Source organism: Novosphingobium sp. BL-S-33 (assembly GCF_056857025.1).
Genome location: NZ_CM166475.1, coordinates 57,672 through 115,342, shown reverse-complemented (window position 1 = coordinate 115,342; position 57,671 = coordinate 57,672). Strand labels below are relative to the sequence as shown.

At 63.9% G+C, this 57,671-nt stretch carries 42 protein-coding genes (2 of these 42 cut by a window edge); 16 read left to right on the top strand and 26 right to left on the bottom strand.

The features are described from left to right. The 4 genes in view from AC1VVM_RS17435 to AC1VVM_RS17420 are tightly spaced (at most 50 nt apart) and all read left to right on the top strand, a layout consistent with a single transcriptional unit that may run on beyond the window. Window positions 1-413 carry the 3' end of a TauD/TfdA dioxygenase family protein gene (locus tag AC1VVM_RS17435; RefSeq protein WP_482906608.1) on the top strand. The gene continues 463 nt to the left of window position 1, outside the view, so only the last 413 of its 876 coding nucleotides appear in the window; its start codon lies beyond the left edge, outside the window; it ends in the stop codon at window positions 411-413. A 50-nt stretch (window positions 414-463) separates the two neighbouring features. After that, window positions 464-1,453, top strand: coding sequence for an ABC transporter substrate-binding protein (locus tag AC1VVM_RS17430; protein WP_482906607.1), 990 nt, complete (start codon window positions 464-466; stop codon window positions 1,451-1,453). Beyond that, window positions 1,450-2,280: an ABC transporter permease gene (locus AC1VVM_RS17425; RefSeq protein ID WP_482906606.1), complete on the top strand. Its 831-nt coding sequence runs from the start codon at window positions 1,450-1,452 to the stop codon at window positions 2,278-2,280. Before AC1VVM_RS17430 ends, AC1VVM_RS17425 begins: the two co-directional genes overlap by 4 nt. 10 nt (window positions 2,281-2,290) lie before the next feature. Further along, window positions 2,291-3,103 carry an ABC transporter ATP-binding protein gene (locus AC1VVM_RS17420; protein WP_482906605.1) on the top strand — a complete coding sequence of 271 codons (813 nt, stop codon included), beginning with the start codon at window positions 2,291-2,293 and terminating at the stop codon, window positions 3,101-3,103. Window positions 3,104-3,307: 204 nt separating this feature from the next. On the opposite strand, the gene AC1VVM_RS17415 is transcribed toward AC1VVM_RS17420, so the two are convergent. The 4 genes from AC1VVM_RS17415 to AC1VVM_RS17400 all read right to left on the bottom strand — a co-directional run bounded on the left by AC1VVM_RS17415 (window position 3,308) and on the right by AC1VVM_RS17400 (window position 6,805). Continuing rightward, entirely contained in the window at window positions 3,308-3,964 is a 657-nt protein-coding gene (locus tag AC1VVM_RS17415) for a GntR family transcriptional regulator (RefSeq protein ID WP_482906604.1), read from the bottom strand. A 7-nt stretch (window positions 3,965-3,971) separates the two neighbouring features. Then, complete coding sequence (locus AC1VVM_RS17410) at window positions 3,972-5,198, bottom strand: CaiB/BaiF CoA transferase family protein (protein WP_482906603.1); 1,227 nt, start codon at window positions 5,196-5,198, stop codon at window positions 3,972-3,974. Between the two features lie 70 nt (window positions 5,199-5,268). Beyond that, window positions 5,269-6,240: a cytochrome-c peroxidase gene (locus AC1VVM_RS17405; RefSeq protein ID WP_482906602.1), complete on the bottom strand. Its 972-nt coding sequence runs from the start codon at window positions 6,238-6,240 to the stop codon at window positions 5,269-5,271. A 7-nt stretch (window positions 6,241-6,247) separates the two neighbouring features. Then, window positions 6,248-6,805, bottom strand: a complete 558-nt coding sequence (locus AC1VVM_RS17400; RefSeq protein ID WP_482906601.1) for a homogentisate 1,2-dioxygenase — start codon at window positions 6,803-6,805, stop codon at window positions 6,248-6,250. 104 nt (window positions 6,806-6,909) lie between these two features. On the opposite strand from AC1VVM_RS17400, the gene AC1VVM_RS17395 reads away from it, so the two are divergent. Next, the gene (locus AC1VVM_RS17395; RefSeq protein WP_482956969.1) at window positions 6,910-8,961 is read left to right on the top strand and encodes a TonB-dependent receptor plug domain-containing protein; all 2,052 of its coding nucleotides are present in this window, start codon (window positions 6,910-6,912) and stop codon (window positions 8,959-8,961) included. Between the two features lie 13 nt (window positions 8,962-8,974). On the opposite strand, the gene AC1VVM_RS17390 is transcribed toward AC1VVM_RS17395, so the two are convergent. Next, on the bottom strand, window positions 8,975-9,826 hold the full coding sequence (locus AC1VVM_RS17390) for an acid phosphatase (protein WP_482956968.1): 852 nt from the start codon (window positions 9,824-9,826) through the stop codon (window positions 8,975-8,977). After that, the gene (locus tag AC1VVM_RS17385) at window positions 9,826-11,370 is read right to left on the bottom strand and encodes an arylsulfatase (protein ID WP_482906598.1); all 1,545 of its coding nucleotides are present in this window, start codon (window positions 11,368-11,370) and stop codon (window positions 9,826-9,828) included. Before AC1VVM_RS17385 ends, AC1VVM_RS17390 begins: the two co-directional genes overlap by 1 nt. A gap of 268 nt (window positions 11,371-11,638) precedes the next feature. Between AC1VVM_RS17385 and AC1VVM_RS17380 the strand changes: the two genes are divergently transcribed. Then, the gene (locus AC1VVM_RS17380; RefSeq protein ID WP_482906597.1) at window positions 11,639-12,496 is read left to right on the top strand and encodes a Na+-dependent transporter; all 858 of its coding nucleotides are present in this window, start codon (window positions 11,639-11,641) and stop codon (window positions 12,494-12,496) included. A gap of 99 nt (window positions 12,497-12,595) precedes the next feature. On the opposite strand, the gene AC1VVM_RS17375 is transcribed toward AC1VVM_RS17380, so the two are convergent. The 5 genes from AC1VVM_RS17375 to AC1VVM_RS17355 all read right to left on the bottom strand — a co-directional run bounded on the left by AC1VVM_RS17375 (window position 12,596) and on the right by AC1VVM_RS17355 (window position 15,766). Next, window positions 12,596-13,648 (bottom strand): Gfo/Idh/MocA family protein, encoded by a 1,053-nt coding sequence (locus AC1VVM_RS17375; RefSeq protein WP_482906596.1) that lies wholly within the window; start codon window positions 13,646-13,648, stop codon window positions 12,596-12,598. 112 nt (window positions 13,649-13,760) lie between these two features. Further along, window positions 13,761-14,135 carry a reverse transcriptase-like protein gene (locus AC1VVM_RS17370; RefSeq protein WP_482906595.1) on the bottom strand — a complete coding sequence of 125 codons (375 nt, stop codon included), beginning with the start codon at window positions 14,133-14,135 and terminating at the stop codon, window positions 13,761-13,763. Next, on the bottom strand, window positions 14,132-14,785 hold the full coding sequence (locus AC1VVM_RS17365) for a spermidine synthase (protein WP_482906594.1): 654 nt from the start codon (window positions 14,783-14,785) through the stop codon (window positions 14,132-14,134). Before AC1VVM_RS17365 ends, AC1VVM_RS17370 begins: the two co-directional genes overlap by 4 nt. Before the next feature lie 74 nt (window positions 14,786-14,859). Further along, the gene (locus tag AC1VVM_RS17360) at window positions 14,860-15,165 is read right to left on the bottom strand and encodes a DUF6481 family protein (RefSeq protein ID WP_132385907.1); all 306 of its coding nucleotides are present in this window, start codon (window positions 15,163-15,165) and stop codon (window positions 14,860-14,862) included. A gap of 151 nt (window positions 15,166-15,316) precedes the next feature. Continuing rightward, the gene (locus tag AC1VVM_RS17355; RefSeq protein ID WP_482906593.1) at window positions 15,317-15,766 is read right to left on the bottom strand and encodes a PaaI family thioesterase; all 450 of its coding nucleotides are present in this window, start codon (window positions 15,764-15,766) and stop codon (window positions 15,317-15,319) included. Window positions 15,767-16,038: 272 nt separating this feature from the next. Here AC1VVM_RS17355 and AC1VVM_RS17350 point away from each other — a divergent pair, with 272 nt between their 5' ends. Next, window positions 16,039-17,907: an aspartyl protease family protein gene (locus AC1VVM_RS17350; protein ID WP_482906592.1), complete on the top strand. Its 1,869-nt coding sequence runs from the start codon at window positions 16,039-16,041 to the stop codon at window positions 17,905-17,907. 25 nt (window positions 17,908-17,932) lie between these two features. Here AC1VVM_RS17350 and AC1VVM_RS17345 read toward each other — a convergent pair whose 3' ends face one another. After that, entirely contained in the window at window positions 17,933-18,823 is an 891-nt protein-coding gene (locus AC1VVM_RS17345; protein WP_482906591.1) for an IclR family transcriptional regulator, read from the bottom strand. On the opposite strand from AC1VVM_RS17345, the gene AC1VVM_RS17340 reads away from it, so the two are divergent. The 3 genes from AC1VVM_RS17340 to AC1VVM_RS17330 all read left to right on the top strand — a co-directional run bounded on the left by AC1VVM_RS17340 (window position 18,722) and on the right by AC1VVM_RS17330 (window position 22,598). After that, the gene (locus tag AC1VVM_RS17340) at window positions 18,722-19,789 is read left to right on the top strand and encodes an SDR family NAD(P)-dependent oxidoreductase (RefSeq protein ID WP_482906590.1); all 1,068 of its coding nucleotides are present in this window, start codon (window positions 18,722-18,724) and stop codon (window positions 19,787-19,789) included. The genes AC1VVM_RS17345 and AC1VVM_RS17340 overlap by 102 nt on opposite strands. Before the next feature lie 629 nt (window positions 19,790-20,418). After that, window positions 20,419-20,706: a hypothetical protein gene (locus AC1VVM_RS17335; RefSeq protein WP_482906589.1), complete on the top strand. Its 288-nt coding sequence runs from the start codon at window positions 20,419-20,421 to the stop codon at window positions 20,704-20,706. Next, window positions 20,703-22,598, top strand: a complete 1,896-nt coding sequence (locus AC1VVM_RS17330; protein WP_482906588.1) for a YcaO-like family protein — start codon at window positions 20,703-20,705, stop codon at window positions 22,596-22,598. The genes AC1VVM_RS17335 and AC1VVM_RS17330 overlap by 4 nt, the downstream gene beginning before the upstream one ends. On the opposite strand, the gene AC1VVM_RS17325 is transcribed toward AC1VVM_RS17330, so the two are convergent. From AC1VVM_RS17325 to AC1VVM_RS17315, 3 genes are all read right to left on the bottom strand, one after another. Further along, window positions 22,558-24,492 (bottom strand): AfsR/SARP family transcriptional regulator, encoded by a 1,935-nt coding sequence (locus AC1VVM_RS17325; RefSeq protein WP_482906587.1) that lies wholly within the window; start codon window positions 24,490-24,492, stop codon window positions 22,558-22,560. The two genes, AC1VVM_RS17330 and AC1VVM_RS17325, sit on opposite strands and share 41 nt — an antisense overlap. Before the next feature lie 273 nt (window positions 24,493-24,765). Continuing rightward, on the bottom strand, window positions 24,766-25,116 hold the full coding sequence (locus AC1VVM_RS17320; protein ID WP_482906586.1) for a UrcA family protein: 351 nt from the start codon (window positions 25,114-25,116) through the stop codon (window positions 24,766-24,768). 143 nt (window positions 25,117-25,259) lie between these two features. Then, a complete protein-coding gene (locus AC1VVM_RS17315) occupies window positions 25,260-26,138 on the bottom strand; it encodes an exonuclease domain-containing protein (RefSeq protein WP_482906585.1) in 879 nt (292 codons plus the stop codon). Window positions 26,139-26,291: 153 nt separating this feature from the next. On the opposite strand from AC1VVM_RS17315, the gene AC1VVM_RS17310 reads away from it, so the two are divergent. Both AC1VVM_RS17310 and tenA read left to right on the top strand, forming a co-directional pair. Next, entirely contained in the window at window positions 26,292-26,804 is a 513-nt protein-coding gene (locus tag AC1VVM_RS17310; protein WP_482906584.1) for a DUF6491 family protein, read from the top strand. A gap of 116 nt (window positions 26,805-26,920) precedes the next feature. Further along, window positions 26,921-27,583, top strand: coding sequence for a thiaminase II (gene tenA, locus AC1VVM_RS17305; RefSeq protein ID WP_482906583.1), 663 nt, complete (start codon window positions 26,921-26,923; stop codon window positions 27,581-27,583). 18 nt (window positions 27,584-27,601) lie between these two features. On the opposite strand, the gene AC1VVM_RS17300 is transcribed toward tenA, so the two are convergent. The 5 genes from AC1VVM_RS17300 to pyrC all read right to left on the bottom strand — a co-directional run bounded on the left by AC1VVM_RS17300 (window position 27,602) and on the right by pyrC (window position 33,003). Next, window positions 27,602-28,402: a S1/P1 nuclease gene (locus AC1VVM_RS17300; RefSeq protein WP_482906582.1), complete on the bottom strand. Its 801-nt coding sequence runs from the start codon at window positions 28,400-28,402 to the stop codon at window positions 27,602-27,604. A 150-nt stretch (window positions 28,403-28,552) separates the two neighbouring features. Then, window positions 28,553-29,173 carry a beta/gamma crystallin-related protein gene (locus tag AC1VVM_RS17295; RefSeq protein ID WP_482906581.1) on the bottom strand — a complete coding sequence of 207 codons (621 nt, stop codon included), beginning with the start codon at window positions 29,171-29,173 and terminating at the stop codon, window positions 28,553-28,555. A gap of 62 nt (window positions 29,174-29,235) precedes the next feature. Further along, window positions 29,236-30,648, bottom strand: a complete 1,413-nt coding sequence (locus AC1VVM_RS17290; RefSeq protein WP_482906580.1) for a metal-dependent hydrolase family protein — start codon at window positions 30,646-30,648, stop codon at window positions 29,236-29,238. A 100-nt stretch (window positions 30,649-30,748) separates the two neighbouring features. Then, window positions 30,749-31,687, bottom strand: coding sequence for an endonuclease/exonuclease/phosphatase family protein (locus AC1VVM_RS17285; RefSeq protein WP_482906579.1), 939 nt, complete (start codon window positions 31,685-31,687; stop codon window positions 30,749-30,751). 278 nt (window positions 31,688-31,965) lie between these two features. After that, window positions 31,966-33,003, bottom strand: coding sequence for a dihydroorotase (gene pyrC, locus AC1VVM_RS17280; RefSeq protein ID WP_482956967.1), 1,038 nt, complete (start codon window positions 33,001-33,003; stop codon window positions 31,966-31,968). Between the two features lie 310 nt (window positions 33,004-33,313). Between pyrC and AC1VVM_RS17275 the strand changes: the two genes are divergently transcribed. Both AC1VVM_RS17275 and AC1VVM_RS17270 read left to right on the top strand, forming a co-directional pair. Further along, a complete protein-coding gene (locus AC1VVM_RS17275) occupies window positions 33,314-33,904 on the top strand; it encodes a lipid-binding SYLF domain-containing protein (RefSeq protein WP_482956966.1) in 591 nt (196 codons plus the stop codon). Between the two features lie 129 nt (window positions 33,905-34,033). After that, window positions 34,034-35,563 carry an ArnT family glycosyltransferase gene (locus AC1VVM_RS17270; RefSeq protein WP_482906576.1) on the top strand — a complete coding sequence of 510 codons (1,530 nt, stop codon included), beginning with the start codon at window positions 34,034-34,036 and terminating at the stop codon, window positions 35,561-35,563. An 8-nt stretch (window positions 35,564-35,571) separates the two neighbouring features. Here AC1VVM_RS17270 and AC1VVM_RS17265 read toward each other — a convergent pair whose 3' ends face one another. The 4 genes from AC1VVM_RS17265 to AC1VVM_RS17250 all read right to left on the bottom strand — a co-directional run bounded on the left by AC1VVM_RS17265 (window position 35,572) and on the right by AC1VVM_RS17250 (window position 53,842). Then, on the bottom strand, window positions 35,572-36,234 hold the full coding sequence (locus AC1VVM_RS17265; RefSeq protein ID WP_482906575.1) for a LamG domain-containing protein: 663 nt from the start codon (window positions 36,232-36,234) through the stop codon (window positions 35,572-35,574). Continuing rightward, a complete protein-coding gene (locus AC1VVM_RS17260; RefSeq protein WP_482906574.1) occupies window positions 36,234-40,091 on the bottom strand; it encodes a LamG-like jellyroll fold domain-containing protein in 3,858 nt (1,285 codons plus the stop codon). The genes AC1VVM_RS17265 and AC1VVM_RS17260 overlap by 1 nt, the downstream gene beginning before the upstream one ends. Before the next feature lie 132 nt (window positions 40,092-40,223). Next, window positions 40,224-41,975 carry a ShlB/FhaC/HecB family hemolysin secretion/activation protein gene (locus AC1VVM_RS17255; protein WP_482906573.1) on the bottom strand — a complete coding sequence of 584 codons (1,752 nt, stop codon included), beginning with the start codon at window positions 41,973-41,975 and terminating at the stop codon, window positions 40,224-40,226. Next, complete coding sequence (locus AC1VVM_RS17250) at window positions 41,972-53,842, bottom strand: YDG domain-containing protein (RefSeq protein WP_482956965.1); 11,871 nt, start codon at window positions 53,840-53,842, stop codon at window positions 41,972-41,974. The genes AC1VVM_RS17255 and AC1VVM_RS17250 overlap by 4 nt, the downstream gene beginning before the upstream one ends. Window positions 53,843-54,199: 357 nt before the next feature. Here AC1VVM_RS17250 and AC1VVM_RS17245 point away from each other — a divergent pair, with 357 nt between their 5' ends. Together AC1VVM_RS17245 and AC1VVM_RS17240 are read left to right on the top strand one after the other, a co-directional pair. Next, on the top strand, window positions 54,200-54,802 hold the full coding sequence (locus AC1VVM_RS17245) for a helix-turn-helix domain-containing protein (protein WP_482906571.1): 603 nt from the start codon (window positions 54,200-54,202) through the stop codon (window positions 54,800-54,802). A 13-nt stretch (window positions 54,803-54,815) separates the two neighbouring features. Continuing rightward, window positions 54,816-55,340, top strand: a complete 525-nt coding sequence (locus tag AC1VVM_RS17240) for a GNAT family N-acetyltransferase (protein WP_482906570.1) — start codon at window positions 54,816-54,818, stop codon at window positions 55,338-55,340. A gap of 2 nt (window positions 55,341-55,342) precedes the next feature. Here AC1VVM_RS17240 and AC1VVM_RS17235 read toward each other — a convergent pair whose 3' ends face one another. Together AC1VVM_RS17235 and AC1VVM_RS17230 are read right to left on the bottom strand one after the other, a co-directional pair. After that, complete coding sequence (locus AC1VVM_RS17235; protein ID WP_482906569.1) at window positions 55,343-57,274, bottom strand: alpha-L-fucosidase; 1,932 nt, start codon at window positions 57,272-57,274, stop codon at window positions 55,343-55,345. Between the two features lie 41 nt (window positions 57,275-57,315). After that, window positions 57,316-57,671, bottom strand: the final stretch of a protein-coding gene (locus AC1VVM_RS17230) for a glycoside hydrolase family 125 protein (protein WP_482906749.1). It continues 1,090 nt past the right edge of the window; only the last 356 of its 1,446 coding nucleotides appear in the window; the start codon falls outside the window, past its right edge; it ends in the stop codon at window positions 57,316-57,318.

The window sequence follows — 57,671 nt, the reverse complement described above, 5'->3', positions numbered from 1 at the left end:
CCGAAGAGGTGAAGCAGAAGATCGATAGCCTCGATGCCATCCACCGCCCGAACGGCAAGGCCTACCGGCTTATCGACGATGAGAAGGAACTGGCCGATTACCTCGCCGAATATAGCGGCGTGGCCCATCCCGTGGTCATCACCCACCCCTTCAACGGCCGCAAGGTGCTCTACGTCAACGAGGGCTTCACCAAGGAAGTGGTCGGCCTGCCGGAAGACGAGAGCAAGGAACTGCTCCGCACCCTGACGCACCAGTTCTACCGGCCGGAAAACATCGTGCGGTTCAAGTGGCAGCCGGGCTCGCTGGCGATCTGGGACAACCGCTCCGTCCAGCACTACGGCGTGGCCGATTACGGGCAGGCGCAGCGTCAGCTCGTCCGCATCGTCGCCCAGGGCGACCGGCCGCGCCGCTGAACCCGCCGATCTCCGCCCCTTCCAAAAAAACTGAGCAAGGGTTCGCATCCGTGACCAATCCCCGTCGCCTCTCCGGTTTCCTTGCCTTGAGTTCCGTTGCCCTGCTGGCAGCCTGCCACTCCTCTTCCAAGCAGGACGAGCAGCCCACCCTGCGCGTCGCCGACCAGCTCCACACGCTGCAATCGGCGATCGGCGCGGCGGGCGAGGGCCAGCCCAAGTCCTACCAGATCCAATGGTCGAATTTCCTCGGCGGCCCAGCCGTGGTCGCCGCCGAGACCGGTGGATCGGTGGACCTTGGCTGGATGGCGGAAACGCCGATGGTCTTCGCGCAGGCAGCGGGGAGCCCGGTTAGGGTCGTCGCGGTCAGCAGAGGGCTGAAACCGGGCACTTCCAACATCGCACTGGTGGTGGCAGCCCATTCGCCGATCCATTCGGTGGCCGACCTCAAGGGCAAGAAGATCGGTTATGCGCCCGGAACGATCTCGCAATATCTGGTCGCGCGCCTGCTCGATCAGGCGCACCTGAACTTTGACGACATCACCTCGGTCAAGCTCTCCGGCATCAGCACTTCGATCCTGGACAGCGGCACCGTCGATGCCTTCACGGCCGCCGAACCGATGCTCACGCAAGGGATCGAGGCCGGCAAGCTGCGCGTGCTGGCCTATGGCGGCCAGCCGGTCACACCGGGATATGGCTATCTCGTGGCTTCCGAGGCCGCGCTGGCCGATCCCAAGCGCGCCGCGCTCATCGCCGATTTCGTCGAGCGTGCCGCCCGTTCGGTGAAATGGCAGCGCGAGAATGTCGACAAGGCTGCGACAGCCTCCGCCAAGGCCTACAACGTCACCCCCGCACTGGCCGGGCAGATCCTGCGCCGGATGCCACTGGGCTATACCCCGATCGATGCCTCGATCGTGGCCGGCCACCAGCAGGAGGCCGACCTGTTCCACAAGTTCGGCCTGATCCGCCAGCGGGTCGATGCCTCGAAACTGTTCGACCACCGCTTCGATGCGTTGGTCCGTACCGTGGAGAACGGACGATGAATGCTCCCTTCTTCGATCCCGGCCCCCTCGTTCGCCCGGCGATCCGCGCGAAAGAGGACAAGCCGGACCGCCTTTCGCTGGCCCGCCGGGCGATCGGGCCGCTGCTCGTGCTCGCGCTCTGGGCAGGAACGACCAGCGCCGGTCTGGTGAGTGCCACGACCCTGCCCTCCCCCAGCGCACTCGCGACAACATTTGCGCATTTGTGGACCGAACAGGCGCTGCCCCACCAGATCACCGTCTCGCTCACCCGCGCTCTGGCGGGCGCCGCGCTCGGCATATCGCTGGGGCTGCTGCTCGGCATCATCGCCGGGCTGACGCGGCTTGGCGAGGAACTGTTCGACGCAACCTTGCAGATGATGCGCACCGCTCCGCCGCTGGCTTTGGTGCCGCTGTTCATCGTCTGGTTCGGCGTTGACGAAACGCCCAAGCTGCTGCTGATCGGCCTTGCGACGCTGTTCCCCATGTACCTCAACACCTACTCGGGCGTGCGCAATGTCGACCGCAAGGTGGTTGAGGCCTCCCGCACTTTCGGCCTCAGGGGCCCGCGCCTGATCCGCGAGGTGATATTGCCGCTGGCCCTGCCATCGATCCTCACGGGTCTGCGCTTTTCGCTCGGCGTATCGCTGCTGATGCTGATCGCGGCCGAGACGATCAATGCACAGGCCGGGCTCGGCTACCTGCTCAACACGGCACAGGTCTACCAGCAGGTCGACGTGATCCTCGTCTGCATCTTCATCTACGCCGTGCTCGGCCTTGGCGCCGACCTTTTCGTTCGCCTGCTCGAAAGATTTCTCATGCCGTGGCGCGCCAATCTGGCAGCGCGATAGGAGACCGACGATGCTGCATTCCGCACCTTCCAAGCCTTCCGCTTCCGTCCACCCGCTTTTCGTACAGGAAGTGCTCCGCAATCGCGAGATCGACCCCTTCGAGGGGCGTCCGCAAGCCGTAGCCGTACAAGGCGTCTCGCGCCTGTTCCACGGCCGCCCCGTGCTTGACGGGGTGGACCTGTCGATCCGGCCAGGCGAGTTCGTCGCGTTGCTCGGCGCCTCGGGCAGCGGCAAGACCACCCTCCTGCGCATCCTCGCCGGACTCGACGCCCCCGACAGCGGCGAGGCCTGGGTGCCCGAGGCACGGACCGTGGTGTTCCAGGAACCCCGGCTGATCCAGACCAAAAAAGTCTGGAAGAACGTCGTGACCGGCCTTTCCGGCCGCGCTGCGGCACGCCACGTGGCGGCCGAGGCACTGGCCGAAGTGGGCCTTGACCACCGCGCCGACGCATGGCCCGCCACGCTTTCAGGCGGCGAGGCGCAGCGCGCGGCGCTGGCCCGCGCACTGGTGCGCAAGCCGCGCCTGCTGCTGATGGACGAACCCTTCGCCGCGCTCGACGCGCTTACCCGCCTGCGCATGCAGCGGCTGATCGGCGCGCTGTGCCAAGCGCATTCACCGGCAACGCTGCTCGTCACCCACGATGTCGAGGAAGCGCTGCTGCTGGCCGACCGCGTGCTGGTGCTGCGCAACGGCCGTATCGCCTATGACAAGCGCATCACGCTGGAGCGTCCGCGTGTCGCCAGCGGTCAGGAATTCGACGCCTTGCGCAGCGAACTGCTGTCAGAACTGGGCGTGCATGAGGAAAATCCAGTGCCCGCCTGAAGCGGCAAAGGAATGTAAACCGGTCAATCCCAACCCTCAGCCGTCATCCCCGCGAAGGCGGGGATCCCGCTTCTTGCGTGCGAAACGAGAAGTTGAAAGGCAGCGGGGCCCCCGCCATCGCGGGGGCGACGAAGCAGTGGAACGGCAAGTTTAGCGCCATATCGAATCCGAGCGGACATCCAACGCCGAATTCATCCGCGCACCTTAGCCCTGCTCCACGGACTCGCGAAGCTCGCGAAAACCCGTTTCGATATGCTGCCGCGTAGCCAGCATGGCCGTGGCGGTATCGCCTGCGATCAGTGCGGCCAGCATATCGTCATGCTCGTCGGCGGCGCGACTGACGCGCCCTTCGAGCCGGTTGATGAGGTCGAAAGGATAGCGGGCCCAGAGAATCTGCACGAAATGCAGCGTCTGCGGCATCGCGGCAATCTCGAACATGCGGTGGTGGAACCGGTAGTTCGCCGCGCGCGCCGCTTCGTTGTCGCCCGCCGTGAAGGCCGCGGCGAACTCACCGGCCAACACGGTCAGTTCGGCGATGTCGGCCCCGGTGACGTTCTCCACCGCGCCGCGCACAAGCTGGGTCTCCAGCAGGATACGCAAGTTCAGGACCTCGCTCGAAGCCTCAATGTCGAAAGGCGCGACAGTGGCGCCGCGATGGCTATCACCGATCACGTAGCCCTCGGCCGAAAGCAGTTTCAGCGCCTCGCGGACCGGGGTAATGCTGGTCTTGAGCAGCGTGGCGATTTCCTGCTGCTTGAGGCGGGAGCCACGGGGAATCCGGCCCGAGATGATGCCTTCGCGCAGGAAGTCCGCAACCTGCTCTTCCTTCGTGCGAAACGGCATCATCGCATTGGTCGTCACTTGCGCATCACCCCTTTTGTCGCACCGGTGCCCAGGCGAAATCGCCGGGTTGATAGGCCTTGGCTGCCCCCGCTGACAACAGCGCCGCTGCTTCCTCCCCCGAATAACCGAGTTCGGCGAGCAGCGCTTCGGTATGTTCGCCGATCTCCGGCGGCGGCAGGCCGGGTTCGACAGGGCCGACGCCCGCGAATTCGGGAACTTCGAACTGGAGCCCGCGATATTCCACATCGCGCAGCTTCCCCGGCTGACGGGCCTGCGGCGCTTCGAGCACGCGTTCGAGCGGCATGACTTCGTGGAAGCCGAGGCCCGCGGCTTCGAGCCGGGCCACGGCTTCGTCGAACGTGAACCGCGCAACCGCTATGCGCACGGCCTCTTCCACGGTTTCGCGGGCCTTCTTGCGGTCGCGCAGCCTGGCGAATTCGGGGGTATCATGCTCGGGCATGGCGAGCGCTCCGGTCAATCGCGCCCAGTGCGCATCGGTGAGGACAAGCAGGTAGATCCAGCGCTGGTCCGATGTGAGATAGGCGCCGTAGCCGGGCATCGAGAACTCGCCCCCGCCCTCTTTTTCAAGGCGGCCGAGCAACTGCGTCTTGAGCTGCATGCCCGCCAGATCGCGCGCGGCCAGATGGAGGCCGGTCTCGTAGAGGCCCACCTCGATCCGGCGGGCAGCCTCGTCGGCATCGGGATCGAGCAGTGCGGAAAGCACGCGGATCACCGCGTAAGTGCCGGCGAACTGATCGTGGTAGGACGGGCCGAAGCGCGTCGGCCGGTCGTCCACGCGGTGGTCGTCCATGGCCCCGGTCGCCGCCTCGGCAATCGGGTTGGTCATCAGCCCTTCGGCCTGCGGGCCATGGGTGTAACCCTTGATATGGACGTGGACGAGACGCGGGTTCACGGCCATGCAATCGTCCGCCGTAACCCCCAGCTTGCGCGCCGCCGAGGGCGCGAGATTATGGATCACCACGCGCGACGTGGCGACAAGACGGCGGAACACCTCCTTGCCCTCTTCCGTAGTCAGGTCGAGGCAGATCGCCTTCTTCGAATGGCTATAGGCGATGATCGTCCCGGAGGGTCCCCCGCGCACCAGAGAACGCGTGGTATCACCTGCGGGCGGCTCGATCTTGATGACCTCCGCCCCCAACTGCGAAAGAATATGCGTCGCGAACGGCGCCGCGATCATGGTGCCGAGTTCCAGCACGCGCATGCCCGAAAGGGGCCTGTTTCCCTTGCTCATGCCTGCCTGGCTAGCAATAATGCATTATCCATCATAGCTGCGTCGCATCCGCCCGGCGATATCCGGCGCGTCAGAGCGGCTTGCCGCAAGCCTCCATCGGCAGCGAGAAGCGAGTGTCGGTCAGGAAGGCGTGGTCGGTCAGGCTGTCGAGGAATGCGAGAAGCGCGTCCATATCAGGCTCCGACACGGAAATGCCGTCGTGCACGCGGATGGCGTCGGCAAGCGTGGGTGCGGAGCCGTCGTGCAAATAGGGTGCGGTGACTGCCGCGTTGCGCAGGCTCGGCGTGCGGAACTTGCCGAAATCGTCGCGGGATGCGGTGACTTCCGCCAGTCCCGCATCGCTGCCAGTGGCGCCGATGCGGTGAAACTTCCCGTCCGTGAAGTCCTTGCCGGCGTGGCAGGACGCGCAGGACTGCTGGAATACCGCCAATCCCCGCCGGGCTTCCGCAGAAAAGCCATCCGCCTGCCCGGCCGCGAACCGGTCCCACGGACTGCTGCGCGAGACCAGCGTCCGCTCGAATGCGGCGATCGCGCTGACCGTATTGTCATAGTCGATCCGGCCACCTCCGCGCGGAAAGGCCTTGCGGTACATGGTGCGATAGCAGGGATCGCGCCCAAGTCTTTTCGGTATCTCCGCCTCATGCCCGGTCATCGCCATCTCCACCGGATGCTCACCGAGTATCGGCACGGCGGCCTGCTTTTCAAGCTTGGTCTGGCGCGGATCGGCCCATGTCAGCGGCGATAGCGAAGCAAGGTTCTGGAGGCCGGGGACGTTTCGCCGCCCGGGATCGCCAAGCGCGCCTGGATGCATGCGATTGCCATCCGCGAAAGCGTGGTGCTGTTCATGACATGTCCCGCAGGACATCGTCCCGTTGATCGAGAGGTCCGCGTCGTAGAACAGCCGCCGCCCCAATTCGACTTTGGCCGCGCTGTCTGCGCGCACCACAGCGCCCGTCTCCCGCCCCTCACCCGATCCCGAAACGGCGAGCAGGCCGAAAAACGCAGTGGCGATCAGCAACAGGCCCGGCAGGGCATAACGCATGGCAGCGTCAGGGTAGCCGGGCGATCAACAGCGGCAGCCGGGATTCGGAATTGGCCGAAATCTGAAGCTGATAGTCGCCGGGTTCAAGCGTGAAGTCGACCATCTTGCGAATGCCCGAACAGTCCGGCCCATGGCCATGCGCGATGGAAGAGACGGCGGCGCCCCCCTTCACCACATCGATCCACGCGGCCGATCCAAGCGCCACGCGGTACTTGCCGGGTTCTGTAATCGTGAAGGCGAAAATCCCGCCAAAACTGACCGATCCGCCCGGCTTTTCAGGCCTTAGCGCAAAGTGGACTTCGGGCGTGGGACGCAAACCGCCATCGACCGCCTTGCCCACTTCAAGCCGCGCCGCGGAGAGACCGTGCGCGTCCCCCGCTGCCACCAGGGTCGTCCGCGAGTTCCATGCCGAGAGTTCGGCTGGCAGCGCGACAGGGGTGGAAGGACAGGCGATCGGGTCGGGAACAACGTTCGCCATCTCCTGAGCCCCGGCCGCGCCGGAGGCCAGCAATGCAGCGAGCGCCCAACCGCCGGATAAAACCCCGATACCGCGTCCCGTCACCATGAGTCCCTCATTTCGTTGCACTTTCGCGTCCGCAAAAAACTATATACGGCCGGATATAGAGAATCGCCAGAGCGGCGACAGTACAAATCATGGGGGTTTCAGTCATGCGTCTTGCATCCGCGTTTGCGGTTACTCTTTCCTGCGCGCTCGCCGCGCCTGCGCTGGCGCAGTCCGCTGCGCCGTCCGACCAGACCGAACGCAGCGATGCCTTCACGCTGGGCCAGATCATCGTCACGGCGCCCTCGCCGACTGCGCCCTCGATCACATCGTCCACGCTCGATGCCGAAGCCATGCAGTTGTTCAATCGCACCAGTCTGGACGACGCGGTGAACCTCATGCCCGGCGTGTCTTCGTCGAACAGCGGCGGATCCCGCAACGAACGCCTGATCAACGTGCGCGGGTTCGACCGTTTTCAGGTCCCGCTCTCGATCGACGGCATCCGCGTCTACCTGCCCGCCGACGGACGGCTGGACTATGGGCGCTTCCTCACCGCCGACATCTCGCAAGTGCAGGTCGCCAAAGGCTACGCCTCGGTGCTGGACGGCCCGGGCGCGATGGGCGGGGCGATCAACCTCGTCACCCGCACCCCCACGCAGCCGATCGAGGCCGAGGCGCGCGGCACGCTGAACCTTGGCCGTGAGGCGGAGTATAGCGGCTACAACCTCTTCGCCCTGCTCGGCACCCGGCAGGACAAGTGGTACGCGCAGGCCAGCTACACGCGCAATTTCACCGATCACTGGGACCTTCCCGGCAGCTATGAGCCGACGCCCGGCTCCGCCGAGGACGGCGGCCACCGCGACCTCTCGCGCACCGAGGACTGGCGCGTGAACGCCAAGGTGGGCTTCACACCCAATGTCACCGACGAATATTCGCTGAACTACACCCGGCAGGAAGGATCGAAGAACGCGCCCCTGCACATAACCGATCCGGTCTCCAGCCAGCGCAACTGGTCGTGGCCGTACTGGAACATCGACAGCATCTACTTCCTCTCGACCACCGCGCTGGGTGACTATGGGACGCTGAAGACGCGCGTCTACCGCAATAGCTTCGACAACCTGCTGAGCGCCTTCGACGACGCGACCGAGACCACTCAGACGAAGCCGCGTGCCTTCAACAGCTACTATGCCGACACCGCGTGGGGCGGCTCTGCGCAGCTCGATGTCGATGTCAGCCCCGCCAACCGCCTGAGCGTGGCCGCGCATTACCGGCGCGACAAGCATGTCGAATGGCAGCAGGTCTTCCCCTCGGGCGCGACCGAGCCGAAGCAGACCAGCATCGAGGAAACCTACAGCATCGCCGCCGAAAACCGGCTCGCCTTCAGCCCGACACTCGCGCTGACGGCCGGCGTCAGCTTCGACTGGCGCGATCTTTCCAAGGCCGAAGACTACGCCAATAACGCACTGATCGAGTACCCGCTGCACAACGGCAAGGCGCTGAATGGACAGGCGCAGCTCAACTGGACGCCGGACTCGCAAACCAGCTTCCACGCCAGCATATCGTCGCGGGCGCGCTTCCCGACGATCTTCGAACGCTTCAGTTCACGCTTCGGCGGCGCGGTATCCAGCCCGGATCTCAAGGCCGAGCGCGCAACCAATTACGAGATCGGCGGCACGCGCGATTTCGGCCCGCTCCATGCCGAAGCGGCCCTGTTCTATTCGCACCTCAACGATGTGATCGTCGCTTTTCCGTTCCTTTATCAAGGGCAGCCAGTCACCCAGAGCCGTAACCTTGGCAGCGGCAATTACTACGGCGGCGAGATCGCCTTGACCGCAAAGGTTGCCAACACGCTGAGCCTGGGCGGCAATTACACCTACACCCACCGCGACCTTGACGATCCGACCAACAGCGCCTTCCAGCCAACCGGCGTGCCGACACACAAGGCTTTCGTCTGGGCAGACTGGTCGCCGCTCGATGGCCTGCACGTCCTGCCCAATGCGGATATTGCCTCGAACCGCTGGACGGTGAACACCGCCGGCACGCGGTACTACCGCACGGGCAGCTATGCGCTGGCCAATCTCACAGTCAATTACGCGCTCTATCGGGGTGTGGAAGTGGGCGCGGGCGTGCGCAACCTGTTCGATGACTACTACGTGCTCACCGATGGCTTCCCCGAGCCGGGCCGAAGCTTTTTCCTGAGCTTCCAATACAAGTACTGAGGCGCCGTCCTCACTACTGCATGGTCAATCCCGCCGCTTCCGCCGCGCATGTCGCGGCGGGCGGCGCGGATGGCCGGGACGCGAGTTCAACCCGCGCGGCAGCGAGATCCGCGCGGAAGGCCTTGTCCGCATTGAGGCGCGCGACGGCCGCCGCCGCCATCAGCCGTCCCGCCTTCACGTCGCTGGCCCAGTGGGCGTTGCAGACCAGCCGGCTCTCGCCGAAAGCATAGCCTCGCTGGAGGATGGCGTCCGTGCGGTCCGGCACCAGTTGGGTGAAGATCAGGGCCCAACCCCATCCGAGCGCGCTGTGGCCCGAGGGATAGGAGCCATCGGTCCGCAAGGTGGCTTCATCGGCGGGAAGGCAAGTGCCGTTGCCATGCGCGACAAAGGGGCGGACGCGCTGGTAGTGATCCTTCGCCTTGTAGGTCGACAGGCCGATATCGATCATCGACTTGCCCAGCAGCCGGTAGAGCACCGGCGTCCGCTTCGGATCGGGCGTGACCCCGGCGGCACAGGCGAACGTCTGGAAGGCATGGGCCGGCTTGAGATCGGCATCGCTGGCCGCCTGCACGAAACGCGGCGAGCCCGGCGCGCGTGTCATCGCCTTGCTGACTTCCTCATCGCGTGCAAAGGCTGCCGATTCCGCCGCAGGCGGTGGCGGCAGCAGCGCCAGACTGTCAGGTAGTTGGTCCATCGGCAGATAGCCCTTGGGCATGCCGGGAGGCAGCTTTGCGGTGATGCTCGGCACCGATCCGGCTGGCGTTCGGGCCGAAGTCTGGCCGTCCGGCGCCTGAGCCGCCGCCGAGACGAAAGTCGCGGCGGCGGCCAGGGAGGACAGGAGTGCGGCGCTACGCACTCCTCCCATCAACTCGATCCGGCGGAAGCGTCAGCCATCTTGGCGATTGCATCGTCGATGGTGAAGCTGTTGGGACGCTGAATCGGCGGGAAGTCCTTGAAAGTATCCGCAAACATCGCGGCGCCCGTCTGTGCGGCGTAGATGAAGTACGCGTTATACAGGAACCAGTCGTAGTACGTGTTCGACGTGATATCGGCGAATTCGTACGGATCGGTTCGCAGATTGAACAACTTGGGCAGTCGCAGCCGTGTGAAGGGCTCGGCCCAGACTTGCATCGTTCCCTTGCAGCGCTGTTCGAGGAACACCAGTTTCCAGTTGTCGTAGCGCATGGCGAGAATGTCGCCGTCATCGCTGATGTAGAAGAAGAAGTTGCGCGGGCTCTTTTCTTCCTTGCCGGTGATGTGGCCCAGCAGGCTCACCCCGTCGATGTGGTTCTTGTAGGTCCGGCCGATCGCAGAGTAGCCGTTCTTCACTTTCTCGACGATGTCGGGCGCGCCGGCCATTTCGAGGAACGTGGGCAACCAGTCGTGATGCTGAACGATACCGTTGGAGACCGACCCCGGCGTCACCTTGCCCGGCCAGCGGATCACCAGCGGAATGCGGAAAGCGCCTTCCCAGTTGGTGTTCTTTTCGCTGCGGAACGGCGTCATGCCGCCATCTGGCCAGGAATTGCGATGCGGGCCGTTATCGGTCGAGTACATGACGAAAGTGTCGTCGGCGATGCCCATCTCGTCGAGCGCGTCGAGCACTTCGCCCACGTTTTTGTCATGATCGATCATGGTGTCGTGGTAATTGGACTGCCAGCGGCCGGCCTGGCCGAGGCTTTCCTTCTTGGTGTGCGTGAACATGTGCATGTGGGTGGTGTTGAGCCACACGAACCACGGCTTGCCCTCCGCTTCCTGCTTCTTCATGAAAGCGAGCGCCGCAGCCACGAACTCGTCGTCGCAGGTCTCCATCCGCTTCTTGGTGAGCGGGCCGGTATCCTCGATCTTCTGCTTGCCCACCTTGCCCCAGCGCGGCATTTCGGTGGGATCGTCCACGTCGGTCGCCCAGCTATGAATCACGCCGCGCGGACCGAAACGCTCCTTGAAGTGCGGCATATCCGGTTCGTGCGCGGGATAGTGCTCCATCTCCGGCTCTTCCTCGGCATTGAGGTGATAGAGGTTGCCGAAGAACTCGTCGAAACCGTGGTTGGTGGGCAGCATGTGGTTGAGATCGCCCAGGTGGTTCTTGCCGAACTGCCCGGTCGCATAGCCCTGCTCCTTCAGCAGCGCAGCGATAGTGACGATCTTCTCGTTCATGCCGATGGGAGCGGCCGGAATACCCACTTTCGACAGTCCGGTGCGCAGCACGCTCTGCCCGGTGATGAAGGAAGAGCGGCCGGCCGTGCAGCTTTGTTCGCCGTAGCTGTCGGTGAACTTCATGCCTTCCTTGGCAATCCGGTCGATGTTCGGCGTTCGATAGCCCATCAGACCATCGGTATAGCAACTCAGGTTGCTGATTCCGATGTCATCTCCCCAGATTACCAGAATGTTCGGCTGTCCGTTCGGCATCAGACTTTCCCTTCGAGTATTTCAGCCAATAGTCGAAGGTTCGGCGGCCCGTATCTATCGGTAGTTTCCCTGAACATCGGATATTGTGCCACCGAAGCTCGACACGCCTGATTTTATTCTCCCAAGACCTCGCATTTCAGCGGAATACCCCCGGAGACCCTTCCGCAAATCCTAGGGTAATCCCCCATTCATGCGCGGTCTTCGGTGCTTCAGATTTGCCGGGGACATTTGCCGATCATCCATGACGCACCCACTGGAGAAGCCTGCGATGGAATTCGTCAAACATCTCCTGCCGCTGATGCTGACGGGCAGCCTTGCCTTGATGATCATCGCAGCGGGCGTCGCATCCGCGCGCGGGGATTTCGCCTATGTCCTCGCCCGCCCGGCGCTGCTCGGCCGAGCGGTGGTGGCCATCGTTGTTGTCCCTGTCCTCATCGCCGTCCTCGTCATCGCGCTGTGCCCGATTTCCCATTCGGCGAAGGCCGGGATCTTCCTGATGGCGATTTCTCCCGTCGCGCCGCTCATGCCGGGCAAGGCCCTGAAGTTCGGAGGCCACGGCACATACGTATACGGCCTGCAGGCGGCCGGTGCAGTGCTGGCGCTGCTGTTCGTGCCGACACTGGGCATGCTGGGCTCGAAGTTCTACGAAGTGGACGCCCATTTCCCGATCGGCGTAGTCGCCCGGAACATCTTCGTCGGGCTGGTGATCCCGCTGGGAATCGGACTGGTGCTGGGCCGTCTGGTCTTGCGGAAGGTTTCACCGGCGCTTCCCCGCACGCTCATGATCATCGCCAACCTGCTGCTGATACTCGCGTTTCTGCCGATCCTGGCCAGCCTCCTGCCGGACATCGGGGCACTGGTCGGCGACGGGACCATTCTGGCCATGGCGATCGTGGTCGGCGCGGCCCTGATCGGAGGGCACTTGCTCGGCGGTCCCGACCCGGCGAACCGCGCGACGCTCGCGTTCTCGGCATCAATGCGTCACCCCGGCATCGCGCTTGCCCTTGCCGGAGCCAACCATGCCAACAAGGCGATAACCGCTGCCGTGCTGTTGTTCCTCCTTGTCGGCCTGGTGGTACTTATTCCCTACCAGATCGCCCTCAAGCGCAAGGCCGCACCGGCCTGAAGAAGGCCTATCTCCGCCTCACGATCTCTGCCCGAATACGTGCGCGAGCGGATCGCGCGTGAGCGGCAGCGTCGAAGTCGGCGGTTCAGTTCTGTCTTCTCAAATCACCTGCAAGGCACCGCCGGCAGCAGCGGAGGCGCGCATGGCGTCCATCACCTGCATCGTCGCCAACCCATCTGCAAATGTCGGAGGCGCAATCGACGAACCCGCCTCAGTCCCCGCGATCCGGGCCATCAGTGCCTCGCACAGGCGCGTGAAGGGCCCCATCTCGAAGTGCGAAAGCCGGTCAGCAGGCGGTGGAGGAGGAAGCTGCAAATCCGCAGGCACCGGCAATTCGCGAGTGCCGCTCCTGTCGGCCACGAACACTTTGCCGCCTTCGATCCAGACGGTGCCTTTCGAGCCCGCGCAGCGGCACAGGCTCGCAGGTGCCCCCCAGGCCCCGGCCGATTGCTGCATCGAACCCTCGACGCCGTTCTTCAACAGAAAGCGCATCGAATAGCTGTCTTCGGCAACGCTCTCGCGGTGCGACACGACCATCAGGTTGGCGCTCAGCGAGTGGAAATCGCCAAGCCACGCCCGGATCTGGTCGATCAGGTGCGACCCGCCCGCACCGAGCCATCCGCCGCCGGCTTCCACATCGAACCACCACTTCGGCAATCGCGCCTCGGGATCGGCGCAGAACGGGATGAACTGGTCCAGCACCAGGAATCGCGGCTCCCCGATCAGGCCTTCGGAGATCGCGCGGCCGAACAGCGCACGCTCAGGCAGCCAGCGGAATTCGTGCGAGACCATATGGACAATCCCGGCGCCTTCGGCGGCCTCCAGCAAGGCCTTGCCCTGCGCCGCATCGAACGCGAAAGGCTTCTCGCAAAGCACATGACAGCCCCGCGCGATCGCCGTTCGCGCAAGCGCCGCATGGGTGCTCGGCGTGGTCGCGATAGTCACGATCCTTGCGCCGGTTGCGCTGATCGCCTCGTCAAGATCGGTGAAGAATGCGGGAATGCCGAGCGATGCAGCCTTGCGCTCCAGACGCTCGGCGTTTCTGCCCACCAGCCCGACGATATGAAAACCGGCTGCTCGCAGGGCCGGAACGTGGATTCGGCAGCCAAAGCCGGTGCCGACGACCAGGACGCCGAAATCTGCCGTGCCCATAGCTACGCTTTCCCTTCCCCATCCACGCTTCGGCGTGTTCGTTCGGGCAAGCTATGATAGTCAATACTATCTTACAAGCCGCCACCGCGATAGGGCGAGGATATAGCGCGGCTCAGAGCCGGCCGTGGGCCCGCTCAAGCGCTATTCCGGCAAGGTTCTGTCCGCGCCGGACATACCGGATCCGCACGCGATCGAAATCGCGGACCAATGTCTGAAATGTGGCAAGGTATGCGGCAAATCTGGGCGCAACGCGGCGGGTAGCGCCATTGATCTGGTCCACGACCATGGTCGAATCGCCAAGCAGGGTCACATCCCTGACGCCAAGCGCGCGCGCCATTTGCAGCGCCTCGATAGCGGCGAGCCATTCCGCATCGTTGCTGTCGCCGTCCCCCAGATCGGTCCGGAGGAAGGTTTTTCCTCCCGCGACTACCGCCGTTTCGATCGGCCCGGGATTGGGACGACAGCCGCCGTCGAAATAGATCTTCACGAATGCGCTGCGCCGGGATTGCGGGCAAACCAGATAACATGATCCGCGCCCCCTTCGCGGGCGCATTCATCCACGACGACTTCGGCCACGTGGAACCCCACTTCCTTGAGGCGCAGGACGAAGTTGGCGCAAGTCGAGGCCGACCAGACGGCAAGGATGCCGCCCGGCTTCAGCGCCAGACGCGCCGCCTTCAGCCCGCGAACGGTGTAAAGGTGATCGTTCTCCAGCCGCGTGATCCCCTCGGGCCCGTTGTCGACATCGAGCAGAATCGCATCGTACCCTGCCCGCGCGGAATCGATCAGCATCGCGACATCGTCGTTGACAAGCAGAACTCGCGGATCATCGAGGCAACCTGCGGTCAGGCGCTGCATCGGCCCGCGTGCCCATGCAATGATTTCCGGCACGAGTTCGGCCATCGTCACATGGGCATCGGGGCCCAGCACCGCCAGGGCCGCGCGCAAGGTATAGCCCAGACCATAGCCGCCGATCAGCAGTTCGGCCGCAGGCCGATTGCCAAGCCGATCGCACGTCATCGTCGCCAGCGCCTCTTCCGAGGCGCTGGCCCGAGTACTCATGAGTTCGGTGCGATCGAGCAGGATCGTGAACTCATCCCCCCGCTGCACCAGACGCAAATGCACGCCATCGGGCACTTCGGCAGTGTCTATCTGTTCGTGCCCGGCAATCGTGATGCGTTTGGGGGACGGAGGCGGCTCCGTAGCCGATTTTACCGTGATGACTTGCGTGCCTTGCGTGCAGCATAACGCGCATCACGCGCCGCCTTGAGTTCGGCCTCCGTTGGCGGGACCACGATAGCGGCGGCCTTTGCGGCTTCGGCGATTCTCTTGGCTTCGGCCCGCTCGGCGGCGCGCTTTGCCCGCAATTCCTCGCGCTCACGCGCCTTCTCGGCGCGTTCGGCCAGCACCGCGGGGTCGACTGCGGGCTTCGCCTTCAACTGGGCAAGCGCTTTCGCTCGTGCCGCCGAAGCAGCCGCAACGCGATCCTGAAAGCCCGGTTCCTTGTATCCTGCCATTGATTGTACCTGATGTTCCTCTGAGATCACGAGCGCGCGTAAGCGATGCGCCGACAACCATCCGCTGCGTGATCGTGCCTGAAGCGCCTAGCACGAAGAGTCTCCGGAAGCGACCTGCCAATATCGGAAGCGGTTTGGGGCTCGCGAAAACTTAAGGCAAAACGAATCCCACAGTCGCCTGCGCGACCGGTCGATGCTCGGCCTCCTGCCACAGTCTCACGTCGAGAGTGGCCAGCCTCCTGCCCAATTTCAGCACGCGCGCATCGGCAACGATCGGCGCCAGATGGCAGGCCCGCAAGAACGTGATGTTGAGCGTATTCGTAACTGCCATCGCCACCGGGCCAACGTGAGCCAGCACAACGGCATAGGCGGCAACGTCCACCAGACCCATGAGCGTGGGCCCGGAAACAATGCCGCCGGGCCGGACCATGTCACTGCCGGGGTTAAGCTGCATTCGCACATGCCCGGGTTCCACAGACACCAGATCGCCGAATGCCGGCCGGGCAGCCGCCGGAAATGCCGCGTCCAGAAAGAGCGCAAGTCCCGCAAGATCGAAGCGGAGCCGATCGTCGGAGATCGGGTTCTGAGATATTGTCGCCATTGGCGCACCGTACGGCATGGAAAGCGCCGGGCCCAGCGTTCTCCCAGTATTTCCGCGACGCCGGCGAGCGCCATAGAAACGCGAACCGAGCGATGACAAAAATATAATTGGCTGACGGGAATTCGCCCATTTAGCCGCAACAAACCATGAACAGAGCGAAGACATATCTGCATGACCCGCTTGAGCCCGACCACGCTCATGCAGAAACGGCTCTGTGCAGCCGGCATCTACATCCGTATATCACTTTGAAATTGCAGGTCATTTACAAAACGATGAAGGCTCTCTTCCGCTCCTACGCCCTGCTTTCGATGGCAGCTATTGCCCTTCTGTCGGAGCCTGCACTGGCCGATGCCGACAAGTGCAAGTTCGATATGATGGCGAAATTGCCCGTGGTCATGGAGGGTGAGCGAGCCAGCGTCGCGGTGAAATTCAATGGCAAGGACAGCCGTGTCTGGCTCGACAGCGGCGCCTTCTTCAATTTCATGCCCAAGGCCAAGGCAATGGAACTGGGTCTTTCGACCGGGCCCTTGCCTGCCGGCTTTTTCGTGAGCGGGATCGGCGGCAGCTTTACCCCCGAACTGGCACGCGTGCGCGACTTCGGCATCCTTGGTGCCACACTCCACAACATGGAATTCGTCGTCGGCGGCAGCGACAGCGGCAACGGATTTCTTGGCGCCAACCTGCTCGGCATTTGGGATACCGAATTCGACCTCGCCAAAGGGGCCGTCAATCTGTTCAAGGAGGCTGGCTGCAGCAAAGTAAGCATGGCTTACTGGGGTGCGGGCATGTCGGTGGGCGAGGCACGGCTGCTAGGCGGCGGGTTCCCCAACGATCACCACATCTATGTGGAAGTGTTCGTGAACGGCCATCCGCTGCGCGCCATGCTCGACTCCGGAGCGCCGACTTCCGTCATCGGCCGCCACGCCGTGGGCCAGGCCGGGATCGACCTCACGGCACCGCAGGTCGTGGCATCGGTCAATATGAGCGGCGTCGGGTCGCATGAGCGCAAGAGCTGGATCGTCCGCACCAAATCCATCTCGATCGGCGGCGAGAATATCGCCAACAGCCCGATCCGTGTGGTTGATGACGCTGCCGACGACAAAGATTACGACATGTTGCTCGGCGTCGATTTCCTGATGGCCCACCACGTGCTGGTATCGCAGCCGCAGCACAAGATGTTCCTGACGTACAATGGCGGCCCGATCTTCTCCGCCAGTACCGACCGGGAAATCGGACGCCACAGCACAACGCTCGGGAAAGACCTCGGCGCAAGCGAAACGGTGGCCGAGCCAAAGACCGCCGACGAATTTGCCGGGCGCGGCTCCGCACGGCTCATCAAAGGCGATGCCGTTGGCGCTATCGCCGACTTCACGGACGCCATCAAGCTGGCGCCGGAAAACGCCAACTTCCTTGCCCATCGCGCCCAGGCCTACATGCGGAATGGACAACGCGATATGGCGACGAAGGATGTCGGCGCCGCACTGGCGATTACCCCCAACGACCACCGCCTACTCACCACCCGCGCACAGATCGCGCTGGCCAAGGGAAACAGGGCGCAGGCACTGGCCGATACAGAGGCGGCCGCCGCAAACACCCCCAAGGGCTCGCTAGACGCAATGAGCCTGGTGCTGCTGTACGAGCGATTGGGAATGCCCGATCGGGGACTGGCGCTTATCGATCCGGTCATCGAACTTCACCGGGGCGACTCCAAATACCCGGCCTTGCTCAACGCGCGCAGCTGGAACCGAGGCCTTGCCAATGCCGACCTCGATAGCGCGCTGAAAGACATCAACACCGCGCTCAAGAAGGCCGGGCCGAATGCCGGCATGCTGGACACCCGCGCGCTGATCCAGTTCCGGCGCAAGGACTATGTCTCCGCCATCGCCGATGAAAGCGCGGCTCTCGACAAGCAGCCCGATCTGGCCGCCGCCCTGTTCACTCGCGGCCTCGCACGCGCGGCCAACGGCGACGTCGTCGGCGGAAATGCGGATATCGACTCCGCTCGCAAATCCCGACCAGGGATCGAGCGGCGCTACGCCGCTTACGGGCTGCTGGCACCCGGAGCGAAGCCCGCGATGTTATCAGGGGCGTCACTCGAGCCTGACGATGCTGACGATCAGGATGAGGGCGATTTCCTCTGATCTTCGGCTGTCGGGAGCGCTATCGCTATGGCCTGCGGCCGTGAGTCTCGTCCGTGATGAAAGCGGCAATGGCGCCTAACCTGTCAGCGTAGTGCTCGATCTCTCCGACACTGAGATTCCGGGGAATGCCGCTGATGACCAGTTGCAGCGAAACGGTGCCCATGGGCGAAAACACGGGCGCGGTGATATAGCCAATCCCCTCCTCGCCCAGATCACTGAGATCGAGAAGCTGCACTTCACGAGGCGTCAGGTGGCTCACCAGATCGAACACGGATGACCAGTAAGCCTCATCGCGCTTCTGACCGGCCGGCAGCGCGGTAGCCTCGCGGGCGTGGCTGGTAATGGGCCCGTTGGCGGCAACCGCGTAGCCGCGCCGCCGGATTACGGGAAATGCCGCCAATAGCCGTGCACGAACCGCTTCGCTGATATGCGGGGTCGCCTTGTCGAGATACGCGTCGATCACCGCATCTCCACCCCAGGCGACATGGCAAAGCCCAAGCGGCGGCACGAGCGGACGGCGCTCTCCCACGCGCGTGAGGCCGCGATGCGATTGCGGCGTCCCTTCCTTGGCCAGCACCAGAATCTCGTCATCGACCACGGTGTTGGCGCTGCACTGAACGTTCAGTTCCAGTGCAAGGCGTGCAATCTCGCGTCGTGCGATGTCGATCCCGCGATGTTTTTCCACCGCCGCTTGCCCGATCGCCACCATCGCCATGCCCAGCGAATAGGTTCGCTGCTTTTCATTGCGCGAGAGGAACCCGGCCCCGGCCAAAGTGGTCAGGATTCGATGCGCCGATCCGTTGCTGAGCCCAAGATGTCGCGCGATTTCCGCCAACGAGAAGCTTTCCGTGGGCCGCGCGGTGAGGAAGTTCAGCACGTCGATCACGCGAGCGGTCGGATTGGACGTGTCTGGCAAGGGCGAACTTCCTGTCCCGAGAGTTACAAAGGCATTGACTCCAACCTGCGTAAATCACATCGTTCCACAAATAACAATATATATTCCAATATTGGAACGGATGGGATGATGGAAAGGCAGAACGAACTCGATCTCCACGGCAAGGTCGTGATTGTTACCGGAGCCAGCCGGGGTGTGGGCAAGGAAGCCGCGCTCCAGTTTGCCGCACGCGGCGCGCGGGTGGTATTGGCGGCCCGCACGGTGGAGGTCGACGAAGCCTTGCCGGGGACGATCGGCGAAACGCTCGCTCGGATCGAAGCTATGGGCGGCGAAGCCATCGCCGTGGCGACCGACCTTGCCAGGGAAGACGATCTGAAGGCACTCGTCGATGCTGCAGTATCCCGCTTCGGCGGCGTCGACGTGCTCGTCAACAATGCCGCTGCGACCACGGGCGATATCTGGGGCAAGCCATTCCTCGAATTGACCCGCGCCGAGTGGCTCTACCAATTCGACGTCAATGTGCACGCGCCGTTCACGCTTACGCAACTGGTCGTGCCGATCATGGAAAAGCGCGGCGGCGGGCGCATCATCAATCTGTCCACCGGAAGCGGCGAGGTTTTCCGCCGGGCCGAGGAACCGCCGAAGCTGGACGCCGTCGGCACATTCAGCCTCGCGGTGCCGGGCTACTATTCGAGCAAGCGGGCGCTGGACCGTTTCGGCAATTGCATGGCGCCGGAACTCCACGCCCGGAACATCGCAATCATCGGCATGCATCCGGGACTGGTCTCCACCGAACTGGTGCAGATCCGGGTAAAAGAGCGCGGACTGGACGACAGCGTGGCGGTACCCATGGCCCTGCCTGCACGGATGCTGGTCTATTTCGCGGCCTGCGAGAACCCTTGGGAATATACCGGGCGCCTGTTCTGGGCGGAACGAGAGATGGCCGAGATGGGCATCGAACTCGACCACGCCACCAGCGAAGCGTAGAACCAACCGCCCGCAATTCCACCTGACACGCTGCCCTGCGGGAAAAAATGGATTGCGGGCGAGCCAGCCCTTGAGCCCCGATAATCGCTCGCGACGGAGGGGCTTAATTGGCGCCAGTCCCACTCAAACCGGCACCACTGGAGGACTGGCCGCCGAATTGCGTGGGCAAAGCGCCGAAGTCGATACCGCGATTGACGACATCGAGGCTGGCTTTTGCTACGATGCCGGGATGAACAACACGCACGAATGTGGTGTGCGCCGACGCAACCCTCACAAGACTGCAGAGGCCGTGCGAAAGCATTGGTAGATGTGAAAGAGTTGATAGCCGGTCGCTGCGAGCCACCCGCTTCGCCCTCATTATCCATTCAAAAGGCAGGAAAAGGTTTCGCTTGCAGCTCTGGCAGGTTGCCGAATTCCATGAAAATCACTTCGGAAATTGTGGACCGAAATTTTTCTACATTTCGAGCACAGATATAATCAGTCCTGCAATCGATTATATTACATCAATTCATGGATTAATTATAAACTTAACAACACAATCAAAATTAACAACGTTATAAAATTATCAATTCATTTTCTGAATACACAGAAAATGATATAACTCCTCCTTGGGAATCGAGGAGGTAACATTGGCTGAAATCGACAAACAAACTGACATCCCCGACCATTTCTTTATTGCGATGGATCTGGATGGAAAGCAGCATTACGTGCTGTGCGGATCGGTATACTCCATTGCAGAGGATGCGCTTTCCGAGTCAGCACTTGCGGGGATCAAGGCTCTTTTTGAAGCACTGACCCTCAAAGCGACACCGATTACCCATGACGACAAGGAGACTGCTCCCGTCACCATGCGTATGTATGGAATGCAATCTGCGCGATCAGCGCGGTCGCAATCCGCGACCGGGCCCGGCGGATGACACTTGAGCCTCGTGCTCAAGACTTAAGCAAGACCCTTTGCCTGGCGAGACAGGCCGCCCGCATCGCCGGTGTTACGCGCATTGGCGATGTGTCCCAGTTCGCCGTGCCGGGCATACCGGTGTTTCAGGCAATCCGTCCTTTTTCGAAATCGCTTACCGTTTCGCAAGGCAAGGGCGTAACGCCGATGGCTGGCGCTGTTGGCGCCCTGCTCGAAGCGGTCGAACTCTGGGCGGCGGAAAATCTACAGCCGCCAGCCTTCCGGTCGCGGTTGATTGATCTCGATCCTGCGGACCAGTTCTTGTGGTCGGGCGACAGGCACGAGTTAGCCCTGTCGCTGGCCTCGCACCGAGAACGCTACTGGCTGGATGGAATGGATCTGTTCAACGACACACCGTGCAAAGTCCCGTTCGATCTTCTGTCGCTCGATTTCACGCAGGACTGCTTTGAATTTCGGGTGACGTCGAATGGCCTCGCTTGCGGAAACAATGACGACGAAGCGCAGGCATCCGGGGTGGCCGAACTGCTGGAGCACCATTGCTGCGCGCAAGTCGAAGCACTCTCGCCGCGAGAACGCTGTGCGCAGCAAGTGGCGCTCGCGACGATCGACGACCCCGTTCTTATCCGTCTTATACGGCGCATTCAGGCGGCGGGCTTCCAACTGCGCGCATGGAGTATTGGCGACGCATTCGGGATCCCCGCCTTCCAGTGCCTGATTACCGAAACGAAACGGCAGTTCGACGATCTGGCCCCCTCAGCCGGCAGCGGTTGTCATCCCGACAGGCGTGTCGCCTTCGCACGGGCCATGCTCGAAGCCGTCCAGTCGCGCGCGACCCTGTTCGCCGGCGCGCGCGACGATCTTGAAGCGCAAGCCTATTCGATGGGAAGGCAGCAGGAATTCGCCATCCTGCTTTCACTCCTCGCGTTTGGCGAAGGCTCCCGGCAGTGGCAGGACATCCCCACCCGCGAAGAGCTGGAAGCCCCTGCCCGCCTGCGATTCCTGCTACAGACCGCGCGGTCGATTGCCGACGTGCCGGTTGTCGCGTTCAAGCACCGACTTCCGGTGGAGGGCTTGAGCCTGTGGCATTGTCTGGCGCCCGGCCTCATGGATCTGGCGAGAGAGAATGAGCCCCATAAGCCGGATCGCCGCGCCCCCACCATCTTGCGCGCGCGCCATCGCGACGCCGTTCTGTTCGCGGGCCCCAGCATATATGGCCTCGACATTGCCGACGATATCGAGGTCCGCCCGCCCGCCGTCTGCGGCGATCTGGCCGCGCTCCTCGACAAGCCGCCCGCGACGGTGGCGCTGATCGACGGCTTCTTCCGGACAGCGCGCACGACTTGGCACAAGGAAATACTCAGCCTGCTGGCAGCCGGCGTGCGCGTCATCGGCGGAGCAAGCCTCGGCGCGATCCGTGCCGCAGAGCTGGATGTCTTTGGCATGGAAGGGATCGGCGAGATCTACCATGCCTACCGCAGCGGCATGCTGATGCGCGACGACGCCGTGCTCATTTGCCATGCCCCCCGCGAGCTTGGCTACGCTCCCGTAACCACAGCTCTCGTCGACGCGGAATTCGCACTGGCAGGCCTCGACATTGGCGAGGGAGACCGCCGCATGATGCAGCGCATCGTGCGCACCACCGATTACACCGTCCGAACCTGGCGCCACTGCCGCTCGCTTTTCGTCCAGCGCACCGGGCACGATTTCCCGTTTTCGGCCGAGCAGCTTGAACGATGCCCGTCGATCAAAAAACGCGATGCAAAGCGAGTCCTCGAAACAATGCTGAAACCGAGACCCAGAGCGGCCAGTACCTGCCCGCAACCTCCCCTAACCTTCTATTACGAACGGCTCCTCACCACCGCGGAGCCAGTATTTGCGCAAGGTTCGACTTGATGAACGTGCGATGTTCGATGGGATTGAGCGGCAGCGTATAATCCACCCATTCCATCACATCCTCCAACTGCGGCTTCGTCGGCTGTTGCCATGCACGCAGGAAGGCGCCCCTGAAGCGCTCTTCGATTTCCGCCATCAGGCCGTCGCTATCGTCCAGCCTTGCGGCATTCGCCATGCGGACGGCGGTGTATTGCAGCCCCATTTCGCCCGATATGGAGAAATGCGCCTCCGCATCCTCGGCAAATCCCCGCAGCGCCGCGAGGACCGCGTAATCGGCATGATAATCGCTGGGCGGAAACGGATTCTGCCGGAACGCCCGCTGCATCAGGTCCTCCGCCACCTCGAAAAGGCCGAGATGGCACATGCCGAACGCGCACATGTTCACCATGTCCGGATCGTTCGGCAATGCGGCCAGCGCGGCCTTGAATTCGCGTTCGGCATGCGCGACATTGCCTTTGCGAAGCTCGCACCACGCCTGACGCAGCCGCACTTCGCAGTGCCCGGGTTGCAGCTTGACCGCCTCCCGCAGATGCCGTTCGGACGCCTCCCTGAAAGCCTGAACGTCATGGCCGCAGACCTGCTGCCAGAAATCGGTGTTGTACATGCGAACCAGCAGCAGCCGGGCGGCGATATGGGCCGGATCCTCCTCGACCAGCTCTTCCAACAAAGCCACCGCCGCTTTCACAGACTCCAGATCGCCCAACTGGCGGATCAGCAATCGCGCCCGCGTGTATTTCGCGCCTTCCTCCGCCAATTCGCCGTCATGCGACCATAGCTGCTTTTCGAGATCGCGGTCGATCGCGGGCAGGACGACACCGCTCGCTTTCTCGACCAGCATATCGATCGCCTCGATTTCCAGTGCCGCAAGCCGGATCGTTTCGGCCCAGAGGATCACATGGCTCGCCGCATTGGCAAGTTGCAGGCTGGCCTGATAGCCGGAGCCGATCTGCCGCACGTTCCCGGACAGGGAATAGATGGCCAGAGCATGTTCCGCCTCGGCAACGACGGAACCGACATCGCCTTCGTCGAGTGCCAGGACGTGGAGGCCGCGAAACTGGCAGACGGCGCTGCGGATCTCGTCGACGCAGGCTTCCCCGAATGACCGCACCACGTCCTGCTGCCCCTGCGCGCGGAGCGGCGAGACCAGCACGAGCGGCATCATGTCGCGGCTGCGCAGCGCTATGTTGGGCGAATTCGCCCTTCGCCCCCCGCCGCCCACTGCGTCCTGGGAAGGCGAGATACCTTCGGCCAGTGAATGGAACAGTTCGCGCGTCCGCGCCGATGGACGGGCGCCGAACTCGCTGTCGAGCCGATTGCACAGCTCGCGGTAGCGGCGGTGGAGCGAGCTGCCATCGCCGATATCATGGTCGAGCCGCATGCCCAACCGGGCTGCGGCTTCGTTGGCCGGTTCAAGGCGATCGAGCGATCGCAGGATTTCGCGGGCGTGCTTCATGTCATGCAAGCCCGCGCATCGCAGGGCGTCGAGCACCTCTTCCAGTACCTGCTCGCGCAGCCGGACGCGCTCGGCCATCAGCCATTCGTCGAATCCGGGCGAGATATCCAGAAAGTCCTCCAGCACATCGCCATGCGAATGGGCCAGCACCGTGGCCAGGACTTCCAGATCCTGCGCGTGGGCCGCCTTGCTGATCAAATCGAGATCGGACTGCACCCGCCGCTCGTCCAGGTGAATGGCGTCGCGATCCATTGCGAAAGCCTCGCCAAGGCCCGACAGTTCGCGCAGTTCCTTCAGCGCCTGCCGAAGGCTTGCCCTGGCTTGCGGGGGCGCCCGATCGGTCCACAACAGACATGCCAGGCTTTCCCGCGTCGCGCTGCGATCCGGAGCCAGCGTCAGATAGGCAAGAATGCCCCGTGCCTTCCGCCCGGGCAGCGGCATATTCGCCCCCTGATGCCGGATTGCGAATACCCCCAAGAGGTTTACGCAAACCGGTTGCATCTCGGCGTTGCAGTTGTCCACTGAAGTAGTCACGTGCAGTTTCCATCCGCTGAAGTCGTACCGCAGCCGCCTTCAAGTCATGGCCTGTATGTGCCGTCATGGAAAATGCCTCTTTAAGTATCGTATAGCAAGCAAGGGGTGCCTTAATACGGCACCCCCGCCCATTAATTTGGCCCGCCCGGCCTATTTCGACCCAGTCAACTAATACGACTTCTATTGGACAACCGACGCCTGTGCGATTTGCGACGCCGGATTTGTCGCAAGGTTGATGGCGATATCCCGCTGCCGCCGGACCTCACGCTGGGCGTCCTGCATGCAACGCGTGCCGCCCCGGTCTTCCCATGTGGAATGGAAATTGTTGTCAGCGCAGACCTTGCGAACCGCCCGGCTCAGGCGCCGATCAAGCGTCGCGACGCCCTCCAGGGTCGCCAGATTGAGATCGCTGTAGTGAACCTGTTCCGTGCGCACGACTTCCCGGGCATGCAAGGCCGCCGGAACGCCATTCGCAGCGATCGTCAGCAATAGAAAAGCAGCGCCGACCGAATTAAATCTGATCGTGTTCATTTCCCGTCTCCAGGCTGGTCCGGCAAAAAACTGCCGGACGAGGAGGTCATGCGACGGGACACGTGATCGGCCACTTCGGGCCCGCGTGAAAAAAGCGTGAAAAATGCTATGGGGCGGAAATGAGCGGCGAGAACCGCTCCGTTTTAGGCTGACTTCGCGATCCGGGCGCGCAGCGCCTCTTCGGTGACGATCTCGATCGGCCGTCCTGCGTCGCGCAGTTCCTGCGCCTTGCGATGGAGTGGGCTGGCATCCACCCATCGGCCGTACGGCTGCGCGCTTGCGATCACCAGCATCGTGGTCGTCATGCCCACCGTGCTGACAACGCGCGCGCCGGCTTGCGCCGCCCACTGCGCCAGCGGGCCGTCCCGCGCCTCGCCCAGCACGGCAAGGCGCGCTCCGGAAAGCGGCCCCGAAGCAGCGGGGGCAGGTGCTTTGCCCCGCACACGCTGCGGCTTGGTCATCCAGCCTTCAAGATCCACGCCGGTCGACTCGATGGCCCTCAGGATCACGATGCCCGCCGCACGGGCATCGCTCAGTGCGTCGTGATGTCGATGCTCGATGCCGAGGAAGCTGGCGAGGACGTTAAGGCGATGGCTCGGCAATTGCGGCCAGGCCCGTTTGGCCACCGAAACGCTGTCCAGCCAGCGTGTTTCGATGGTGGGGCGCTCGCTAACGCGGCAGGCCGCGCCAAGTGCGCCCTTGTCGAACCATGAATGGGCAACCGTGATCCGCCCGCTCAGATAGGCATCGACCGCCTCGTGGATCTCGCCATAGGAAGGCGCGCCGACAACATGCCGCGCCGTGATCCCGTGGATGCCCACGTTAAACGGAGAGAACTCGTCACGCGGATCCACGAGCGTTTCGTAGGCGAAGACTTCCTGGCCGCCCTTGAAGCCAACGATCCCGATCTGACAGATGCTGCTGACCCGCGAGCATGCGGTCTCTACGTCAACGACGACGAAATCGGGCGCGTCGGAAGCAAGTGCGGTGGGCGGCGTATTCACGGGATTCAACGAGAGCATGCGCCGCCTATAGCAAGGCGGTCCCGACTGGGCGAGGCCGCCTTGCCATAGGCGGCCCCATACGGGCCGATTTCGTCGATCTGCCCCGTATAAAATGCTCGCCTGTCATGATAATCATGTGAAACGCGGCGTAGAGGCGGTGTCGTCTTGCCAATGGCCCTGTCCGCTCACGGTCCTTCCGCCCCGGACAGCGTGATGTCCGCAGTCATCTGGAATTTCGGAGAGAGAAATAAGCACAAGCCCCAGAGGAGAGTAGTGATGGGAAAAGCTACAGTTCTGATCTCAACGGCAGTCGTTCTGCTGACGATAACGGCATGTGCAGGCACCGATCACAGCAACACTACCGCATCGCGAGAACCCCGCCGATGTTTCTGGCCATCGGATGTGCGTAATTTCCGGGCCGTCAATGCGACAACGGTCAATATCCGCGCCGGACGCGATGTCTACCGCCTCGATCTGCTGGGCAGTTGCCCCAATATCAACTGGAATGAGCGGATGGGCCTGATGACGACCGGAAGCTCCACGATCTGCGTAGGCTCGGGCCTTGGGACCTCGGTCGTGACGCGCGGAACGGCCGGGCGGGGGCAACAGCGCTGCCCCGTGCAGACGATCACGGCACTGACACCCGAAGAAGTGGCCGCACTTCCAGGCCGCGAGCGGCCCTGACCCGGCTTCCCCCAATCGGCCCTCTCCCGGTGAGGGCCGATTGACGCCTTTTCATCGACTTCCTAAGCGCGGAGGGCTCTACCAGTCCCACCACCGCTTGCGAAGGAACCCGCGCGATGAGCTTCTGCGATACGATCTGGGCGGAAATCGCCCCGCTGCGCCGGACCATTCTCGAACATCCCTTCCTGACCGAACTCGCGGCCGGTACACTGGAGGCGGAGAGCTTCCGCCACTACATCGTGCAGGACAGCCTCTATCTTGCGGAATATGCCCGCGCGCTCGCGCTTGCCGCTGCGCGCGCGCCGACGGCGGCGGGGCGCCTGGAATTCTCGGACGGCGCCAAGGTCGCCGTGCAGGTCGAAGAAGCGCTGCATCAGGCGTTCTTCGCGCAGTTCGGCGTGACTGCCGAAATGGCGCACGAAAGCGAGCCCACGCCCGCGTGCCTCGCCTATACCAGCTACCTCAGCGCGCTGGCCGCCACGCGAAGCTATGAGGAACTGATCGCCGGAATCCTGCCCTGCTTCTGGGTCTATTGGGAAGTCGGCTGCGACGTGAAGCCCAGCGCGGCCTCGCCCAATCCCTATGCCGCGTGGATCGACACTTATGCGGCGCCCTCTTTCGGCGAAGCGACCGACCGTGTGCGCATGCTGGTGGACGAGGCTGCGGAAAACGCCACCCCGGCGACGCGAAAGGCGATGGCGACAGCCTTCCGCAACGCCGCGCGCTACGAATGGATGTTTTGGGATTCCGCCTATCGCCGCGCAACCTGGCCGATCTAGCGCCGGAGCGGCTGGCGATTACCTTTTCTTCGCTGCCGCCGCCGGTTCGGGGTTCTCGAAAGCCCAGTTCAGGTAAGCCGCAATGCGTACGCCCGCGTGCTTGAGCCGGTCGTCGATCTCGCCGCGATGCTGATAGGCATAGTCCCAAGAAAGGCTGGGATTCGCGGGGTAGATCGTCTTGCGCAGGGCAACGCTCTCGGCAATCCAGACCGCCGGATCACGCTGATTCCAGGCGATAACCTGTTCGGGCGTAATCGAGCGCGACAGCCAATGGGCATATTCGGAATAGGATAGCGAGCGGTGCTCGATCAGCCCGGAATCCCAGACCGAGTGCAAGTTGCTCGGCGTTCCGAACCACGTTACCGAAACGGTGTTGCCGCCGCGGTCGTCCCCGCCGCCGGCATGCAGCGGCTGATGCAGATCGCCAATGATGTGAACGATGAAGCGCAAGGCCGTGCGCTTGTCATCGAGCGAAGCATTCGGATCGCGCAGAGTCGCGGTGAAACGCGCCAAAGCCGTCATCGCATCACCCTCGGGCGGAGCGTCCGAAGCGGCATAGCGGTCGCCATGCACAGTCACATAGTGCCACGGGCTGGCTTTCTTCTGCCAGAATTCGGCGGGATCGGACTTCATGTCGTCCGGCCATGTCGCCGCTTCGGCAAGGTCTTCCTCCCCCAGCAGCAAGCGGACATTGGCACGGGCCACGCCGCTTAGGTTTTCATCGGCAATGGCACCGGTAATCCGGTGTCCGATCGGCCCCCATGCCTGAGCCGGGGATGCAATGGCGAGCGAGAGAGCTGTAAGGGTCAGAAAGCGCATGCGAATTCCATACAGGCGCAATCGGGCCTCGCAAAGAGGGGCGTGAGTACCTTTCCCACGGCTTCCCGGCACTGCCGGATCAAATCATTCTCCAACAACCGCATTCCGCCGAAACCAGGATCGCGTCCCGGCGGAAATCGGCCTGACCGCTCAGGTGATGGAGCGCGCGCACAGGACATCGGCGACATAGACCCGGCCGGAAACCGTCTCTGTCGTCTGCGTGCGCGCCACTACCCAGCCCACGGAGCGGCAGAACTGGTTCGCCGCCTGCCGGGCACAGTTGGAGTTGGAACCGCCCTCGCACTGGATGCGTTGGCCATCGCGCAGCGGCGCGGGGAAGAATTCCGCCGACGCCCCGCGCAAGGATTGACCCACGCCCGTCCCGAAACCACCGGTCGGACGCATCGACAGTATCGTCCGGAACTGCGGATTGAGTGTGGGCTGGTCCCGCGTGATCGTGGTGCAGCGGCCGGCGTAGTTGCGGGCCGTGCAGATCTGCCACTCACCGCTTCGCACCCTGATCGAGCGCGCGTCCCATCCCAGATTCAGATTGGGCTGGGCATTGGTCACCGACACGAAGGGGCCGTTGAACAGTGTGTCGCGATGAACGATCGCCTCAAGCACATTGGCTCCGGGTGGTGCCGGACGCCGCTCCTCCGGCTGCACAGCCGGAGCGGCCTCCTGCTGCGTCGCTGTGGGCGGCTCCTGACTAGCCGCAAGCCCGGGAAACATGAATGCCGCCGCAAGTGCGGCACTAACGATGATGCGCATCGCCGTCCTCCTGCCATTGCCTTGAACATGGGGCATTCGCGCTGAATGCCCCATCGCTTCGATTATCGTGACAGAGTGTTCTTGTAGACCTTTCCGTCCTTCATGATGACCACGAAATTCCTGGCCGGATCGGCTACCAGATTGAGGTTCTGGAGCGGGTTGCCGTCCACCAGCAGAAGATCCGCCAGCGCCCCGGTTTCAACGACGCCCAGCGTGCCCGCGTAAGGCGCGCGTTTACCCGAGAGCTTCAGCAGTTCGGCGTTGGTGGAAGTTGCCATGATCAGCGCCTCGGCAGGCGTGTACCAGCGGGCCAGAGAGGCCAGAATGGCGCCCTGCTGCTGCGCCAATGCGCGCGAGAACAGGACGTCGGTGCCAAATGCCGTCTTGATCTTGTACTTCTTGGCATACTCATATGTGCGCGAGATGCCGGGGAAGACTTCGTCCGCCTTTTCCCGCTGAACCGAACCCACCGGCATTCCGGTGCGCATTTCATCGGGTAGCGGTTGCAGGCTGAGCCAGATGCCCTTCTGGGCGATCAGCTTGGCATCGGCCTCGGTCATCAGAAAGCCGTGTTCGATGCAGGTCACGCCCGCGGCAATGGCCGACTCGATCGCTGCCGGGGTAAAGGCGTGCACGGTAACGTACGTGCCCCAGTTATGCGCGGCTTCCACTGCCGCTTGCAGCTCCGGCACGGTAAAGGTCACCACATCGATCGGGCTGAATGGGGAGGAGACGCCGCCCCCGGCGGTGAGCTTGATCTGCGAGGCGCCCTGCATCAACTGCTCGCGGACACGCACGCGCACTTCATCGGGGCTGTCGGCAATGGCATAGCCGCCCATCTGCTCTCCGCGCGTGAGCGGGCCGCCGATCTGGCGCGGCAGGTCCGAGAGCTGCCGGAAATCGCCATGGCCGCTGGTGACGGTAATCATCGCACCGGCCGGGTAGATGCGCGGACCGACCGCAAACCCGGCATCGATCGCCTGCTTGAGGCCGAACACCGGGCCGCCTACATCGCGGACCGTCGTAAAGCCGCGCAGCAGCGTGTCTTTCGCTTCATCCCCTGCGATCAGGTTGAGATAGCCCTCGTTTCCGGTAAGCAATTCGGCCGGGGTCGGGCGGATGAACATCGCATGCCAATGCGCGTCGATCAGGCCGGGCATCAGGGTCCGGCCGCCACCGTCTATAACCAGTGTATTCGGGTCGGCGGCAATCGCGTCCGTTGAAATACGCTCGATCGTGTTGCCACGGACAAGCACATTAGAGGGCGCCGAAAGGTTCGCGTTCTTGCCGTCAAAAATGCGGACATTCTGGAACAGAGTCGCCTGAGGTCCTGCCTCGGCAGGAGCCTGTTGGGCCATGGCGGGAACTGAAAGCATCGCAAGCAGAGACGCCAGCAGCGCCGCCGGCCAGAAACGACCGACGACGCGCGAATCCGGCGCGCCCAGAACCTTCTTCAACCATGTGCATGACCTCATGGCATTTCCTCCTCCTGACACCGCCGCCTACCCGGCTATCGCGTCGAAATCGAAACCCTGAAAAATCGCTCACAGATGACGAAGGCCTGCGTCCATTCGCCTATTTGTTCAAAGATGCACTGGTGGGCGCAGCGCAGGCCGAAGCGGTCTGCAAACCGTTCACCGGCCAGCTGAGTTCGTACACGACCCGAAAACCGTTATGGTCGGAAAGGACCGGCCCGCTCGGCCCGCCATCGAACATGCCTTCGGCGCGTATGGGGCGTATCTTCACGACCGCTCCCGACGAAAAATACTGCTTGTCCTGTACGCGCCGCCACTGATCGGCGTGCTCCCAATGCTCAAGAACCTCGCACTGGTCGGGCTTCTCGATGCAGAACTGGTGGACGTTCTGTAACGGGAACTGCCGTGAGAAATGCTCGAAGCGAACGTCGGAGTTCCGCATGTTGAAGTCCCCGGCGATGATCGTGGGGCTCGACAAGTCTCCGGTCGTGCTCGCGAAATCGGACAGTTCGTTGGTCTGCCGCTCGTGGGCGGCCGCGTGGCGCTCCACCGATACGCCCGACGCGCGCTGCGCCTGCATATGGGTGTTGAAGACATCGATCCTTCCGGGAACGCCCGGTATAGCGATCTCTGCCATAAGCGCGCCTTTGTTGGACAGGCAGTCAAACCCAGCGCAACTGCCCCTTGCATAGGGCCGGGCCGCTGAAAGCACGACCGGGTAATCGGTCGCGATCACAAGACCGCTCGATGTGAAATTCTCTGCAATTTCGCCGCGAAAAATATTTCGCCTGCCCGGCAGCGGTCCTTGCACATTGGGCGCCTGCCGCGTGCTGGCGTGCGGGCCGACGGTCAGGTCGGTATAGCCCGTATCCACCACCGCCTTGGCAGCGGAGCCGCTGAAGACTTCCTGAAACACGATGATGTCGGGTCCGTTATGCTGCGCGCGGAACGCGGCCAGACGCTTGCCGATCTCGCGCAGGTAAGGCGCCCGGTTCTGACGCGCCGGCCAGGGCAGGCCCTCAATATTGTACGTGAGCACATCGATGTGCGTAATGGCTGTTGTGCCATCCGCCGAATATGTGATTGCGGGCCCCGTAGCGGCCGCGCAATCGGCCGAACGTTCCGCAGGCAGGCTTGCGCATCCTGATAGTAGGAGTGCGGCACCTAATGGTGGAATACACAACCTCACAGTGACTTACTTATCACCGCGCGCCCCAACCGGCGCAAGCGATATCTTGTCTCAATGACTGGAGGCGTACTCCAAGACGACGGTCACGTTGCGACAAAGCAACACGACCGTCGTCTTGGCTTCAATACTTAGCGAACGAAGCGCCAGCGCATCGTTTCACCGGCATGGAACGGAACCACGCTGATCTCTCCGTGCGTGATCGCCGCCGGTACGACCACGTCCTCGCGCCGCAAGGTCACGGTGCCCTCGTTCAGGGGCAGGCCGTAGAAATTGGGGCCATGCACGGAAGCGAAACCTTCCAAGCGGTCGAGCACGCCTTCCTCGTCGAACACCTGGGCGTAGCTTTCCAGAGCGTACGGTGCGTTGAAGATGCCCGCGCATCCGCAGGCAGCTTCCTTGCGGCCCACCGTGTGCGGCGCGGTATCGGTGCCGAGGAAGAACTTCGGCGAGCCGGACACCGCCGCCTTGCGTACCGCGAGCCGGTGTTGTTCGCGCTTCGCCACCGGCAGGCAGTAGGCATGCGGGCGAATGCCGCCGTCGAAAATCGCGTTGCGGTTGATAATCATGTGCTGCGGCGTGATCGTCGCACCGATCTGCGGCCCGCTGCCGACAACGAAATCGACCGCATCGGCCGTCGTGATGTGTTCGAGCACGATCTTGAGGCCCGGGAAATCGCGCACCAGCGGCGTGAGAATGCGCTCGATGTAAACGGCCTCGCGGTCGAAAATGTCGACTTCGCGATCCGTCACTTCGCCATGGATCAGCAGCGGCATGCCGATCCGCTGCATGGTCTCCAGCACGCGGGTCAGCTTGCGTACATCGGTGACGCCATGCGCGGAATTGGTGGTGGCATTGGCCGGATAGAGCTTGCAGGCGGCGAACACGCCCTGCTCGAACCCGCGCTCGATTTCCGCCGGATCGGCATCGTCGGTCAGATAGCAGGTCATCAACGGCGTGAAATCCGAACCCGCAGGCAGAGCGGCCAGAATGCGTTCCCGATAGGCCTGCGCCGCAGCCACGGTGACCACGGGCGGCGTCAGGTTCGGCATGACGATAGCGCGCGCGAACTGGTCTGCGGTGTAGCCGACGACGGCTTTCAGCATCTCGCCATCGCGGAGATGCACATGCCAATCGTCGGGGCGGCGGATCGTGATCTGTGATGTCATGCCGGCCGCTTTAACCGCCAAGATGCGAGTCGTCGATGGCTCCGGCGGCATCGATCGACACGCAGCGGCCGAACAGCCACCAGTCATCCTGCAGTCCGGTTATCCCGACAGCTGTGTCGCAAACGCACAAACGAGGTAGGCAAGGCCGCCGATTGGCGAACATGCTAGCGAGGGATTCTTTCGATATCTCAGTGTTTACCCTGATGGAATCCTTCGGGTCGGCGGGTAACGTGCCCGTCTCAGCCTTCCAGACGCCGCCACCTCGGGAGTTTACGCGCGGCGAAGGCCCAATGTCACCTTCACCGGTTCTATGAAAGGTCGTGCGATGAGGATAGATCGTCTGCAAGTCACGCGTCGTCTGGCTGTCGGCGGCATTGCGGCTGCGGTATTGTCGCTAGCTGTTCCGACCCAGGTAAGCGCTTCTCCGCCTGCGGCGGAAATCGAAGCGAAATCGCGGGGCGCGCTGAAGCAGCTCTATGCTTCCAACCCCAAGGCCGCAGCAGTCGGCAAGCGAGCCAAGGGCATCCTGGTCTTTCCCCACATTATCAAGGGCGGCCTGGTCATCGCGGGTTCGTCCGGTGACGGCACGCTGTTCGTGAACGGCAAGGCCACGCGGTTCTTCAACATCTCGAGCGCATCGTTCGGTTTGCAGGCCGGGGCGCAAGGGTATGGCTACGCGCTCTTTTTCATGAGTGAGAAAAAGCTGGCCGACACGCTCAACGGCACGAGCTGGGATGCAGGTTCAGACGCCAGCGTGGCGTTCATCGATCAGGGTGCGGAAGCATCGCTCGATACGGCCAACCTGAACAAGGCCATCTATGCATTCGCCTTCAGCCAGAAGGGGCTGATGGCAGGCGTCAGCCTGAAGGGCAGCAGGATCAAGGAAATCCATCCGAAGTAAGCGACAGGCTCGCTGTAAATCGCACACCGGCATTCCCGGGCGGAGATTTCTGCCATCGTCTCGACACATCCTGCCTGGATTACCTATGTAATTCAGGCAGGATGACAAACAAGCGGCGATGGCGATCACATGACGAATGCAGGCGAACGTACCCAACCGAGGCTCGACCTTGTCGCGCTGGGACCCGCGCTGATCGTCTTCGTCATCCATGCGGTCTTAGGCGCGCGCTACGATCTCTTCCGTGACGAGCTTTACTTCATCGTCTGCGGCCAGCACCCCGCCTTCGGCTATGTCGACCAGCCACCGGCCGTACCGCTGATGGCTGCAGCGCTGTACGGACTCACGCATGCAGCGTGGGGCGTGCGCCTGCCTGCCGCGATCGCCGCAGGGATGCTGGTGTGGCTGGCCGTGCGCTTCGTCCACCTGCTCGGTGGAAACGGGCTCGCCATGGCATTTGCCGCGCTCGCTTGCGCGATTGCTCCGATGCTGATGGGGCTGGCGGCAACGCTCAACACCTCGACGTTCGACCCATTGACCTGGACCGCCGTTGCCTTCCTGCTGACGAAAGCGCTTCGCGGTGGAGACGAGCGCGCGCTGCTGTTCGCCGGACTGGTGGCGGGACTGGCACTCCAGATCAAGTACGCGATGATGTTCTGGATGGTCGGGCTGACGATCGGCCTGCTGCTGACGCCCGAACGCCGGCTTTTCCTACGCCCCGCCTTTTTGAAAGGGGCAGTCCTGGCCGCGTTGATCGCGCTGCCTTCGTTCGTGTGGCAACTTGTTCACGGCTTCCCGTTCCTCGAACTCGGTGAGGCCGCGAAGGCCAAGAACGCGGACGTGGCGCTGCTGCCGTTCCTCGGCAATCAGGTCCTGGTCATGAACCCGGCCTTCGCGCCGCTGTGGACCGCCGGGCTCCTTGCGCCGTTCCTCGCCCAGCGCCTCAGGGATCTGCGCTTCCTTGTGATCGCGGCCTTGGTCGTGGTCATCATCGTCCGGCTGGGGCAAGGCAAGGATTACTATCTCGCACCGCTCTTTCCGACGCTTTTCGTGATCGGAGCGGTCGCGCTGGCGCCGCTGGCGCGTCGAATGCCCGGCAAAGCTATGGCGGGTGTCGGTATCGGCGCAGCGGTAGTGTTTTCCGCGCTCGCCGCGCCGATGGCTCTACCGATCCTCTCTCCGCCTGCGCTCGTGGCCTATATAACTCGGATCGGCATTGCACCGCAGCAGCAGGAGCGTAGCTTCAAGGGCACCGTGCTGCCCCAGTCGTTCGCCGACCAATTGGGCTGGCACGATTTCACCCGTCAGGTCGAGACGGCATGGAACCGCATCCCCGCCCAAGACCGCGCGATGACCGGCATCAAGGTCGAGAATTACGGCGAGGCTGCTGCCCTTGATCTCTACGGTAAGCAGCTTCCTCCCGCGCTTAGCGGGCATAATCAGTATTTCATGTGGGGCCTGCGCGGACAAAATCCGCGCGACCTGCTGGTGATCCAGCACGACCTCGCCGGGCTGATGCCCTATTGCCACCGGGTCACTCAGCTCGGCACGACATGGTCGCCTTACGCCATGGCTTACGAGAACGGCAATGTGATCGCCCTGTGCCAGGGCGTGAAACCGGCGCTGATCGATCTCTGGCCTCAGCTCAAGAACTTCAGCTGAACGACCAGCTAACGGAGCAAATGGAAGTGCGAGGGCGCCAGCGCCCGGTCGGTGAAACGCGCCATGCGCACGGCGCCGTGGAAGAAGTTCACGCGATTGTAGCGCGCCCCTATCGAGGTGTTGCCGGGGCCTTGCGGCGCGAAGCCATCAACCTTCGCCTCGCCTTCTAGAACGCCGTCGACATAGCTGCGATAGGTCGTCCCGTCGAACGTCTGGGCAACGTGATACCAGCGGCCAACGGGATGCAGTTTCGCCGGATCGATAAGGACTTGTGCGTAGCCCTTCCCTTTGATGAAGCTGTCGAGATACCAGAAATTCCCCACGACCCTGATCTCGAACATCATCCGCGTTTGGTTCGCGGGATCGTCCGAAGCGAGATGCAGCCAGCGCTGCTCGAACGCGCCCCCGTCGGGCCGGAACACCGCCTCCAGCGTGAACTGGCGCGCGCCGGCAAGCGGATGGCGGGGAAGGTAGAGTGCATCGTCGACACCATCGAACACCACGGCCTTGCCGACCGGCCCATCCTCGACACGGGGATCGCCGAGCAATTGCGGGTGCAAGTTGCCGATACGGTCGAGACGGTCGAACGTCCAAACGACCTGCCCCTCCTTCGCCTGCGCCGGGGCGGCCAACACCGCCAGCGCAAGCAGGGCGAGGAACCGGGCACGCATCAGTGCGTCTCTCCAAGGATCACGACATTGTTGCGCTGGGTCACTTCCGGCACTCCGGTCGAGACCCTGACATGCAGCACTTCAGGCGCGCCGGCGGGGACGGTGAGCATGACCGTTGCGGTCTTTGCCAGCAGATCGGTCGGCGGTGCCAATGCAGGCACGGCGGCGGAGGCGAGGACCTTGCCCCTCGGCGTTTCCAGCGTGAGCGTGCCTGCGGGCGCGGCGACCGAGCCGAGGCTATGCACGATGACGGCAAGCCTGTTGCCCTTGCGCGTCACGTCATCGAGACCGATGCCGAGATCGGGGCGATGCTCGGGCTGGACAGCGGCCTTCTGCTTGAGCCGGAAAGTCATGACCGTCGCGGCGCCCGGCGCGAAGGTGACCGGCAACGAACCGCCGCGTTCCAGTTCGACCTCGCGCGGGGTCGCGCCCTGCGCGACATCGCTGCCGTCCGCAGCAAGACCCTGCGTCGTTTCCCAGGTGCCCGCCACAACGTTCCACGTTCCCATGTCCGCACGCTGCTCGGTGCCGGTGGTGTTGTAGGCAACGACCGTGAACTGCTCGGGCGTTGCATCGCGCACGAGGATCGCCACTTCCACCGCCGCCTCGGGGTCTGCAAAGCGCCAGCTCACCGCATTGCCCGGGTAGGTCTGGTTGCGCTTGAGGGCGATACCGCCGAGCCGCTCGCGCTGGAGCAATTCGTTCGGCGCCTCCACGCGGTCGCTCCACCAATGTCCTTCGGTGTACATGTACATGTGCTGGCTCTTGTCAGAGATGCCGTGGGCGTTGAGCGCCTCCAGCCACGCGCGGTCGCCGGTGGTGTTCCAGGCCTCGAACCGGGCGAAGTCGTCGCCGCCCTCTGCCTTGCGCAGTACGGGGTCTTTCAGATCCGCTCGCTTGCCCAGTACGGTCAGGGCGTTCTCGTTAAGCTCGGCCAGCACGCCGAAATTGTCCTTGCCGACGCGGCCGAGGATCGGGCGCAAGTACTTGTCGTCGCCGGTGAAGCGCCATGCCGCCCAGGCCGACTGCATCGGCAGCGTGGCGCCGCCGCCGTCGCCCGCGCGCTCGGTGTCGTGGTCGAAGCTGATGTCATTGGGGAAGGTCCAGAGCCCGTTCGCCCCTTGCTTGCCGTGGGCCAGCAAGCCGTCGACCAAGCCCGTAACCAGTCCCCGCGCGGTCGGATCGGCGTTGTAGAGACCCAGCAGGACCGGCGTATGCATGATGACGAAACCATAGGGTTTCTGCCATGCCCACGGCTCGTCGCGGTAGATCTTGCGCGCGCCGTACCAGCTGGACGAGATGTGCATGTGCCCGGCCGGGTTCACGCGGATCACTTTGCCCAGCGCCTTGACGGTGGCCATCATCCGCTCGACCGCCTTGGGTTCACCCCAGTTGAGGTAGAGCCGCTCGGCATCGGAATTGATGCCTTCCTCGTAGACGTGCAGCTCGTCGGTGGTGATGTAGCCCAGCCCGTCGACGATCATGCCGTTCTTGTAGACCGCGTCCGACAGCGCCCGCAGCGAGCCGTTGATCTTGTCCGGATCGACGCCCATCAGCGCAAGGCCGGGCCATTGCTGGGTCAGGTCGGTATCGTCGGAAATGCCGCCGCCGAAATCGCCGTAGGGCACCTGCCGGTTATCGATCCACCAGTTCACGAAGTGGCGGGTGAGCTTCAGGTCCTCAAGCTGGCGGAACGCCCAGAGCGGCATGCCCGCCGGTGGCTGCGGCTGGACGAAGGGCGGAAGCTGCGCCTCGGAATAGCCGATGTCCGCCCAGTAGCGCCGCGCTTCCAGATTATCGGGATCGACGCGCAGCAGGTCGGTAATGTCGCCATAGAGGCGGCGGTAGAGCGCGGCGCGCTTGGACGCGGTATGCTCCTCGACCAGGAAGGCCCAGTTGTCCTTCACCTGATTGAAGCGGTCGGCAACATGTTCGACTTTCGCCTCGGCGCGGTCCTTGAAGACAAGGCGCACGCTCATCCCGTTGAGCGATTTCGCGCCGAAGTCCGGCGCGGCCGACGCCACCGTCATGTAGAGACTGTCCGCCGTCAGGATCCGGTCGCGCAAATCCAGCCAGAGCGTGCGCTGCTGGCCCGGGCGCACCGATACCTGCACGTCGATCATGTCGCGATCGGGCCAGATCGGATCCTTCACCCGAATATCGAGCGGGATCACGCCTTGCGAATTGGGCGTCGCGTCGATCGCGGGCAGGTCGATGGCCAGCCCGTCCAGCCCGTCATGGACGTTTTCCCAGCCGTAGTTCCAGGCGCGCGCCAGTGGGCGACCTGCCGGAGCGTCGCCGAAGTTCGAGGGGATCAGCACATGGACCAGCGGCAGATCGTCGCCGCTGCGCCGCCCATTCCCACTTTGGGCCGTGCCCGAGGCGCCCGCGCTGCCCGCGCCGACCGCCGCCTTCACACCGCCGGTCGGCATGGCCACGACGGTCGAACGCTCGTTCGCCGGGTAGCGCCCTGCGATATGCGCATTGAGCTGCTCCAGCGCGCCAAGGTCCGATGCTGCGTCGGCGTGCACGGTATAGCTGAGCTGGAACGTGCCCTTGGGCACTTCCCCGGCATGGATGTCGTAGGCCCAGATCTCCTGGATCGGCTGCTCCTGCATCACGTTCGTGAAGCGCAAGCTGCCGCCCGTCTTCGTGGGGGTATCGGTGAGCGAGCGCACCACGCCCTTGGGCCGCGCCGCCAGCTTGGTCCACGCGGACTGGCCGTCCGGAGACCACTCCAGCGCGCCATAGGCCGCGCCGCGAATTTCGACGCGGTTGAACGCCGCGTTCTGCGGCAGCGTCAGTTGATAGGTCTTGCCGCCCTCGACATAGACGTTCCAGTCCGGCAGCTCGAAATAATCGTCACGCCCGGGCAGGCGGGAGCGGTTGTAGACGCCGGGCCAGGTGGTCTCGGCAATGCCGTCCACACCCTTCCACATCCATTCCTTGAGGTCCTTGGCATCCGCGAATTCGACCTTGCGGATGGCGGTAACCTTGTCATCCAGCACCGGCGGGCTCTGAGTGTCCCAGCCGAAGCGATGGAGCCACGCCTTGCGCAGATCGGCCTGAACCGAAGGAAGCGTTCCGGCCGGTTGCTGTCGCGCCGCCAGTTGCGCCACTTGCGCGCCGTCCAACATGTGGTCGTAGACGCGGATATCGTCGAGGTCGGACCCGCGCATGAAGTTGTAGCGGCTCTGCACCTGATGCGGCGCGATGACGCGGCCGGCGAGGCCGAACTGGTCCAGCGCCATGTCGAGATCCGCCGCCTGCTGCTTCGAGGCGACTTCCTTGCCATCCCAGAACAGTCGCACGCCCTGCGTCTCGTCCCAGGCGAAGGCGATGTGGTGCCAGTCGTCGGTGGTCGGCGGCGTCGGGATCGTCCAGCTTACCCGCACGCGCGAGAGGTTGGCGTCGGTCACGAAGGCGTCGAAGCCGTGGCCGTTCCAGTCGATGCGCAGGAAGGCCATGTCCCAGCTTGAATGGTCGCCCGCGCTCGCGCGGAAGATGACGAACGGCGCCTCGCCCACCGGCGTATGGCTGCGCCAGAAGAACGACAGCGTGCCGCGCTGCGCATAGATATTCCCGGGCGCCTCCCATGCGACATAGCCGCCATCAGACCATCGCCCCGCACCGCCGACGGCACCGTCAGGGACGATCGAGACATCGCTCTTGAAGTTCGGAACCGCCGCGCCGCCGGAAACCGTCGCATCGAATCCGCTGTCGAGCGGCGCATGAAACAGCAGGCCGTCCGCCTCCTGCGCGATAGCCGGAGCCCCGGCAATGCAGAGACCGGCGACAGCCAGTGCAATCCGCGAACAGACCAGATTCGTCACGATACGCCATTGGGGATGCGACACGCAGGCTTCTCTCCCTTGGCGGGCCGGGGAGAACACTCTCCACGGTCTCCGTCCTTGGGCAACCTTATGACACCGGTATCATTTCGATCAAGCCCCCCCGCTGCGAGCCTGTATGAAAAGTAATCCCCCGGCTCAGAACCCGATCGTGGCGACCATCGCCAGCCGGGTTTCCTTGCTGTCGGCAAAGGGCGCCTTCTTCAATTGCTGACCAAGATCGAGTTCGAGATCGAGATAGCGGCCCACCGTATAGTGCGCCTTGGCGCCCACGCTCACCAGTTCGGCGTTCTTGGGCGAATCCGGCAGGCGCCGCTGCTGCCACACTTTGCCGTAGTCCACGAAGAGGCCAAGCTGCATCTGGTCCTCGAACTGCCCGCTCTTTGCCAGCAGGTGGAAGGCCGGCGAATTGAGTTCGGTCTTGGCAAGGAAACCCTGGCTGCCCAGCGCCGCGTTGGGATCGTAACCGCGCACGCTGCCAAGGCCGCCGGCAGAAAGCTGCTCGCTGTACGGCAGGTTGCTGGTGGCGAACTGGGCCATGCCGCGCACCACCCAGTTGATCCCGTGCGGGAGATAGGTCGTGCGCGTGATCGAGATGCGGTCATAGGCGTAAGTCGCCTTGCCATAGGGCACCAGCTGCTGGAGATCGGCATCGTTATTGTGGCTGGTGACATTGCCGGGCGAGATCACGGTCTGGTTCTCCAGCACCGTCTGGCCGTGACGGTCGTTGATCGTGCCGGTGAAGATCACCGGAACCTGGAACACCTCGACGGCGGAATCAAGCAGCCGGAAGCCCAGGAATTCAAGGTTGCTGTTCGCCCGCTTGTAATCGATGCCCACCTGGATGCTGGTCCGCACCGTGCCCGGCCCGCGCATGTTGTGCACGAAGCGCGCGCTGACCTGGCCGGAATGCCCCTCGCTGTTGAACAGGTCGGAAAATTCCGGCTTCTGAATGGCATAGGCACCGAAGATCATCAGTCGGTCATCCGGCGTGATCGGGATGACGTCGCTCGCGGAATGGGAGGTATATTCACCCTTGAAGCTGCGCGTGAACTGATACGAGAGGATCTGGCCGGTCCCCAGCACATTGCCCCAGTTGAAGCCCACGAACCATTCGTCGCGGCCCAGCGTGGGCACGCCCTGATTGTCATACCCGGCATAGACGCGCACCGGCAGCCGGTCGTGTGCTTCCAGCACGAGGTCGGTCGTGCCGGTTTCCTGCCCGGGCCGGACCACGCCGTCCACGGTGAGGAACGGGTTCTGGTTATAGTCGTCCAGGGCCTCGCGCAGGCGCGGCAGGGTCAGCACTTCGCCCGATCTCAGATCGCTCATGCCCCGGATCAGGTTCGACGAGAAATGGCGGTTGCCCGTTACATCGATCGCGCCGACCCGATATTCGGTGACGACCACCTGCACCACGCCGCTCTGCACGTTCTGCGGCGGCACGCCGACATCGACGAAGGGATGATCCCCGGTCCGATAAGCATCCTGCACCACGCGGACGATGGCATTGAGATCGCCGCGCGTCAGCGGCCGGTTCAGATAGGGCCGCATCGCGGCGTCAAAGGACGGATTAGTCAGCAGCGGCAGGCCCCGCACTTCGACGCCGGAGCCCACCCCATCGGCGGCAATGCCCGCCGGTTGCAGCCCGGCGGGACCATTCACGAAGACCAGTCCGCGCAGCACGGGAAGGATCTGCGTGGCATCATCGGCGGAAGCGGCCGGCGACGGCGGCGTAGGCACTTCCGGAGCGGGCTGATTGGGCGGCTGTTTCGGCATACGCCGCTCGAAGTCCTGCGCATGGGCCAACCCCATTCCCAGTCCTGTCCCGAACGTCGCCGCACCCGCCGCGACAAGCGCGGTCACCACCTTCATCGATTTCATCATCATTGCCCCCCGCCAAGACCGATTGCCGGTGAAGGCGTGTCGTAGTGGATCTGGATCTGCACGCTGCCGCCGCCCCGGTTCAGGATCTGGTCACTGGAATTGACGACGGCGGTGCGCTTGCGGATCGTCCAGTCGGTCGCGGTCTGGTCGATCCCGCCCGGCTGCAGGATGCTCGGCATCGCCGCCATGCCCTGCGTGAGTCCCTGATAACGCGGGAAGATGCTGGGATAGACGATATAGAACCGCCCGAAGAGCCCGCCCCAGAACTTGGCCTGCAAGTCCGGCAGATCGGGCAGGCACAGCACCACCGAAGCGCACGGATAGGCATAGAGGATAGTGCCCGGCCCGGTCGCAACGTCCGGCAGGTTGTAGTTGGCGAGCAGCGTGCCCTGGTTGGCCAGATAATCGGAAGGCGAAAGCGCGGCGGTCACCAGGTGCTGGCCCGGTTCGGGCGAGGCATAAGTGCCCTGCGTCTGCGTGATGCTGGCGCCGTCACCCGCCACGAAACCGGTGATCGTGTAGTCGCCGGGCTTGAGCGTGGCATTGGTATTGCCGTCGCGCTGCTTGGTGGGATTGCCGGTGATCGCCACCGTCAGGTCCGCGCGGTTGATCGTGCCGTCGCCCGAGGCGCTGGTGGGCAAGACATAGTTGCTGAGCAGCGTGCCGCTATTGGCGGTGAAGTCCGAACTGTCGAGCGACGCCGTCTCGGTATGGGCACCGGCATTGGGGCCATCGTAGAGGCCCGAGGTCTCCGTAATCCGCGCGCCCTCTCCGGCCACGAAGCCGGTCAGGCTGTAATTGGCGCTGGTCAGCGCGACGTTGCTGTTCCCGTCATAGGTCTTGGTGGGATCGCCAATGATCGCCGCCGTCAGGATCGCGCGGTCGATCGTGCCCGCGCCCGAAGCCATGGTGGGCAGGACGTAGTTGCTCAGCAGCGTTCCGCCATTCGCGGTGAAATCGCCCGTGGCAAGGCCAGCCGTGACGATGCGGGCGCCGGCATTGGCGCTGTCGTAAGTGCCGACGGGTTGGGTGATGATGGCGCCCTCCCCGGTGGCGAAACCGGTCAGGCTGTAGTTGGCGCTGGTGAGCGCGATCGTCTTGTTACCGTCGTAGGTCTTGGTCGGATTGCCGATGATCGCCGCCATCAGGACCGCGCGGCTGATCGTACCGGCACCCGAAGCGCTGGTCGGCAGCACGTAGTTGCTGAGCAGTGTGCCGCTGTCCGCCGTGAAGTCCCCGGCGTCGAGGCTGGTCGAAACAGTGTGCGGACCGGCGTTGGCGCCGTCGTAGAGGCCCGCCGTCTGGTTGACCGTCGCGCCTTCACCGGGCGCGAAGCCGGTCAGGCTGTAATTCGCGTCGGTCAGCGTGGCCGAGGTGGTACCGTCATAGGCCTTGGTGGGATCGCCCACGACCGTGATCGACAGTACCGCCTGGTCGATAGTGCCCGCACCCGAGGCGCTGGTGGGCAGGGCGTAATTGGACAGGAGCGTGCCGCTGTTGGCGCTGAAGTCGCCCGCGCCAAGGCTGGCGGTGACGGTGCGCGATCCGGCGTTGGCGCTGTCATAGAGCCCCGCCGTCTGCGTGATGGTGGCGCCCTCTCCGGCGATGAAGCCGGTGAGGCTGTAATTCGCGCTCGTCAGCAGGGCGTTCGCATTGCCGTTGTAGGTCTTGGTCGGATTGCCGATGATCGCCGCCAGCAACGCGGCCTGCGTGATCGTGCCTGCTCCGGTGGCGCTGGTGGGCAGGATATAGTTGGTCAGCAAGGTGCCGCTGTTCGCGCTGAAATCTGCGCCGCCAAGGCTGGCGGTAACCGTACGCGATCCGGCATTGGCGCTGTCATAGAGCCCCGCCGCCTGCGTCACGCTTGCGCCCTCGCCCGCAGCGAAGCCGGTGAGGCTGTAATTCGCGCTCGTCAGCGTGGCATTGGCGTTGCCGTCGTAGGTCTTGGTCGGATTGCCGATGATCGAAGCCATGAGGATCGCCTGCGTGATCGTGCCCAGCCCTGCCGCGCTGGTCGGCAGCACGTAGTTCGACAGCAGCGTCCCGGAATTGGCCGCGAAATCGGCACTGCCCAGGCTGGCGGTGACAAGGCGCAGGCCCGCGTCACGGCTTTGATAGGTGCCGGAGGTCTGGGTGACGCTCGCCCCCTCTCCCGAAACGAAGCCGGTAAGGCTGTAGTTCGCACTGGTCAGCGTGGCGGCGGTGGTGCCGTCGTACGTCTTGGTCGGGTTGCCGATGATCACTGCCAGCAGGGTCGCCTGCGTGATCGTGCCCGGACCGAAGACGGTTGTGGGCAGCAGATAGTTGGACAGCAAGGTTGTGCCGGTTGGCGTGAAATCGGAAGGATCGAGGTCCGCCGTGATCAGGTGGATACCGGCATCCTTCGACGCATACCTGCCCACCGTCTGCGTGACGATCGCGCCGTCGCTACCCACGAAACCGGTCAGGTCATAATTGGCCGGGGTGAGCGTCGCGATCGTGTTGCCGTCATAGACCTTCGTGGGATTGCCGATGATCGCGCCGTCGATAGCGCGCCCGTTGATGGGGCGCGGGTTGATCGTTCCTGCTCCGGACGCACTGGTCGGCAGGATGTAGTTCGACAGCAGCGTGCCGCTGTCGGCGGCGAAATCGATGCTTCCCAGTGCGGCGGTAACGATCCGCGCCCCGGCGTTGGGGCTATCATAAGTTCCGAAGGTCTGCGTCACGCTCGCGCCCTCACCGGCGACGAACCCAGTCAACATGTAATTGGCACTGGAGAGCGCGGCATCGGTGGTGCCGTCGTACGTCTTGGTCGGATTGCCGATGATCGCAGCGGTCAGGATCGCCTGCGTGATCGTGCCCGCCCCGGTCGCGCTGGTGGGCAGGATATAGTTGCTGAGCAATGTGCCGCCGTTCGCCGCGAAATCGCCGCCGGCAAGGCTGGCGGTCACGCTGTGCGATCCGGCATTGGGTCCATCGTAGAGGCCGGCGGTCTGGGTGACCGTCGCCCCCTCGCCCGCGATGAAGCCGGTAAGCGTGTAGTTGGCGCTGGTCAGTACGGCGTTGGCGTTGCCGTCGTAAGTCTTCGTCGGATTGCCGACGATCGCGGCCAGCAGCGTGGCCTGGGTGATCGTGCCCGCGCCGGTGGCATCGAGCGGCAGCACGTAGTTGGTGAGCAGCGTGCCGCTGTCGGCCACGAAATCCGGACTGCCGAACGTGACGCTCACGGTGCGGGGCCCGGCATTGGCGCTGTCGTAAGTACCCGCGGTTTCGGTGACCGTCGCACCCTGCCCGGCCACGAAGCCGGTGAGACTGTAGTTCGCGCTGGTCAGCGTGGCTGCGGTGGTGCCGTCGTAGACCTTGGTCGGGTTACCGATGATGCTGGCCGTCAGCACCGCGCGCTCGATCAGGCCGAAGCCGGTTGCTGTCGAGGGCAGGAGATAGTTCGACAGCAGCGTGCCGCTATCGGGCGCGAAGTCGCTTGCCCCCAGCGTTGCCGTGATCTGGCGGAAACCGGCGTCGGGAGAGGCGAAGAACCCGTCCGTCCGGGTGATCGTCGCGCCCTCGCCGGCAGCGAAACCGGTCAACGAATAGTTGGCGGGGGTGAGCGTGATCGCCGTAGTCGCATCGTAGGTCTTGGTGGGCACGCCGACGATCGAGGCGACCAGCACCGCCCGGTTTATCACGCCCGCACCGCTGGCCGTGGTGGGCAGGACGTAGTTGGACAGCAGCGTGCTGCCGGTCGCGGTGAAGTCGGTGCCGGCAAGGCTGGCGGTGACGGTCCGCGCGCCCGCATTGGGGCTGTCGTAAGTGCCCACGGTCTGCGTCACGCTTGCGCCCTCACCGGCGACGAAGCCGGTCAGCGCGAAGTTCGTGCTGTTCAGCAGCGCGGCGGTGGTGCCGTCATAGCTCTTGGTCGGCGTGCCGACGATGGCGGCGGTGAGAAGCGCCTGCGTGATCGTGCCCGCCCCGCTGGCGCTGGTGGGCAGCACGTAGTTGCTCAGCAGCGTGCCGGACCCGGCCGTGAAGTCCCCGCCGCCAAGGCTGGCGGTGACCGTGCGCGGCCCGGCATTGGCGCTGTCATAGAGCCCCGCCGTCTGCGTCACACTGGCGCTTTCGCTGCCGATGAAGCCGATGAGCTGATAGTTGCCCGAAGTGAGCGTCGCGGCCGTATTGCCGTCGTAGACCTTGGTCGGGTTGTTGATGATGACGGCGCTGAGCGTCGCCTGCCCGATGGTGCCCGCGCCGCTGGCCGTGGTCGGCAGAACGTAGTTCGTCAGCAAGGTACCGGAATTGGCCGTGAAGTCCCCGCCCGCAAGGCTGGCGGTGACGGTGCGCGGGCCCGCGTTGGCGCTGTCGTAGGCGCCCACGGTCTGCGTCACGCTCGCGCCTTCGCCGGTCACGAAGCCGGTGAGCTGGTAGTTGCCGCCGGTCAGCGTGGCGACGGTATTGCCGTCGTAGGTCTTGGTGGGATTGCCGATGATCGCCGCCGTCAGCACTGCCTGGTCGATCGTGCCGAGGCCCTGCGCGCTGGTCGGCAGGATATAGTTCGACAGCAGCGTGCCCGATCCGGCGGTGAAGTCCCCCGAGCCCAGCGCGGCCGTGACCAGCCAGTTTCCGGCATTGGCGGACGCGTAAGTGCCCGAGGTCTGGGTGACGGTCGCGCTCTGCCCGGCGACGAAGCCGGTGAGCTGGTAATTGCCCGCGTTCAGCGTGGCATTGATATTGCCGTCATAGGTCTTGGTGGGATTGTTGATGATCGCGGCGCTCAGTTGCGCCGGAGTGATCGTGCCGGCGCCGGTGGCGCTGGTCGCCAGGACGTAGTTGGAGAGCAGCGTTCCCGAATTCGGGTCATAGTTGGCCTGCGTCAGCGCGGCGGTGATCGTGCGAGCCCCCACGTTGGCGCTGTCGTAGGTGCCCACCGCTTGATTGATGGTCGCCCCTTCGGTGCCCGCGAAGCCGGTGAGCTGGTAATTGCCGCTCGCCAGCGTGGCCGCGGTGTTGCCGTTGTAGACCTTGGTCGGATTGCCGATGATCGCGACGTTCAGCGTGGCCGGCGTGATCTCGCCGATGGGCTGGGCGGTCACCGCACCGGAAATGCTGTAATTGCCCGCGTCGATCCCGGCGAGCGTCAGTCCGGTCAGCGTCACATTGATCGCGGGCGCCACGTTCTTGTCCGCGTAAGACCCCGTAATCCCGGCAGTATTGACGCTGACGTCATCCCCCGAGACCACGCCGTTCAGCGTATAGGCGGTGGACTGTGTCGGCAGATCGGTGGTGGAATCGTAGACCTTGGTCACCTTGGCAAGCTCGATCAGTGCCTGCGTGATATCGGCCGAGAGCCCGGTCGGCTGCGCCACCACATAGTTGTCGAAGGGATTGTTCAGTAGCGCATAGCCCGCCGCCGTGACCGGAATGTTGGTACCGACGTTCTTGGTCGCGAACGTGCCGCTCGCGGCCGAGGAATCGAGTGCGACGGTATCGCCGCTGACGACATTGACGAGCGCCGCCGAACTGCTGTCCAGCAAGGCGATGGTGTTGCCGTTGTAGACCTTGTCCAGCGCCGTCACGCCCGAGATCGTCAGCACGCGCTGATCGATAGTCCCCGCTCCGGTGGCGCTGGTCGGCAAGGCATAGTTCGAAAGCAGCGTCGCCCCGGTCGGCGAGAAGTCGGGGGTGCCGAGCAAGGCCGTGACCGTACGGCTGCCCTGATTGACCGAATCGTAGGTTCCCGCCGTCTGCGTGATGGTCGCGCCTTCGCCGGACGCGAAGCCGGTCAGCGAATAGTTCGTGCTGCCCAGCAAGGCACTGTTGTTGCCATCATAAGTCTTGGTGGGATTGCCGATGATCGCGGCGAACAATTGGGCCTGCGTGACCGTGCCGATATTGCCCGTCACGCTGGAGCTGATGGAGTAGTTCCCCGCACTCGCCCCGGTCAGGCCGAGGTTGTTGACCGTTACCGGCTTGCCGGTGCCGACATTGGCGCTGTCATTGTACTGGCCCGAAACGCCGGACGTATCGGCAATCACCGTGTCCCCGCCCAGCACGCCGGTAAAGGTATAGCCGGTCGAAGCGCCCGGCAGCGTCACCGTGCCATCGTAGACCTTGGTGACCGAGGTCAGGAAAATCTCGAGCTGCCTGATCGTGGCGGTCAGGCCCTGCGCCTGCACGAGGTTGTAATTGCCCGCGTCCGTGCCGGAAACCGTATAGCCGCTGGTCTGCACGTTCCAGAAACCGGCATTGGCAGTGGGATTGCCCGCGCTGTCAATGAAAGTGCCGGTGCTACCGCTGGTGGACAACACGACGTTATCGTTCCCGAGAACGCCGCTGAGGTGCGTATTGGTATTGTCGAGAGCATCGGCGGACGACTGGTTATACGTCTTGTCCAGCGCAAGTGCGCCGGTCACATTGAGCGTGGCGGGCGTGATCGTGCCGATCGCGGCATCGGTCACACTCGCGGCAATCGTGTAGTTGCCCGCGTCCGCACCGTTCAGGACGACGCCGCTCAGGCTCACCAGCTTGCCGGTGCCGACGTTCTTGGTGTCGTAGTTGCCGGCAATTCCGCTCGCCTGAACGCCCACGCTGTCCCCGGCGACCACGCCGGACAGGGTGTAGGCGCTGTCCACCGTAGGGACCAGAGTGTTGGCATCGTAGACTTTGGTGACGGAAGCGAGCCGGATCGTCGCCTCGGTAATGTCAGCGGCAAGGCCCACAGGTTGCAGCACGATGTAGTTGGGCGCATCCACGCCCGAGGTCGTATATCCCGTCGCGGTCACCGGAATGGCGGTGCCGACGTTCTTGGTGGCGAACTGGCCGCTGGCGCCGCCGGACACGAGATTGACCGTATCGCCCGCAAAGACGCCGGACAGCGATCCGCCCGAGCTGTCGAGCGTGGCTATCGTGTTGCCGTCATAGACCTTGTCCAGCGCGGTCACGCCGATCACTTGCAGGGTGGCCTGCGTGATCGTTCCCGCACCGCTGGCGCTGGTGGGCAGCACATAGTTCGCAAGGTTGGTGCCCGATCCCGCCGCGAAATCGCCCGCGCCGAGCGATGCGGTGACCACGCGCGAACCCACGTTCTTGCTGTCGTAAGTGCCCACAGTCTGCGTCACGTCGGCGCTCTCGCCCCCAACGAAGCCGCTGAGCGAATAATTGGCGCTCGTCAGCGTGGCGACGGTGGTGGCATCGTAGATCTTGGTCGGATTGCCGACGATGATTGCGGCCAGTTGCGCCTGCGTGATCGTGCCGGGTCCGGAGATCGAAGTCGGCAGCACATAGTTGGACAGCAGTGTCCCGGCATTGGCGGTAAAGTCCGAAACCGCAAGAGTGGCGGTCACCGTGCGCGCACCGGCATCGGCGCTGTCGTAGGCCGCCCCGGCGGACTGTCCGACGGATCCACCCTCACCCGCGATAAAGCCGCCCAGCGCATAGTTCGCGGCGGTGAGCGAAACTTCCGTAGTACCGTCATAAGTCTTGGTCGGATTGCCGATAATGCTGCCGGTCAGCGCCAGCGGATTGATGTCCGCCGTCAGTCCCGAAGGCTGCGCCAGCGTGTAGTTGCCCGCCTGCCCGCCGGAAATGGCATAGCCGCCGACATCCACCCGCAAGTTGGTGCCGACGTTGGACTGGCGGAACGCGGCGGAAGAGCCCGAACCGCTCAGGACCACATCGTCGCCCGAAAGCACGCCCTGAAGCGTGGCCGTGCCCGAAAGCGTGGCGGCGGTGGTGCCGTCGTAGAACTTGTCGTTCGCCAGCAGGTTGGCAATCGTCAGCCCGCGCGGCGTGATGTTGGCCGTGAGGCCTTGCGGCTGGAACAGCTGGTAGTTGCCGATCGCTGCGCCGGTAACGGTATAGCCCGAAACGGTGACCGCGATCCCGTTGCCGACGTTCGGCGTCGCGAAATTGCCGGTCGACGCGCTGGGATCGAGCGTAACGTCGTCGCCGCTCACCAGACCGAACAGCGTAGGCGTTCCGACAAGCTGAGCCAGCGTGGTCTGGTCGTAGACCTTGTTCTGCGCCGTCATGCCCAGGATGACCAGCGGCGCAGGCGTGATCGTGCCTGGACCAGCAGCTTCGACGGGCAGGATATAATTGGTCAGCAGGGTATTAGCGCCGGCCGTAAACACGGCCGAGGACGGCAGTGCCGCGGTAATCACGCGGCTGCCGGCGTTCGGGCTGTCGAACTCCCCGGTGGCGGCGCCGGTGATCGTCATGGATTCACCGGTGATGAGGCCCGATATCTCATAGTCGGTCGGGTTGAGGGCAATCCGCGTGGTGCCGTTGTAGACGCGTGTGGGATTGCCGATGATGGTCGCGGTAATCGGCGCACGCAGGATCGTGCCGATGCCGGTCGCTTCGGTCGGCAGCGTGTAATTGTCGAGGTTGGTGCCGGAATCGGCGATGAAATCAGTGGGCGCCAGCTGGGCGATCACGGTGCGCAGGCCGGCATCCTTGCTGCCGTATTCGCCCACCGTCTGGGTGATCGTCGCGCCTTCGCCGGCGATGAAGCCGCTCAGCGTATAGTCCGCCGGAGTCAGGGTGGCGACGGTATTGCCATCGTAGACCTTGGTGGGATTGCCGGTGATATCGGCATTGATGACGCCCGGCCCAAGGTTGCGCCGGACGATCGTGCCCAAGCCGGTGACCGGCGAGGGAATGATGTAGTTCGACATGAGCGTATTGGCGTTGGGATCGAAATTGCTCGCATCGAGATTGGCGGAAACGGTCCAGATACCGGCGTTGGCAGAGGCGTACTGGCCCTGTGTCTGGTTGATCGAGGCGCCCTCTCCGGTAACGAAGCCGTCCACGGCGAAGTTGCTGGGGCCAAGCGAGGCATTGGCATTGCCGTCATAGGTCTTGGTCGGATTGCCGACGATGACGATGGTCAGCGGCGCGGGCGTGATCTCACCCTGGATCGCGCCGGTGGTAGGCAGGATATAGTTCGACAGCAGCGTGTTCGGCCCGGCGACATAGTCGGACGGGTTCAGCGCAACCGCAATATCCCAGATGCCCACGTTCTTAGAGGCGTAGTTGAGCCCCGAAGCCTGCGACAGCGAGATGGGTTCGCCCGTGACGACATTGCCGAGCGCAACCTGGCTGCTGTCCACGACGGCATTGGTGGTGCCGTCATAGATCTTGGTCGGCATGCCGTTTCCGGTCAGCGTCAGCGGCCTCGGGGTAATGGCGGCGGTAAGCGAGGAGGAGAAGCTGAGATTGTAATTGCCGGCGTCGGCTCCGCTCAAGACGATCCCGCTGATTGTAACGGGAATGCCCTGTCCCACATCTTTCTGGGCAAAGGTGATCTGCGCCCCCGGCGTGGAAATCGGGACGACCACATCGCGCGAATAGAGGCCGGAAATCTGCAGTCCCGAAGTGTTGACGTCGGCAAAGAAGGTGCCGTCATAGATCTTGTCGTTCGCCGTGATCCCGGTAACGACCAGAGATGCCCGCGTGATATCGGCCGAAAGCCCGCTCGGCTGCGAAACCACGTAGTTCCCGGCGGACGACCCGCTCAGCGTAATGCCGGTGGCCGTGACGGGGATCGCGGTGCCCACGTTCTTGGTCGCGAAGATGCCGGTGGCGCCTGCGAAGTCCAGCGTGACATCGTCGCTGCCCACCACGCCGAAGACCGAGGCACCGGCGGTATTGAGAACGGCATCGGTAGCGCTGTCGTAAACCTTGTCCTGCGCGACGATGCCGCTGACCAGCAGCGAGGCAGGATTGATGAGCCCCGCCCCGGTCGCGGTGGTGGGCAGGATATAGTTGGACAGACTGGTGCCCGAACCGGCACTGAAGTTCGGCGTGGTGAAAGTTGCATTGACGGTCCGCGCGCCCGCGTTGGGGGAATCGTACGCCGCCGTCGCCGCGTTGGAGACATTGATGGTCTCGCCGGTCACGACACCTGTCAGCGCGAAATTGGCGGCGGTGAGCGAGACTGCCGTAGTGGCGTTGTAAGTCTTCGTCGGCGTACCGACGATCGCCGCCGTCAACACCGCCCGGTTGATCGTACCGACCGTGTCGGTCACGCTAGGTGTCGTTACGGCATAGTTGTAGACCGGTATGCCGCCGTGGGTCGCCTGGAAATTGGTCGCCGTTACGGCAATGCCGGTGCCCGCGTTCTTGTCGGCATAAGCCCCGTCGAGGGTCCAGACGTCATTGTTGATAATGCCCGTGACGGTGGTGTTGCTGTCATTGAGCGTGGCCAGGGTCGTGCCGTCATAATCCTTCACCACCGGCCCCAGCGTGAAACTGACACTGGGCGTCACACGGTAGAACCGCCCGTTGCCGGGAGCCGGGAACGCAGTCAGGCCGTCGTAGGCGTAGGAATAGTAATCGGGGATCAGGCCGCCGTCGGTATCGTTGGCGGGATCGTTGGAGGCGACGAACCAGTCGGCCGTTCTGGACGTGAGCGCACTGGCACCCGCATTGTTTACGAAAGTGCCCGTCTCCAGTCCGATGTAACCGTTGGTGGTGATCGAACTACCGGCCGCAAGAGTCAGCGTCCCCGGCAGCGAGAACAGCGTCTGCCCGACCGAGATCGGGGCGTTTACGGTAACATTGCGCCCGGCATCGATCTCCAGTTCACCCACACCCGAGATCATCTGACCGACAACCACGTCGCGGTAGGCATCGAGCGTAAGCGTACCGGTGCCGGTCCAGACGATCGGCGCCGCAACGGTGATGTCGCCCAAGCCGCCCGTGCCGCTGGCACTCGTCTGCTGCGTGACGTTGGTGCCGGTGTTCAACGTACCGACGATCGTGGAGGCCGCCGTGGCATCGATCACCAGATCATCCGGGTCGATCAGCCAGTTGCCGCCGGTGCCTGCTGAAACCGTGGCCGCGCCGACGCTGAAGCTGTGGCCCGAAGTCTCGATCAGCCCGCCACCTTGCGGGCCGCCCGCCGTTATCCGGGCGCCATCGGCAATCGTGGTCGACTGGGCAATATTCGCACCGCTGGCATAGCCGGACGTGCCGACGAGCACTTCGCCGCCGCCGGTCCCGGTCGCGCGGATATCGGCGCTTCCGGCCAGCTGGACTTGTGCGCCGTTGACGCCAACGGTGCCGCCGCTGCCATCCGCGCGCGTGGCGGAGAGCGTGCCGCCGACGTCCACGGTGCCCGAAGGCGCGGTCAGCCAGAGCTGGCCGTCGATCGTCGCGGTGCCCGTGGCCTTTACAAGACCGTCACGATTGCCCGCCAGCGCGAAGATATTGCCGTTGGCCGCCTTGAGCGCCACTGCCGCAGCCTCGATCCGGCCGGTCTGGGTCACGTCGCCGCCACCGGCGCCGTAGGAGACGTAGATGCCGTCGGCCTTGCCGTCGGTCGTCGCCAGCAGCACGTCGTCGGCCGCCGCCAGAGTGACGCGGCCCTGCGCGGCACTGATAAGGCCGCTATTCGTGACCGAGCGCGCGATCAGGACGACGCTGCCGTTCTCGGCACTGATGGTGCCCTGATTGTCGATTCCGCCCGGCGAATTGCCGGCAGCGCGCACTGCCCCGCCCGCCATGAACTGGCCGGGATCGATCTGGCGCGTAGAACCGACGAAGCTGCCCCCGGTAAGCACTTTGCCCCCCGGCCCCACGATCATCCCGGCGGGGTTCATCAGATAGACCGAGCCGGTTGCCGAGAGCGTCCCGTCGATTTGCGAAAGCTGCCCGCCCATCACGCGGTTGAGCGTGGCGCCGGCCGCATTGTTGATCTGGACGGTACGGTCGGCCCCGATCGAGAAGTCCTTCCAGTCGATCACCGCGCGGGCCGAGCCCTGCGTGATCGTCATCGTCGAGCCGGACGTGGCGATCGTGCCGGAGCCGCCCGCGAACACGCCGCCTGTCGGCAGCGGGGCGGTTTGCGCCAGACAAGGCGTCGCCAGGGAAAGGAGCAGAGGGACCGCCATCCCGCCCGCCGGAAGTACTCCGCGCGCGCCGCTCCGGAGCAGTCTTTTCAGGATCGTGGTGCTCAGCATAGCTGAGCGAACATGTGCAGATCCGTGCATAAAGCCTCGCTGCCCACCCGTTGTATTATCTACTTTCCTCCTGTTGACGCAGCCATCCGGAAAAACCCTTAGTACTAAGCATAAATACTTGGAGCGACTGGTTACTTGGTTAGTCGGCCGCTTTGTGTGACATAGTCCACGCAGCGTTTGACGGCAGCAACGTCATCGCGGCTTATGTGACAGGCGGTGGCCCTGCCTTCCCGAAACCCGCCGTTTCGAGGCAGACAATCTGCATCCCCGACTGCGCGAAATCTTGGATTGTCCGATTGCGAATCATTCCATATTCGGGAATATATCTCGTATATGGAATGCGCCATCCACCCTTATCGCGCCTTGGCCGATCACATCCGGCTGCTTCGGACCGATCATGGCCTCAGCCTGCAGGATCTCGCCGCAAAGAGCGGGGTCAGCCGCGCCACGCTGTCGCGGATCGAGAACGCCGAGGTCAGCCCCACGGCCGAAACACTCGGCCGCCTGGCCACCGCCTTTGCCCTTCCTCTCTCTCAGCTTTTTGCCCCGCTCGAACGCGATTTTCCCCCACTGGTCCGTCAAGCGGAGCAGAGTGTCTGGTCAGACCAGGATAGCGGGTTCACCCGGCGCACCGTCTCGCCTCCGAGCGGCCAGTTGAAGCTGGAATTGATCGAGTGCGAGATCGAGCCCGGCCAGCACATTGCTTACGATCAACCGGCATTTCCGGGGCACGAACATCACCTGCTCCTCCTGACCGGGGCGCTTACTCTCACAGTGGATGGGGTGCGGTACGAACTGCGTCCGGGAGACTGCCTGAGGTACCGCCTGCAGGGTGCGTCCTGCTTCGAGACCGGCGATCAACCGGCCCGCTACATCATCGCTCTGGCCTGAGGAACGGCTCGAAATGGAAACGAACGTTGTCGCGCTTGACGCTCAGGCGCTTGAGAAATGCGTCGCGTCGCTGTCCCGGATCCTTGCCGACAGTGTCGGCGATGGCGCGTCCATCAGCTTCATGGCGCCGCTGTCGCGGGACGATGCCGAGGATTTTTGGATAGGCGATGTTCTGCCCGAGGTCGCGGCCGGACGACGGATATTGCTTGGAGCAGAGCGGGGCAACGAGATCGTCGGAACCGTCCAGCTCATCACGGCGATGCCCCCCAACCAGTCGCATCGCTGCGAGATCGCAAAGATGATCGTCCATCCGGGAGTCCGCCGGCTTGGCATCGGGCGGACTCTCATGAACCGGGCGCTCGACACTGCGCGGAAGCTCGGCAAGACCCTCGTCACGCTGGACACGAGAACGGGAGACATTGCCGAGCCGCTCTATGCCTCGGTCGGTTTCAAGGTGGCCGGGGTCATCCCCGACTTCGCCTGGGATCCCGACGGAAAGGCCCGGCACGGCTCCACCTACATGTACAGGCAGATCTAGCTTTACCGGGCGATGAAACCGCCGATGCCCGCGATGGCAAGCTTGCCTGCCGGAAGCGCTGTTTCCGCGAATGTGAGCCGCAGATAACGGGTCTCCACCATGGCCGGGAACGCGATCCGCTGGGTTGAGAGCGCATAGGCAATATTGCCGAACTCGCCCGCGGCGGCGCGCGTCCAGATCTTGCCGTCGAGGCTGGTCTCGGCAAGGTAGCCCTTCGGCGGCGCGGAATCCGCCATGACCTGCCGCGAAGGCGTGAGCGTGAACCCGCCAAGGCGGGTACGCGCGCCAAGGTCCACGGTCACGCTGACAGGCTGGCCCGGCTGCGGCGCGGGCTGCTTCCAGATCGTGCCCGCGTCATTGTCCAGTAGCACTTCGGCGCGCGGGGCGCTGGCCGAGACGACCGACCACTTCGTGGTGTCGAGCACGCTGGGATCGGTCGAAACGATGACCGGCACGTCCACTGGCGCGACACTGGCGAAGAGCCCGAATTCCGAGATCGCCGGAGCCGCGCTGCCTTCCAGCACCACCAGCCGCACACGGCGCGGCGCGACCGGCTGCGGCAGGCGCAGGATGCGCTGCGCACCGATGCATTCCTTTTCGGCAATGCGCTGCCACTGGCCGTCGATCTCCGCCTCGACGGCGAAGCGCGTCACGCGCACGCCGAGCGGCAGGAATTCGCGCAGGCGCACCACGTCGAAGCGAGTGCCGGGCGCGAGGTCGAGCGTCAGCGTGGGCGTGAGCACCGCGTCGGGCGTGGACCAATAAGTCTCGCACTGTCCGTCCAGCACGTTCGCTGCCGCGAACCGGCTCCCGCGCGTGGCGCTCGCGTGCGCGACGCTGCCCTGCGCCAGATCGCGAGCAAACGTGGCGCGGATGGCATCGCCGAACGAGGTGAGGATCTTCACGTCCTGATCGGCGATCCGGCCGCGACGGTCCGGCGGCAGGTTCAGGTTGAGGTTGGTGCCGCGACCCACGGATTCGTCATAGAGCCGGATCAGGCGCGCCGGCGTCTTGACCTTGGAATCCTCATCCGCGTGATAGAACCAGCCGGGCCGGATGGAGACATCGGTTTCGGCGGGCCACCAGAGTTCGCCGCCCCGGAGGCCGGAATTGCCCACGGCCTGCTCGTAGAGGCGGTTGGGCATCGTCGGCCAGCAGGGATCGCCCGCCACGCCGTCCTCGTTGCCCACCCAGCGCACGTCGGCGCCCAGCGGATCGAACGTGCAGGCGTCGGGCTGGAGTTCGTGGACGAGCTTCACGATAGAGGGCCAGTTGTAATACTTCGGTGCGTCGATCTTGCGGGCCTCTCGCGCGCCACCGTAATAGCCGTCACCGCCGTTGGCGCCGTCGAACCAGACTTCGAACAGCTTGCCGTAGCGGGTGCAAAGCTCGGTAAGCTGGGTGCGGTAGTAGTCGATATAGGCGGGACGGCCATATTCCGCGTGGTTGCGATCCCACGGCGAAAGATAGAGGCCGAACAGCATGCCCGCCTTGCGGCTCGCCTCGGACATTTCCGCGACGATATCGCCCTTGCCCTGCTTGTAGGGGCTGTTGCGGATCGAGTGCTCGGTGGTCTGGGTCTGCCACAGGCAGAAGCCGTCGTGGTGCTTGGCGGTCAGGATCACGCCGCGCATGCCGGCCGCTTCCGCCGCCGCCACGATCTGGTCGGCGTTGAAATCGGTGGGGTTGAACCACTTCGGGTCCTCGTCTCCGTAGCCCCATTCCTTGTCGGTGAACGTGTTCATCGCGAAGTGGATGAAGGCGTACATCTCATGCCCGTGCCACTTCCATTGCCGCTCACTCGGAACGGCGCCGGAGGGTGCGGGCGCCCCGACCTCACCCAGCTTCGGGCGCGCGGCCTGCGCGGCATCGGCGCCGAGCGCGGCAGTCGCGACGGCGGAAGTGGCCAGAAAACGGCGGCGGGAAAAGTCCATCGTCAGTCCTTGTGGGGAGCGGGTGTGCCGGTACGCTCTGGTCAGAGCGGGGCAGAGAGAAGTTGCGGCTGGGTATCGGCCAGCTTGACCAGCAGTTCGCCGAAGAGGCCATTGGCCCAGGCGAACCAGTCGCGCGTGAATTTGGCAGGGTCGTTGCTATCCACCGCCTCGTGGATGAAGCCAGTGCCCGCGTCAGTGTCGCGCAGCATGCGCAGCATCGCGCGGATCACTTGAGGATCGCTGCGGGACAGCGCGCGCACGATCAGGCTCATCGGCCAGACTTGCCCGAGGCCCACATGCGGCCCGCCGATGCCCTCGATCTTCGATCCCCGGAAGAAATAGGGGTTCGCATCGGACCAGCAGGCATCCGCCGTCGCCTGCCAGAGCGGATCGCTCG

What these genes read in the sequence shown, in the direction of transcription:
- AC1VVM_RS17425 (WP_482906606.1), top strand. Translation starts at nt 1,450, where the DNA reads ATGAATGCTCCCTTCTTCGATCCCGGCCCCCTCGTTCGCCCGGCGATC.
- AC1VVM_RS17420 (WP_482906605.1), top strand. Translation starts at nt 2,291, where the DNA reads ATGCTGCATTCCGCACCTTCCAAGCCTTCCGCTTCCGTCCACCCGCTT.
- AC1VVM_RS17410 (WP_482906603.1), bottom strand. Translation starts at nt 5,198, where the DNA reads ATGAGCAAGGGAAACAGGCCCCTTTCGGGCATGCGCGTGCTGGAACTC.
- AC1VVM_RS17405 (WP_482906602.1), bottom strand. Translation starts at nt 6,240, where the DNA reads ATGCGTTATGCCCTGCCGGGCCTGTTGCTGATCGCCACTGCGTTTTTC.
- AC1VVM_RS17400 (WP_482906601.1), bottom strand. Translation starts at nt 6,805, where the DNA reads ATGGTGACGGGACGCGGTATCGGGGTTTTATCCGGCGGTTGGGCGCTC.
- AC1VVM_RS17395 (WP_482956969.1), top strand. Translation starts at nt 6,910, where the DNA reads ATGCGTCTTGCATCCGCGTTTGCGGTTACTCTTTCCTGCGCGCTCGCC.
- AC1VVM_RS17390 (WP_482956968.1), bottom strand. Translation starts at nt 9,826, where the DNA reads ATGGGAGGAGTGCGTAGCGCCGCACTCCTGTCCTCCCTGGCCGCCGCC.
- AC1VVM_RS17385 (WP_482906598.1), bottom strand. Translation starts at nt 11,370, where the DNA reads ATGCCGAACGGACAGCCGAACATTCTGGTAATCTGGGGAGATGACATC.
- AC1VVM_RS17380 (WP_482906597.1), top strand. Translation starts at nt 11,639, where the DNA reads ATGGAATTCGTCAAACATCTCCTGCCGCTGATGCTGACGGGCAGCCTT.
- AC1VVM_RS17375 (WP_482906596.1), bottom strand. Translation starts at nt 13,648, where the DNA reads ATGGGCACGGCAGATTTCGGCGTCCTGGTCGTCGGCACCGGCTTTGGC.
- AC1VVM_RS17360 (WP_132385907.1), bottom strand. Translation starts at nt 15,165, where the DNA reads ATGGCAGGATACAAGGAACCGGGCTTTCAGGATCGCGTTGCGGCTGCT.
- AC1VVM_RS17355 (WP_482906593.1), bottom strand. Translation starts at nt 15,766, where the DNA reads ATGGCGACAATATCTCAGAACCCGATCTCCGACGATCGGCTCCGCTTC.
- AC1VVM_RS17350 (WP_482906592.1), top strand. Translation starts at nt 16,039, where the DNA reads ATGAAGGCTCTCTTCCGCTCCTACGCCCTGCTTTCGATGGCAGCTATT.
- AC1VVM_RS17340 (WP_482906590.1), top strand. Translation starts at nt 18,722, where the DNA reads ATGTCGCGCGATTTCCGCCAACGAGAAGCTTTCCGTGGGCCGCGCGGT.
- AC1VVM_RS17330 (WP_482906588.1), top strand. Translation starts at nt 20,703, where the DNA reads ATGACACTTGAGCCTCGTGCTCAAGACTTAAGCAAGACCCTTTGCCTG.
- AC1VVM_RS17325 (WP_482906587.1), bottom strand. Translation starts at nt 24,492, where the DNA reads ATGCCGCTGCCCGGGCGGAAGGCACGGGGCATTCTTGCCTATCTGACG.
- AC1VVM_RS17320 (WP_482906586.1), bottom strand. Translation starts at nt 25,116, where the DNA reads ATGAACACGATCAGATTTAATTCGGTCGGCGCTGCTTTTCTATTGCTG.
- AC1VVM_RS17315 (WP_482906585.1), bottom strand. Translation starts at nt 26,138, where the DNA reads ATGCTCTCGTTGAATCCCGTGAATACGCCGCCCACCGCACTTGCTTCC.
- AC1VVM_RS17310 (WP_482906584.1), top strand. Translation starts at nt 26,292, where the DNA reads ATGGCCCTGTCCGCTCACGGTCCTTCCGCCCCGGACAGCGTGATGTCC.
- tenA (WP_482906583.1), top strand. Translation starts at nt 26,921, where the DNA reads ATGAGCTTCTGCGATACGATCTGGGCGGAAATCGCCCCGCTGCGCCGG.
- AC1VVM_RS17300 (WP_482906582.1), bottom strand. Translation starts at nt 28,402, where the DNA reads ATGCGCTTTCTGACCCTTACAGCTCTCTCGCTCGCCATTGCATCCCCG.
- AC1VVM_RS17295 (WP_482906581.1), bottom strand. Translation starts at nt 29,173, where the DNA reads ATGCGCATCATCGTTAGTGCCGCACTTGCGGCGGCATTCATGTTTCCC.
- AC1VVM_RS17290 (WP_482906580.1), bottom strand. Translation starts at nt 30,648, where the DNA reads ATGAGGTCATGCACATGGTTGAAGAAGGTTCTGGGCGCGCCGGATTCG.
- pyrC (WP_482956967.1), bottom strand. Translation starts at nt 33,003, where the DNA reads ATGACATCACAGATCACGATCCGCCGCCCCGACGATTGGCATGTGCAT.
- AC1VVM_RS17275 (WP_482956966.1), top strand. Translation starts at nt 33,314, where the DNA reads ATGAAAGGTCGTGCGATGAGGATAGATCGTCTGCAAGTCACGCGTCGT.
- AC1VVM_RS17270 (WP_482906576.1), top strand. Translation starts at nt 34,034, where the DNA reads ATGACGAATGCAGGCGAACGTACCCAACCGAGGCTCGACCTTGTCGCG.
- AC1VVM_RS17265 (WP_482906575.1), bottom strand. Translation starts at nt 36,234, where the DNA reads ATGCGTGCCCGGTTCCTCGCCCTGCTTGCGCTGGCGGTGTTGGCCGCC.
- AC1VVM_RS17255 (WP_482906573.1), bottom strand. Translation starts at nt 41,975, where the DNA reads ATGATGATGAAATCGATGAAGGTGGTGACCGCGCTTGTCGCGGCGGGT.
- AC1VVM_RS17250 (WP_482956965.1), bottom strand. Translation starts at nt 53,842, where the DNA reads ATGGCGGTCCCTCTGCTCCTTTCCCTGGCGACGCCTTGTCTGGCGCAA.
- AC1VVM_RS17240 (WP_482906570.1), top strand. Translation starts at nt 54,816, where the DNA reads ATGGAAACGAACGTTGTCGCGCTTGACGCTCAGGCGCTTGAGAAATGC.
- AC1VVM_RS17235 (WP_482906569.1), bottom strand. Translation starts at nt 57,274, where the DNA reads ATGGACTTTTCCCGCCGCCGTTTTCTGGCCACTTCCGCCGTCGCGACT.